Origin of the sequence: Thioalkalivibrio sp. HL-Eb18 (assembly GCF_000364985.1) — a bacterium.
Classification (GTDB): domain Bacteria; phylum Pseudomonadota; class Gammaproteobacteria; order Ectothiorhodospirales; family Ectothiorhodospiraceae; genus Thioalkalivibrio.
In genome coordinates this window covers 123,594-180,333 of sequence record NZ_KB822961.1, presented here as the reverse complement: position 1 = coordinate 180,333, position 56,740 = coordinate 123,594, and the positions used below count along the sequence as shown (strand labels likewise).

General features: G+C 64.7%; 56 protein-coding genes and 2 tRNA genes (2 of these 58 only partly in view). 27 read left to right on the top strand and 31 right to left on the bottom strand.

Translation table 11 applies throughout. The features are described from left to right. The 4 genes from F813_RS0102310 to F813_RS0102295 form a co-directional block, all read left to right on the top strand. Nucleotides 1-53 carry the 3' end of a hypothetical protein gene (locus F813_RS0102310; RefSeq protein ID WP_026148105.1) on the top strand. It extends 310 nt beyond the left edge of the window, so 53 of the gene's 363 nt are visible here — the last part of the coding sequence; its start codon lies off the left edge, out of view; the stop codon is at nt 51-53. A gap of 232 nt (nt 54-285) precedes the next feature. Then, nucleotides 286-1,683 carry a hypothetical protein gene (locus F813_RS0102305; protein WP_017925398.1) on the top strand — a complete coding sequence of 466 codons (1,398 nt, stop codon included), beginning with the start codon at nt 286-288 and terminating at the stop codon, nt 1,681-1,683. A gap of 35 nt (nt 1,684-1,718) precedes the next feature. Next, entirely contained in the window at nt 1,719-2,009 is a 291-nt protein-coding gene (locus F813_RS0102300) for a hypothetical protein (RefSeq protein WP_017925397.1), read from the top strand. After that, a complete protein-coding gene (locus tag F813_RS0102295) occupies nt 2,009-2,587 on the top strand; it encodes a hypothetical protein (protein WP_017925396.1) in 579 nt (192 codons plus the stop codon). Before F813_RS0102300 ends, F813_RS0102295 begins: the two co-directional genes overlap by 1 nt. 203 nt (nt 2,588-2,790) lie before the next feature. On the opposite strand, the gene F813_RS0102290 is transcribed toward F813_RS0102295, so the two are convergent. After that, a tRNA-Ala gene (locus F813_RS0102290) sits at nt 2,791-2,866 on the bottom strand. Between the two features lie 357 nt (nt 2,867-3,223). Here F813_RS0102290 and F813_RS0102285 point away from each other — a divergent pair. From F813_RS0102285 to F813_RS0102235, 11 genes are all read left to right on the top strand, one after another. After that, the gene (locus F813_RS0102285; RefSeq protein WP_038059933.1) at nt 3,224-4,027 is read left to right on the top strand and encodes an MBL fold metallo-hydrolase; all 804 of its coding nucleotides are present in this window, start codon (nt 3,224-3,226) and stop codon (nt 4,025-4,027) included. Nucleotides 4,028-4,133: 106 nt separating this feature from the next. Further along, nucleotides 4,134-4,823 carry a phosphate regulon transcriptional regulator PhoB gene (phoB, locus tag F813_RS0102280; protein WP_012982369.1) on the top strand — a complete coding sequence of 230 codons (690 nt, stop codon included), beginning with the start codon at nt 4,134-4,136 and terminating at the stop codon, nt 4,821-4,823. 45 nt (nt 4,824-4,868) lie between these two features. Beyond that, a complete protein-coding gene (gene phoR, locus F813_RS0102275) occupies nt 4,869-6,191 on the top strand; it encodes a phosphate regulon sensor histidine kinase PhoR (RefSeq protein ID WP_012982368.1) in 1,323 nt (440 codons plus the stop codon). 123 nt (nt 6,192-6,314) lie between these two features. Next, nucleotides 6,315-7,289 (top strand): PstS family phosphate ABC transporter substrate-binding protein, encoded by a 975-nt coding sequence (locus tag F813_RS0102270; RefSeq protein ID WP_017925394.1) that lies wholly within the window; start codon nt 6,315-6,317, stop codon nt 7,287-7,289. Nucleotides 7,290-7,497: 208 nt separating this feature from the next. Continuing rightward, nucleotides 7,498-9,768 (top strand): ABC transporter permease subunit, encoded by a 2,271-nt coding sequence (locus F813_RS0102265; RefSeq protein ID WP_017925393.1) that lies wholly within the window; start codon nt 7,498-7,500, stop codon nt 9,766-9,768. A 10-nt stretch (nt 9,769-9,778) separates the two neighbouring features. Beyond that, nucleotides 9,779-11,446: a phosphate ABC transporter permease PstA gene (gene pstA, locus F813_RS0102260; protein ID WP_017925392.1), complete on the top strand. Its 1,668-nt coding sequence runs from the start codon at nt 9,779-9,781 to the stop codon at nt 11,444-11,446. A gap of 190 nt (nt 11,447-11,636) precedes the next feature. Continuing rightward, nucleotides 11,637-12,467: a phosphate ABC transporter ATP-binding protein PstB gene (gene pstB / locus F813_RS0102255; RefSeq protein ID WP_017925391.1), complete on the top strand. Its 831-nt coding sequence runs from the start codon at nt 11,637-11,639 to the stop codon at nt 12,465-12,467. A gap of 26 nt (nt 12,468-12,493) precedes the next feature. Then, nucleotides 12,494-13,216: a phosphate signaling complex protein PhoU gene (gene phoU / locus F813_RS0102250; protein WP_012982363.1), complete on the top strand. Its 723-nt coding sequence runs from the start codon at nt 12,494-12,496 to the stop codon at nt 13,214-13,216. An 89-nt stretch (nt 13,217-13,305) separates the two neighbouring features. After that, nucleotides 13,306-13,872, top strand: coding sequence for a DsrE family protein (locus F813_RS0102245; RefSeq protein ID WP_017925390.1), 567 nt, complete (start codon nt 13,306-13,308; stop codon nt 13,870-13,872). Between the two features lie 60 nt (nt 13,873-13,932). After that, nucleotides 13,933-14,376, top strand: coding sequence for a glutathione S-transferase N-terminal domain-containing protein (locus tag F813_RS0102240; protein WP_017925389.1), 444 nt, complete (start codon nt 13,933-13,935; stop codon nt 14,374-14,376). An 89-nt stretch (nt 14,377-14,465) separates the two neighbouring features. Then, the gene (locus F813_RS0102235) at nt 14,466-15,335 is read left to right on the top strand and encodes an amidohydrolase 2 (protein ID WP_012982360.1); all 870 of its coding nucleotides are present in this window, start codon (nt 14,466-14,468) and stop codon (nt 15,333-15,335) included. A gap of 63 nt (nt 15,336-15,398) precedes the next feature. Here the strand turns inward: F813_RS0102235 and F813_RS0102230 are convergent, their stop codons facing one another. Then, entirely contained in the window at nt 15,399-17,309 is a 1,911-nt protein-coding gene (locus tag F813_RS0102230) for a methyl-accepting chemotaxis protein (RefSeq protein ID WP_026148104.1), read from the bottom strand. 131 nt (nt 17,310-17,440) lie between these two features. Then, entirely contained in the window at nt 17,441-18,970 is a 1,530-nt protein-coding gene (locus F813_RS0102225; protein ID WP_017925387.1) for a DASS family sodium-coupled anion symporter, read from the bottom strand. 167 nt (nt 18,971-19,137) lie between these two features. On the opposite strand from F813_RS0102225, the gene F813_RS0102220 reads away from it, so the two are divergent. The 4 genes from F813_RS0102220 to ppk1 all read left to right on the top strand — a co-directional run bounded on the left by F813_RS0102220 (nt 19,138) and on the right by ppk1 (nt 24,074). After that, nucleotides 19,138-19,719: a superoxide dismutase gene (locus tag F813_RS0102220; protein ID WP_012982357.1), complete on the top strand. Its 582-nt coding sequence runs from the start codon at nt 19,138-19,140 to the stop codon at nt 19,717-19,719. A 97-nt stretch (nt 19,720-19,816) separates the two neighbouring features. Continuing rightward, entirely contained in the window at nt 19,817-21,013 is a 1,197-nt protein-coding gene (locus F813_RS0102215) for an acetylornithine transaminase (RefSeq protein WP_017925386.1), read from the top strand. Then, nucleotides 21,010-21,924, top strand: coding sequence for an ornithine carbamoyltransferase (gene argF, locus F813_RS0102210; RefSeq protein WP_017925385.1), 915 nt, complete (start codon nt 21,010-21,012; stop codon nt 21,922-21,924). The genes F813_RS0102215 and argF overlap by 4 nt, the downstream gene beginning before the upstream one ends. A 77-nt stretch (nt 21,925-22,001) precedes the next feature. After that, nucleotides 22,002-24,074, top strand: a complete 2,073-nt coding sequence (gene ppk1 / locus F813_RS0102205) for a polyphosphate kinase 1 (protein WP_017925384.1) — start codon at nt 22,002-22,004, stop codon at nt 24,072-24,074. Here the strand turns inward: ppk1 and F813_RS0102200 are convergent. The 3 genes from F813_RS0102200 to egtD are packed head-to-tail and all read right to left on the bottom strand — an operon-like array spanning nt 24,067 to nt 27,101. Next, on the bottom strand, nt 24,067-25,566 hold the full coding sequence (locus tag F813_RS0102200) for an exopolyphosphatase (protein WP_017925383.1): 1,500 nt from the start codon (nt 25,564-25,566) through the stop codon (nt 24,067-24,069). The two genes, ppk1 and F813_RS0102200, sit on opposite strands and share 8 nt — an antisense overlap. After that, on the bottom strand, nt 25,567-26,058 hold the full coding sequence (locus tag F813_RS0102195; RefSeq protein WP_017925382.1) for a histidine phosphatase family protein: 492 nt from the start codon (nt 26,056-26,058) through the stop codon (nt 25,567-25,569). Between the two features lie 17 nt (nt 26,059-26,075). Further along, nucleotides 26,076-27,101 (bottom strand): L-histidine N(alpha)-methyltransferase, encoded by a 1,026-nt coding sequence (gene egtD, locus F813_RS0102190; RefSeq protein WP_017925381.1) that lies wholly within the window; start codon nt 27,099-27,101, stop codon nt 26,076-26,078. A 74-nt stretch (nt 27,102-27,175) separates the two neighbouring features. On the opposite strand from egtD, the gene egtC reads away from it, so the two are divergent. The 3 genes from egtC (at nt 27,176) to F813_RS0102175 (ending at nt 29,927) form a co-directional block, all read left to right on the top strand. Then, the gene (gene egtC / locus F813_RS0102185) at nt 27,176-27,958 is read left to right on the top strand and encodes an ergothioneine biosynthesis protein EgtC (protein ID WP_026148103.1); all 783 of its coding nucleotides are present in this window, start codon (nt 27,176-27,178) and stop codon (nt 27,956-27,958) included. A gap of 66 nt (nt 27,959-28,024) precedes the next feature. After that, nucleotides 28,025-29,176 (top strand): SUMF1/EgtB/PvdO family nonheme iron enzyme, encoded by a 1,152-nt coding sequence (locus tag F813_RS0102180; protein ID WP_017925379.1) that lies wholly within the window; start codon nt 28,025-28,027, stop codon nt 29,174-29,176. Between the two features lie 19 nt (nt 29,177-29,195). Further along, on the top strand, nt 29,196-29,927 hold the full coding sequence (locus F813_RS0102175) for an SIMPL domain-containing protein (protein ID WP_017925378.1): 732 nt from the start codon (nt 29,196-29,198) through the stop codon (nt 29,925-29,927). Between the two features lie 18 nt (nt 29,928-29,945). Here F813_RS0102175 and F813_RS0102170 read toward each other — a convergent pair whose 3' ends face one another. The 14 genes from F813_RS0102170 to F813_RS0102105 all read right to left on the bottom strand — a co-directional run bounded on the left by F813_RS0102170 (nt 29,946) and on the right by F813_RS0102105 (nt 43,514). Further along, on the bottom strand, nt 29,946-30,632 hold the full coding sequence (locus tag F813_RS0102170) for a hypothetical protein (RefSeq protein WP_017925377.1): 687 nt from the start codon (nt 30,630-30,632) through the stop codon (nt 29,946-29,948). 85 nt (nt 30,633-30,717) lie between these two features. Further along, entirely contained in the window at nt 30,718-31,947 is a 1,230-nt protein-coding gene (flgL, locus tag F813_RS0102165) for a flagellar hook-associated protein FlgL (RefSeq protein ID WP_017925376.1), read from the bottom strand. Between the two features lie 26 nt (nt 31,948-31,973). Beyond that, entirely contained in the window at nt 31,974-33,896 is a 1,923-nt protein-coding gene (flgK, locus tag F813_RS0102160; protein WP_017925375.1) for a flagellar hook-associated protein FlgK, read from the bottom strand. Between the two features lie 56 nt (nt 33,897-33,952). Continuing rightward, a complete protein-coding gene (gene flgJ, locus F813_RS0102155) occupies nt 33,953-35,008 on the bottom strand; it encodes a flagellar assembly peptidoglycan hydrolase FlgJ (RefSeq protein WP_017925374.1) in 1,056 nt (351 codons plus the stop codon). Continuing rightward, the gene (locus F813_RS0102150; RefSeq protein WP_369759321.1) at nt 35,008-36,141 is read right to left on the bottom strand and encodes a flagellar basal body P-ring protein FlgI; all 1,134 of its coding nucleotides are present in this window, start codon (nt 36,139-36,141) and stop codon (nt 35,008-35,010) included. Before F813_RS0102150 ends, flgJ begins: the two co-directional genes overlap by 1 nt. A gap of 86 nt (nt 36,142-36,227) precedes the next feature. Next, entirely contained in the window at nt 36,228-36,926 is a 699-nt protein-coding gene (flgH, locus tag F813_RS0102145; RefSeq protein WP_017925372.1) for a flagellar basal body L-ring protein FlgH, read from the bottom strand. Nucleotides 36,927-36,930: 4 nt separating this feature from the next. Then, a complete protein-coding gene (gene flgG / locus F813_RS0102140) occupies nt 36,931-37,719 on the bottom strand; it encodes a flagellar basal-body rod protein FlgG (RefSeq protein WP_012982341.1) in 789 nt (262 codons plus the stop codon). A 35-nt stretch (nt 37,720-37,754) separates the two neighbouring features. Next, entirely contained in the window at nt 37,755-38,495 is a 741-nt protein-coding gene (flgF, locus tag F813_RS0102135) for a flagellar basal-body rod protein FlgF (RefSeq protein WP_017925371.1), read from the bottom strand. A 29-nt stretch (nt 38,496-38,524) separates the two neighbouring features. Then, nucleotides 38,525-39,748 carry a flagellar hook protein FlgE gene (gene flgE, locus F813_RS0102130; RefSeq protein WP_017925370.1) on the bottom strand — a complete coding sequence of 408 codons (1,224 nt, stop codon included), beginning with the start codon at nt 39,746-39,748 and terminating at the stop codon, nt 38,525-38,527. A 25-nt stretch (nt 39,749-39,773) separates the two neighbouring features. Continuing rightward, nucleotides 39,774-40,445, bottom strand: coding sequence for a flagellar hook assembly protein FlgD (locus F813_RS0102125; RefSeq protein ID WP_017925369.1), 672 nt, complete (start codon nt 40,443-40,445; stop codon nt 39,774-39,776). A 13-nt stretch (nt 40,446-40,458) separates the two neighbouring features. Continuing rightward, nucleotides 40,459-40,878, bottom strand: a complete 420-nt coding sequence (gene flgC, locus F813_RS0102120; protein WP_017925368.1) for a flagellar basal body rod protein FlgC — start codon at nt 40,876-40,878, stop codon at nt 40,459-40,461. A gap of 36 nt (nt 40,879-40,914) precedes the next feature. After that, on the bottom strand, nt 40,915-41,325 hold the full coding sequence (gene flgB, locus F813_RS0102115) for a flagellar basal body rod protein FlgB (protein ID WP_038059930.1): 411 nt from the start codon (nt 41,323-41,325) through the stop codon (nt 40,915-40,917). 170 nt (nt 41,326-41,495) lie between these two features. Next, nucleotides 41,496-42,311 (bottom strand): protein-glutamate O-methyltransferase CheR, encoded by an 816-nt coding sequence (locus F813_RS0102110; RefSeq protein ID WP_017925366.1) that lies wholly within the window; start codon nt 42,309-42,311, stop codon nt 41,496-41,498. A 273-nt stretch (nt 42,312-42,584) separates the two neighbouring features. Then, entirely contained in the window at nt 42,585-43,514 is a 930-nt protein-coding gene (locus tag F813_RS0102105; RefSeq protein WP_017925365.1) for a chemotaxis protein, read from the bottom strand. 242 nt (nt 43,515-43,756) lie between these two features. Here F813_RS0102105 and flgA point away from each other — a divergent pair, with 242 nt between their 5' ends. From flgA to F813_RS0102085, 4 genes are all read left to right on the top strand, one after another. Beyond that, nucleotides 43,757-44,491, top strand: a complete 735-nt coding sequence (flgA, locus tag F813_RS0102100) for a flagellar basal body P-ring formation chaperone FlgA (protein WP_038059929.1) — start codon at nt 43,757-43,759, stop codon at nt 44,489-44,491. Nucleotides 44,492-44,622: 131 nt separating this feature from the next. Then, a complete protein-coding gene (flgM, locus tag F813_RS0102095) occupies nt 44,623-44,937 on the top strand; it encodes a flagellar biosynthesis anti-sigma factor FlgM (RefSeq protein WP_026148101.1) in 315 nt (104 codons plus the stop codon). Nucleotides 44,938-44,950: 13 nt separating this feature from the next. Further along, entirely contained in the window at nt 44,951-45,436 is a 486-nt protein-coding gene (locus tag F813_RS0102090; protein ID WP_017925362.1) for a flagella synthesis protein FlgN, read from the top strand. Nucleotides 45,437-45,554: 118 nt separating this feature from the next. Further along, entirely contained in the window at nt 45,555-46,271 is a 717-nt protein-coding gene (locus tag F813_RS0102085) for a flagellar brake protein (RefSeq protein ID WP_017925361.1), read from the top strand. A gap of 97 nt (nt 46,272-46,368) precedes the next feature. Here F813_RS0102085 and F813_RS0102080 read toward each other — a convergent pair. The 11 genes from F813_RS0102080 to F813_RS0102030 all read right to left on the bottom strand — a co-directional run bounded on the left by F813_RS0102080 (nt 46,369) and on the right by F813_RS0102030 (nt 55,813). Continuing rightward, nucleotides 46,369-46,445 (bottom strand) — tRNA-Pro (locus tag F813_RS0102080). An 83-nt stretch (nt 46,446-46,528) separates the two neighbouring features. After that, nucleotides 46,529-46,885: a MerR family transcriptional regulator gene (locus F813_RS0102075; RefSeq protein WP_012982329.1), complete on the bottom strand. Its 357-nt coding sequence runs from the start codon at nt 46,883-46,885 to the stop codon at nt 46,529-46,531. Further along, complete coding sequence (locus F813_RS0102070) at nt 46,869-47,168, bottom strand: integration host factor subunit alpha (RefSeq protein WP_012982328.1); 300 nt, start codon at nt 47,166-47,168, stop codon at nt 46,869-46,871. The genes F813_RS0102075 and F813_RS0102070 overlap by 17 nt, the downstream gene beginning before the upstream one ends. Nucleotides 47,169-47,172: 4 nt before the next feature. Beyond that, on the bottom strand, nt 47,173-49,533 hold the full coding sequence (gene pheT / locus F813_RS0102065; RefSeq protein WP_017925360.1) for a phenylalanine--tRNA ligase subunit beta: 2,361 nt from the start codon (nt 49,531-49,533) through the stop codon (nt 47,173-47,175). Beyond that, the gene (gene pheS, locus F813_RS0102060) at nt 49,533-50,561 is read right to left on the bottom strand and encodes a phenylalanine--tRNA ligase subunit alpha (protein WP_038029438.1); all 1,029 of its coding nucleotides are present in this window, start codon (nt 50,559-50,561) and stop codon (nt 49,533-49,535) included. The genes pheT and pheS overlap by 1 nt, the downstream gene beginning before the upstream one ends. 143 nt (nt 50,562-50,704) lie before the next feature. Beyond that, entirely contained in the window at nt 50,705-51,064 is a 360-nt protein-coding gene (gene rplT, locus F813_RS0102055; RefSeq protein WP_017925358.1) for a 50S ribosomal protein L20, read from the bottom strand. 20 nt (nt 51,065-51,084) lie between these two features. Continuing rightward, entirely contained in the window at nt 51,085-51,282 is a 198-nt protein-coding gene (gene rpmI, locus F813_RS0102050) for a 50S ribosomal protein L35 (RefSeq protein WP_017925357.1), read from the bottom strand. Between the two features lie 102 nt (nt 51,283-51,384). After that, nucleotides 51,385-51,903, bottom strand: coding sequence for a translation initiation factor IF-3 (gene infC / locus F813_RS0102045; RefSeq protein ID WP_081601270.1), 519 nt, complete (start codon nt 51,901-51,903; stop codon nt 51,385-51,387). Between the two features lie 22 nt (nt 51,904-51,925). After that, nucleotides 51,926-53,842, bottom strand: a complete 1,917-nt coding sequence (gene thrS / locus F813_RS0102040) for a threonine--tRNA ligase (RefSeq protein ID WP_017925355.1) — start codon at nt 53,840-53,842, stop codon at nt 51,926-51,928. A gap of 150 nt (nt 53,843-53,992) precedes the next feature. After that, nucleotides 53,993-54,985, bottom strand: coding sequence for an MBL fold metallo-hydrolase (locus tag F813_RS0102035; protein WP_038059928.1), 993 nt, complete (start codon nt 54,983-54,985; stop codon nt 53,993-53,995). A gap of 147 nt (nt 54,986-55,132) precedes the next feature. After that, on the bottom strand, nt 55,133-55,813 hold the full coding sequence (locus F813_RS0102030) for a TVP38/TMEM64 family protein (protein WP_017925353.1): 681 nt from the start codon (nt 55,811-55,813) through the stop codon (nt 55,133-55,135). Nucleotides 55,814-55,901: 88 nt separating this feature from the next. On the opposite strand from F813_RS0102030, the gene F813_RS0102025 reads away from it, so the two are divergent. After that, nucleotides 55,902-56,740, top strand: partial view of a serine/threonine protein kinase gene (locus F813_RS0102025; RefSeq protein WP_012982319.1) — the 5' portion only. Its footprint extends 187 nt past the window's final position; the window shows 839 of its 1,026 coding nt (coding positions 1-839); its start codon is at nt 55,902-55,904; its stop codon lies beyond the right edge, outside the window.

Below are 56,740 nucleotides of genomic sequence, written 5' to 3'. Positions count from 1 at the left end.
GCGACGTTCCCAGCCTTTCCGAATACCTGCAACAGAGAGGCACGGCGCAATGATGACCCGCTGCGCCACCTGCCGACACAATCCGGGCGCGGGTGCTATGTGCCCCCGTGCGCACCGTCACGCCACGGCGCACCCCAAGCGGTGCACCCGCTACAACCCGGCCCCGGACGCTAAACACGTCGCCACCCTTCGCCGTCTCGCGTTGGACGAACTACACGCCGGGAACCTAGCGCGATATGCAGCCCTGCTGAACGTGGCGCACGACGCGGCAGAGCAGGTGCGGAAGTGAACATTATCGAGTTCATGCAGGCACCCGACCTGATGGGCGATACCTTCACGGGTGATAGCTGGGAACCGTGGCGCGCGGTCCTGTCAGGGGCGTTTGGCGTGCCGATGGATGGGGACCGGCTGGAACACTTCAACAAGCTGGCCGGTGGACGCGAGCCGCCCGCCAATCGTGTGCGCGAACTCTACGTGATCGCAGGCAGGCGCAGCGCCAAGACCCACAACGCCGCCGCCGCTGCGGTATACCTGGGGACCGTGGGCGCGGAACTAACCGGCCTGCTAGAGCGTTTGAGTCCTGGCGAGCGTGGCGTGATCGCACTACTTGCGGTGGACCGCCAACAGGCGAAAGTCGCGATGGGCTATATCCAGGCGATGCTAGAAGGTTCACCGGTGCTGTCACAGCTTGTGGAGCGGTCCGGCGCGGAGTCTATCGACCTGACCAACAAGGTCAGTATTGAGGTTCACACCAACAGCTTCCGTGCGATCCGGGGGCGGGCGTTGCTGTGTGTTTTGATGGACGAACTCGCGTTCTATCGAGCGGACAACAGCGCCTCGCCAGACGTTGAAGTCTACCGCGCAGCCGTCCCCGGCCTCGCGACCACGGGCGGCATGGTGATCGGATTCAGTAGCCCGTATGCCCGCCGTGGCCTGCTGTATGACAAGTGGCGGAAACACTACGGCAAGCCTGGCGATGTACTGGTGGTCCAGGGCGGCACGCTCGACTTCAACCCCACCCTAGACCGGCGCGTGATTGATGACGCGCTAGAGGATGACCCGGAAGCCGCCAAGGCGGAATGGCTCGGGCGCTTTCGGGAGGATGTCGAGGCGTTCGTTAGTCGGGCGGTGGTGGACGCGGCTACCCGCCCCGGTCCGCTCGAAGTCCCCTATGACCGCGCCCGCCAGTATCAGGCGTTCGTTGATCCGGCGGGCGGTGGACGTGATGAGTTCACGGCCAGTATTGGGCATCGGGAAGGCGAGCGCATGGTGATTGACGTGCTGCGTGCGCGTACTGGCACCCCGGCCACCATCGTTGCGGAGTACGCCGACCTGCTGAAGTCCTACGGCATTCGGCAGGCGACGTCGGATCGGTACGCCGGATCATGGCCTGCTGACGAATTCGCAAAACACGGGATCAAGATTGAACAGTCGGCCAAGCCGAAAAGCGACCTTTATCGGGATGCGCTGGCCGCGTTCAACAGCGAGCGCGTGGAGATTCCACCGGATGACCGGCTTGTCACCCAGCTTATTAGCCTTGAGCGGCGCACCAGCCGCTCGGGTAAGGATTCAATCGACCACCCGCCCGGTGGCCATGACGACCGCGCCAATGCGGTTGCGGGCCTAGTGGCGGCAAACACACGCGAACCCGGCGCGGGAATCCGGGCACTTTGTACCTGGTAGACGACGCAAACAGCGAGGAAACAGCGATGCGAGCAATGCGATACGACGACCCCAACACGAACCCGGCGATGCGCCTGGATACGGCCTCGAAACCGGCCCGCCCGGTGCGGGAGTTCTGGTCTGCTGACCTTGAGCCTAAGAAGGCCACCACGGCGAAGCACAAGGCCGACAGTGCCCCGAAATCCAAGACGGACACGCAACCCCGGATGACGGAGGAACAGGCCCGTCATGAACGCCAGAAGGCCCGCCGCGATGCGGCGCTGTCCGAGATCAAAGGCCTACACAAGCGCCGTGAAAAGGGCACCTATCAGAAGGGGGCCAAGTGATGGGCAAGAACGTAGACAAGCTGCAAAACGAGATTGCCGAGGCGCTGAAGCTGAACGAACAGCACGCCGACGCCGCCGATGATGCTGCCGCCAAGTATCAGGAGGCGGTGGCCGGTGGTGATGTCGTGGGTGCCGCGCAATCGTGGGAACAGGAGCGGCAGGAGCAGGACCGGCTTGCCCGGAGCTATGCGGACCGAGTAACTGCCCTCAAGGCCAAGATGCCCGAGGCCGAATCCAAGGATGCGGCACCGGCGTACCGGCAAGCCGTGAAGGATGCCGAGGCGGCAGTGCAGGCAGAGGCTGATGCCCATACGGAGTTCACCGCCCTGGTGGAGCAACTGGCCGAACTGCGCAAGCGTCTGGACGATGTACATGCCGAAGCCGGGCGCACGATGCGTGCCGCGTTCATGGCGGCTGACTCTGCCCACAAGGAACGCCCGGACCTACGGCGCTCGAACATGAGCCTAACCGGCGGCGCGGACCGTCTGCTAAGTCTGGCTCGCGAACTGGCGAACGTCTCGAACGATCAGTCGAGGCAGGTTTTCAACACGGACCAGCAACGGCGCAAGGCCGCGTAGATTCGCTGAAGGGGAGGCACGGGCGAGGCGCGTCACTCACGCCGCCCGTACCGCGTCCAGGGCCGCCCGTCCCTGTTCCCTGATACGGGTAGCCCCGGCCATCGTGCCGGGGTTTTTTGTGTCTGCCCCTGTCTCGCCGTTGTTGGGTACATGATGGGGCAAAAGAAAAAGGCGCCCGTAGGCGCCTGATTCTAAAGGGATATTGGTGGAGCGGAGGAGGATCGAACTCCCGACCTTCGCATTGCGAACGCGACGCTCTCCCAGCTGAGCTACCGCCCCAATCAAGGCGCGCATTCTAGCAACTCCCGACGAGCGCGGGAAGAGACAGACGCGTGATCGCTGCCGGGCGCCCTTGCCCGGGCTGACCAAGCGACGTTACTAATCCCATCCCGCGTTTCTGCACGGGCCCGGAATCGGGTGGAAAACGCGATGCCTAGCACCTTTTTCAGCCGTTGCGCGACCACAGGTGCCATTTTCGTGGTGCAGGTCACGTCAAACACGCTTAGACTTGATCTAGTCTTAACGTATGTTAGAAGTACGTCGGAAATCCGTCGTAGCTACCGTCTCTTCAAGGAGGCGTCTCTGCCGCATGGTCTGCCGAGATATTCACAATTTTCATTTGCAGTCAGATCCCGCATGAGTCTCTCTGTCCGCATATTGGGCGCTAGTGGCGGCATCGGCCCCAACCGTCGCACGACATCGATTCTGATCGACGAAGATATCCTGATCGACGCCGGCAGTGGGGTCGGCGACCTGACCTTGGACGAATTACAAAAAATCCGTCACGTATTTCTGACCCATTCGCACCTCGACCACATCGGTTTTCTGCCGATGCTCGCGGACATGGTGTATTCACCGAATGCGCCCCCCATCCAGATCCACGCGCTGCCGGCCACCCTGAAGGCCCTGCGCGAGCATGTGTTCAACTGGGTCATCTGGCCCGACTTCACCTGTCTCCCGTCCCCCGAGCAACCACTGCTGCAGTTTCGACCGATCCGGCCCGATCAGCAGGTGTCCATCGGATTGCGCGAGGTTCATACCCTGCCCGCCTTGCACACGGTGCCCGCCATTGGCTATGGCGTGATGCACAACGACGGTGTGGGCTTTGCCTTCACCGGGGACACTTCGTCGTCCGAGGCCCTGTGGGAGGCCTTGAACGCGCTGCCCTATCTGGATCTGCTGATGATCGAGTCAGGGCTGCCGGACGAAATGGACGGCATGGCCGATCTCGCCAAGCATTACACCCCGCACCGCCTCGCGGATGACCTGGATGCGCTCCACCACCAGCCACGGATCGCCATCACGCACCTGAAACCCGGGCACGAACGGGCCATCCGCCAGCAACTCCAGCAGTCGCGGCATGCCAGCCGTATGGTCCTGCTCGAGGGCTCCGAGCGGTTCGAACTGCACGCCCAGAACAGGGCTCTCAAGGCCGGGTAGGGCCTCAGGCTCGACGCATTCCTGCATCGGGCCGCTCCCCCCGCCGTCACACAGCTGTAACATCCCTGTTATCTAATGCAGGGCATCCTGAACTCGGGAATGGGTCATGGCTGTGAAGATTCTGCTGGTCGAGGATGACACCGCAATCCGCGAAATGCTCCAGCTGCCGCTGCACAAGGCCGGATACGCGGTGCGAGAGGCTGGCGATGTTCGCGCTGCCAAAGGCCTGCTGCTGGAAGACCCACCCGATCTGATCCTGCTCGACTGGATGCTGCCGGATACCAGCGGCCTCGACTGGGCGCGCACGCTGAAGGCCAGCCCGATCACCAAGGACATCCCGATCATTATGCTGACTGCCCGCGGCGAAGAAGAAGACCGCGTCCGCGGGCTGGACGTGGGTACCGACGACTACGTGACCAAACCGTTCTCGCCGCGCGAACTGGTTGCCCGCATCAAGGCGGTACTGCGGCGTACCGCCCCGATCACCAGCGAAGAACCAGTGGAGGTCGAGGGTCTGCGCCTGGACCCGGTCTCGCACCGCGTGAGCGGCCACGGAGAGGCGCTATCGATGGGCCCGACCGAATACAACCTCCTGCACTTCTTCATGACCCACCAGGACCGCGTATTCACCCGCGGCCAGCTGCTCGACCAGGTATGGGGCACCAATGTGTACGTCGAGGAACGCACCGTGGATGTACACATCCGGCGCCTGCGCAAGGCACTGGCGCTGACCGGGCACGACCACCTCGTGCAAACCGTACGCGGATCGGGGTACCGTTTCTCCCAGACTCCCTGATCGCGGCCGACACCGCGACCTCCAATCACCCCACTCGGTCGTCCGATGCAATCACGCAACCCCTGGCCCGGCGTCATCGCGGGCACCCTGCTGGTCGGTGTCCCGATCGCGCTGCTCGGCTGGAGCATGGGGCAATTCTGGGCCACGATTGCGTTCCTGCTGGGAGCGGCCCTGTTCTGGAACCTGTCGCATCTGTTGCTGCTGGAGCGCTGGCTGCGCCAGGGCGGGCGCAGCGAACCACCGGACGTGCGTGGGCTGTGGGGGCTGGCCTTCGATCATCTCTACCGCCGCCGCCGGCGCCACGAACATCGTGTGCACCGGCTGCGCCAGTACCTCGAGCGCTATCGCGACTCGGCCCGGGCGATGCCGGACGCGGTCGTGGTTCTGAATGACGATCTGCGCATCGAATGGCTGAACGAGATGGCCACGCAACTGCTGGGGCTGAACTGGCCGGACGACGAGGGCCAGCGCATCACCCACCTGCTGCGCAACCCGGCATTCATCGCATTCATGGAGAGCGCGCGCACCACACCGGGCAGCGTGACCACGGCCTCCCCGCTCCACGACGACCAGCAGCTGGAGTTCCGTCTGGTGCCCTATGGCGATGCGCAATTCCTGCTGCTGGCGCGGGACACCACGCATCTGCACCGACTGGAAGTGATGCGGCGCGACTTCATTGCGAACGTCTCGCACGAATTGCGCACGCCGCTGACCGTGCTCTACGGCGTTGTCGAGACGCTGGAGGACGAACTGGCCGATCAGCCCGACAAGGCCAGGTCGGTGAAACTGCTGCGGGAGCAGTCCGAACGCATGAAGCTGCTGGTCGACGACCTGCTGACCCTCTCCCGCCTGGAAACCGGCAGCCCGAAGGGCCCGCCACAATGGGTCGATGTCGGCGCCATGCTGGAAACGCTGAAAGATGAGGCCGAACTGCTCTCCGGCGACCAGCACCACCGGATCGAGATCCACGCCCGGGCCGGGCTCGAATTGCGAGGCGCCGAGAACGAACTGCGCTCGGCCTTCGCCAACCTGCTGTTCAATGCGGTCAAGTACACCCCGGCCGGGACCCGCATCGAGCTCCGCTGGCAATCCGACGCGGACGGGGCTCGCCTGAGCGTGATCGACGAGGGCCCGGGGATTGCCCGCCACCACCTCCACCGCCTGACCGAACGCTTCTACCGCGTAGATGCCGGCCGCGACCAGCGCCGCGGCGGGACCGGGCTCGGACTGGCCATCGTCAAGCATGTACTCGCGCGCCACGGCGGACATCTGGAGATCGACAGCCAGGTCGGTCGCGGCACGCGCTTCACCTGCCTGTTCCCGCTGTCGATTACCCGCATCGAACCCACCGAGTCCGCCAAAAACTGACGCCATGCGATGTCACACGGCTGTCACACACCCGTCACAGGAGCGTCAACCCGGCTGCGCATAATTCCCCACCAAGGTCGCTTGAAGCGTCCTTGCAAGAATTCCATTCAAGGGGAGATTCCCATGTTGTTGAAGCGCAGCCTTCTGGCCCTGGCCACCGCCACTGCAATGGCCATTACGCCGTTTACCGCCTCTGCCGAAGTCGATGCCGACATCCCGGCCTATGAGGCGGTCTCCGGGATTTCCGGCAACCTGTCGAGCATCGGCTCCGACACCCTGAACAATCTGATGACGCTGTGGGCCGAGGAGTTCCAGAACTTCTACCCGAACGTCAACGTCCAGATTCAGGGCGCCGGCACCTCCACCGCGCCGCCGGCCCTGACCGAAGGCACCGCCGACTTCGGCCCGATGTCGCGCATGCCGCGCGACAGCGAGCACGCCGAGTTCGAAGAGCGCCACGGCTACGAAATGACCGCCGTCCCGGTCGCGATCGACACCATCGCGGTGTACGTAAACCGCGACAACCCGATCGAGGGCCTCACCATCGAACAGGTCGATTCGATCTTCTCGTCCACCCGCCGCTGCGGTGGGGCCGAGGACATCACCCGCTGGGGTCAAGTCGGCCTGGATGGTTCCTGGGAAAGCCGCGACATTACGCTCTACAGCCGTAACGCGGTCTCCGGCACCTATGGCTTCTTCCGCCAGCACGCCCTGTGCGACGGTGACTTCAAGGATTCGGTCAACGAACAGCCCGGCTCCGCCTCCGTGGTCCAGGGCGTTTCCGAGTCGCTGAACGGCATTGGCTACTCCGGCATCGGCTACATGACCTCGGGCGTGCGCGCTGTCCCGCTGGGCGAGAATGAGGGCGAGTACTACGAGCCGACTGCGGACAACGCCTCCTCCGGCGACTACCCGCTGGCCCGCTTCCTGTACGTGATGGTCAACAAGCACCCGGAAGACGGTCTGACCCCGCGCGCGGCCGAGTTCCTGAAGATGGTGCTGTCGAAGGAAGGCCAGGAAGTCGTGGTGCGTGACGGGTTCATCCCGCTGCCGGCCGCCGTGGCCGAACGCGAGCGCAAGAACCTCGGTCTGGAATAACCCAGGCCTCGCGCCGGCCATCTCCGGATGGCCCGAACCGGGTCCCTCGCGGGGCCCGGTTTTTTTGTGCCCGCCTCTTGCTGCCCGCCCGATCGACCCGCAATACAGCGTTCAACGGTCCGTCACATGGCTGTCACGTTTCTGTCATGAAGCGGCCGTAGCATGCCGGCCAGTTGCACCCTACACCCGCCGCATCAGGGGACCCTGAATGTCCAGCCTCTCCGCCACCTCGACGCTCGGCCGCTTCCAGCGCTGGCGTCGCACCAAGGACCGCACCGCCCGTTACACCATCGGCTTTTTCGGTGTGGCCGTGATTGGTGCTCTGACCCTGATGTTTGTCTACCTGGCCAGCGAAACGCTGCCCATGTTTCAGGGGGCCACCCTGGAGCCGCGCACGGAATACGCGGCCCCCGGCGGCGCCGATACCCAGACCATCCACCTGGCGGTGAACCGCCATCGCGAGATGGCGGTGCGCCTGACCGAAGACCGACGCGCCCTCTTCTTCCGCCCCTACAGCGGCGACATCGTGAAAGAAGAGTCGCTACCGATCCCGGAGGATGTGCAGGTCACCAGTTTCAGCGCGGCCGAGCCGCGCACGCGCCTGGTGGCCGCGGGCCTGGACAACGGGCAGGTACTGGCCATCGAGTACGAATACAACGAGCGTTTCAGTCCCGAAGGCCGTCTGTACGACCCGGGCCTGGTGTACCCCCTGGGGGACGAAGACTCCGCGCTGTTGGACGTGGACGACGACGGCCGCGCGATCTCAGTGGTTGGGATACAGCGCGGCTCCAGCGGCATCCGCGTCGCAGCCGCAACGGAAGACGGCAATCTCGTTCTCGTTCGCTTCGAGGAACGCACCTCGATGATGACCGGCGAGACCGAGGTCAGACGGTCGGCCTACGACCTGCCCTCGCTCCCGGATGGCGCCACGCCGACTCGCATTCTGCTGGATATCACCGGCCGTCACATGCTGGTCGGCGACGACCAGGGGCAGTTGCATTTCTTCGACATCAACAACCCCTCACGCGCCAGCCTGGTCGACAGCAAGCGCGTGATCCGCGGCGATGATGCCGAGGTGACCTCGCTGGAGTATCTGCTGGGCACGGTCTCCATCATCGTCGGGGGCTCCGACGGCACGGTCTCCCAGTACATGCTGGTACGCGACGACGACAACGTGAACCGCATCACCCGGGTGCGCGACTTTCCCTCGCACGCCGGCGCGATCCGCAACACCCAGCCGGAATACATCCGCAAGGGCTTCCTGACCGCCGACGATCAGGGCGAGGTCAAGATCCACTACTCCACCTCACAGCGGACCCTGATCGAACGCCAGATCACCGACCAGCCACTGCATCGGGTGTATGTCGACCCGCGCAACCGCCTGCTGATCGGCATCGACGATCACGAGACCTGGCATCTGCAGGATCTGTCCAATCCGCACCCGGAGGTCTCCTTCCACGTGCTGTGGCAGAAGGTCTGGTACGAGGGCCGGTCTGGGGGTGACTATGTCTGGCAGTCGTCCTCGGCGACCGACGAGTTCGAGCCAAAATTCTCGCTGGTGCCGCTGACCATCGGCACCATCAAGGCCGCCTTCTACGCAATGCTGTTCGCCACCCCGCTGGCGATCATGGGGGCGATCTACAGTGCCTATTTCATGTCGCGGCGCATGCGCAGCATCACCAAGCCCTCGATCGAGCTGATGGAGGCGCTGCCGACTGTCATCCTCGGCTTCCTCGCCGGGCTGTGGCTGGCCCCCTTCATCGAGGCCAACCTGCCGGCGATCGCCAGCATCCTGATCCTGATGCCGCTGGGTATGCTGGTCGCCGCGTTCCTGTGGACACGGGCGCTGCCGGAGAACCTGCGCAATCTCGTACCCGCTGGCTGGGAGGCCGCGATCCTGATCCCCGTGATTCTGGCCATCGGCTGGTTCTCCGTGTCCATGAGCCCGCTGATCGAGATCTGGATGTTCGATGGCGATGCCCGCCAATGGCTGACCAACCAGGGCATCACCTACGACCAGCGCAATGCGCTCGTGATCGGCATCGCGATGGGCTTCGCGGTCATCCCGACCATCTACTCGATCTCGGAGGACGCGGTCTTCAACGTGCCCAAGCACCTGACCCAGGGCTCGCTGGCCCTAGGCGCCACCCCGTGGCAGACGGTGGTGCGCGTAGTGCTGCTGACCGCCAGCCCCGGGATTTTCTCGGCGGTGATGATCGGCTTCGGCCGCGCGGTGGGCGAGACCATGATTGTACTGATGGCGACCGGCAACTCACCGGTAGTCAACTTCAACATTTTCGAGGGCATGCGCACGCTCTCCGCGAACATCGCGGTGGAGATGCCTGAGGCCGCCGTCGGCAGCACCCACTTCCGCATCCTGTTCCTGGCCGCCCTGGTCCTGTTCGCGCTGACCTTTGCGGTAAACACGGTCGCCGAGATCGTGCGCCAGCGCCTGCGCCAGAAATACAGCTCCCTTTGAGGCATAAGCGATGAATCGTTGGTTCAAAACCGGCACCCCCTGGATCTGGCTGAATGCCGGAGCAGTCGCTGCCTCGCTGGTGATGGTCTTCGGCCTGATTCTGATGATCGCCGTGAACGGCCTGTCCTTCTTCTGGCCCTCGGAGGTCATCGAGTTCGAATACCAGACGGAGCAGGACTCCGAACCCCGGCGCGTCATGGGTGAGCTGCAACGCTCGGAGACCATGACCGCCCAGGCCATGCGCGACGCTGGATTCACCGTGCCGGAAGGGCAGGACATCGTCGTCCGCCACCTGATCAAGCGCGGCAATCGCGACCTCGACAGCCGCGACTTCCAGTGGTACCTGGACGACTTCATGTCCGAATGGGAACGCCCGCGCGACGTGGTGGTGCTGGAGCGTCTGCAATGGGGCGATTTCTACGGCTACCTCCGCGAATATCAGGAAGACGGCGAAACCGTCGCCGAGGGGGAACAGGCGCGCACCGCGTTCGAGGAACGCATGCCGCAGACCCGCGAACTGGTCCAGCAGATCGAACGCATCGAGCGCATCGAGATCGGCCGGGTCAACTTCGACCTCGAGCGCCTGCGCATCGCCCAGCGCGGTGTCGAGCGGGCCGACGAACTGTCGCTGGAAGAACGCGGCCAGCGCCAGGAAGAGCTGGACGCCGAACGCGCGGAGCTGGACGCGCGCTACGCCGAGCTGGAGGCCGAGCGCAACGCCCTGCGTGACGAACTGGGCCGCTTTGCGATCGTGCTGGAAACCGCCGACGGGCAAGAGGCGACGATCCCGCTCTCGCGCATCGTGAACGCCTGGTGGCCAAACGACATGAGCGTGCCGGCCAAGCTGCGCCACTATGTCGTCGCCTTCTGGGACTTCATGACCGGGTACCCGCGCGAGGCGAACACCGAGGGCGGCATCCTGCCGGCGATCTTCGGCACCGTGCTGATGGTCATTCTGATGTCCATCGTGGTGACCCCGTTCGGCGTGCTCGCTGCGATCTACCTGCGCGAATACGCCAAGCAGGGCCCGCTGGTGCGCACGATCCGTATCTCGGTCAACAATCTCGCCGGCGTGCCGTCGATCGTATTCGGGGTGTTCGGTCTGGGTTTCTTCGTCTACCTGATTGGCGGCAACATCGACCAGATCTTCTTCCGTGATGCCCTGCCCTCGCCGACCTTCGGGTCGCCCGCGATCATCTGGGCCTCGTTGACGCTCGCGCTACTGACCCTGCCGGTGGTGATCGTCTCCACCGAGGAAGGCCTGACCCGCATCGGGGCCAGTATCCGCCACGGCTCGCTGGCGCTGGGCGCGACCAAGGCCGAGACCCTGTGGCGCCTGATCGTGCCACTGTCGGCGCCGGCGATGATGACCGGGCTGATCCTCGCGGTCGCTCGGGCGGCCGGCGAAGTGGCCCCCCTGATGCTGGTGGGCGTGGTCAAGCTCGCCCCGACCCTGCCGCTGGATGGCAACTTCCCCTATCTGCATCTGGACCGCGCGTTCATGCACCTGGGCTTCCATATCTTCGACGTCGGCTTCCAGAGCCCGAACGTCGAGGCTGGCCGCCCGCTGGTCTACGCGACCGCCCTGGTGCTGGTGATGCTGATCATCGTGCTCAACCTGACCGCGATCTCGATCCGCAACTACCTGCGCGAGAAGTACCGCGCCGACAGTGACTGAGACACGACATGCATAACCTCTCTCGCACACATCGTCATTGCGAGGCCCCCAAGGGGCCGCGGCAATCGCCCGACGCGGCCCCGGACATCCGCCGGACCCAGCCCCCGAGCCTGCCACGGAGATCGCCACGCGCCTGCGGCGCTCGCGAGGACGGGATGCGTCGAACCCTGTTCCCCATGGAGTACCCGAAATGAGTGACACCGCTACCCACGCCGTCAGCGTGACGCAAGGCGACCGACCCGACCGCGGCCTGCGGCTCTCCAGCGAGGAGATCTGTCTGACCGCCGAGGACCTGAAGCTGTTCTACGGCGAGGATCAGGCCCTGAAGGGCATCGACATCCAGATCCCGAAGAACCGGATCACGGCGTTCATCGGCCCCTCCGGCTGCGGGAAATCGACGTTCCTGCGCTGCTTCAACCGCATGAACGACCTGATCGATGCCGCCCACATCGAGGGGACGATCCGGCTCGACGGCGACGACATCTACGACAAGACCGTGGACGTGCCGGAGCTGCGCCGCCGCGTCGGCATGGTGTTCCAGAAGCCGAATCCGTTCCCGAAGTCCATCTACGAGAATGTCGCCTACGGCCTGCGCCTGCAGGGCGTGAAGAATCGCCGACGTCTGGACGAGGTGGTAGAAAAGTCACTGAAGCGTGCCGCGCTGTGGGACGAGGTCAAGGACCGCCTGCACGAGAACGCCTTCGGCCTGTCCGGCGGCCAGCAGCAGCGCCTGGTGATCGCCCGCGCGATCGCGATCGACCCCGAGGTCCTGTTGCTGGACGAGCCCTGCTCCGCGCTGGACCCGCTGGCCACGCTGAAGATCGAGGAGCTGATGATCGAACTGAAGAAGGACTACACGCTGGTCATCGTCACCCACAACATGCAGCAGGCCGCGCGCGTGTCCGACTACACCGCCTTCATGTACATGGGCGAGCTGATCGAATACGCCGACACCGACACCCTGTTCACCTCGCCTGCCAAGAAGCAGACCGAGGACTACATCACCGGCCGCTTCGGTTAGGCCATTTCGGATCAGGAGTCCGGATCATGGACAAGAGCTTTTTCAAACAGCACATCTCCCAGCAGTTCAATGCCGAGCTGGAGGACATCATCAAGAAGGTGATGACCATGGGAGGCCTGGTCGAGCAACAGCTCGGCGATGCGGTAACCGCGATGGTCGAGGGCGACACCGCGCTGGCGGAAACCGTGATGACCTCCGACTACAAGGTCAACGCGCTCGAGGTCGAGATCGACGAGGAATGCACCCACATCCTCGCCCGTCGCCAGCCCACGGCCTCCGACCTGCGTCTGGTGATCGCGGTGATCAAGACCATCACCGACCTGGAACGCATGGGCGACGAGGCCGAGCGTGTGGGCCGTATGGGTCTGCAACTGCTGGATTCCGATCGCCGCGAGGCACCGATGGACGAGATCGCGAAGATGGGCCAACTCGTGCGCGAGATGACGCGCGGCGTGCTCGATGCCTTCGCACGCATGGACACCGAGCAGGCGGTGCGAGTCGCACAGCAGGACATCCAGATCGACAGCCTCTACGAGGCCATCACGCACAAGCTGATGAAACAGATGACTGCCTCCCCCGATGCGGTGCCCCGCCTGATGGACATCGTCTGGGCGACCCGCTCGCTGGAGCGGATCGGCGATCGCGCGCGCAACATCTGCGAGTACGTGGTGTATTTCGTAAAGGGCAAGAACGTCCGCCACACCAGTTACGACCAGATGGCAGCCGAAGCCACGGGGGATCGTCACTAGGAGGCGACAAACCCGGCCGAGTAGACAACCACCCGGCGATCAGGCTCAAAATAGGGCTCAGCACATTCATGCCCGGACCCTGCGACCCGATGCCGCGTTTCATCTCGACGTTGTTTGCCCTGGCCGGCCTGACCCTGTTCGCGGCGGTTGGAGGCGTGTGGGGGGCGGATGACGTCGAAGAGGCCGCACCCTCTTTCGAGGTGAAGGCACTGTTCGAGAAGGACGAACTCCCCGATGGCGTCGCATTCGAGATTGTCGAGAATGACCGCGCGGCCCTGAGCGCGCTGCTGCCCGAGATCCAAGCGAATATCCGAGTGCTGCGCCAGCGCGCTCCGGACCTGCCGATCGCGGTCGTCACCCACGGGGCGGAGCAGTTCACCCTCACCCGTGCCCAGGCCGCGGCACATGGCTCGCTCCACGCCGAGATCGAGTCACTGGTGATGGATGACGGCGTCAACGTCGTGGTCTGCGGGACCTTTGCCGGCTGGCGCGATCTCGAGTCCGATGCCTTCCTCGAACATGTCGAGGTGGCCACTGCCGCACCGGATCGACTGGAGGACCTGAAGGCAGCAGGCTACACCGTGATTCGCCTGCGACCGTCCCTGCTGGATGCCCCGGCGGAAGACCCGTGGGAGTTCGACTTCGGCCAGCCGTGACGTGCCACGCCCGATGCGGGCTCTGTCACCCGCCGGGGGGCTTGTGGCATCCTTTCGCGCATGCGATTTCTGATCCGATGGTTTTTCCGCGGCGTACGCCTGATCCTCACCCCGTTCATGCTGATTGGCGAGCGTCTGTCGCGACCGCGCGGCATCGAGCGCGACCCCGCCGACCAGGCCCGCGTTGACGAACAGACGCGCCACCTCGCGCTGTACCATTTCCCGGCCTGCCCGTTCTGCATCCGGGCCCGCCGTACCATGCAGCGGCTGTCGCTCGACATCGAGTTGCGCAATGCCCAGGCGGCCGGCCCGCACCGCGAGGCGCTGCAGACCGAGGGCGGCAAGCTGCAAGTGCCCTGCCTGCGCATTGAGGAACCGGACGGCCAGGTACGCTGGCTGTACGAGTCGGATGCGATCGGCGAATACCTGCGTGAGCGCTTCGACCCGAACCGTCCGGATGGGCGCTCCGGAGATGCGGCGGTGTCCGGGGACTCCCACGCCTGACAACGACGCCAGAAGGACAGGCCACCAACGCGAGGCCTGGCGGCACTACGCGGTATAAAATGGGGTCCCATACCCGAGGAACCCGCTGAATGGCTGCCCTGAACCGCCCTCGAAGACTGCCCCGTCTGTTCATTCTTCCGGCCGCGGCCCTGCTGCTCGGCTCGCTGCTTGGTGGAGCCTCTGCCCAGGCATTTGAACCCCTGTTCGATGCCCACCTGCACTACCGCGACCGGCAGATGGAACACTTCCCGCCAGAGGCTGTTGCACGCACGCTCGAAGAGAATTCGATTCAGTCCGCGATCATCATGGCCCCGCGCTCGAAACTGATCGAAGCGCTGGAACCGAAGGTGGGTACGCGCATCGTCCCGTTTCTCGAGATCTCCCAGCGCCTGGGGCGCAAGATGGACTGGATGTACGAGGACGGCCTGCGGGAACAGGTCGAGGCCATCCTCGACCGAAGCCCAGTCCAGTGGCGCGGGATCGGGGAATTGCACATCCAGGCCGATGACCGCTTCGCCCCCGGCTTCGAGGATCTGCTGGCATTGGCGGTCGAGCGCGATCTGTGGATCGTGATCCATGGCGATCCCGCCGTGATCGACCATGCCTACGCCGTCCAGCCCGAGGTACGCATCCTCTGGGCGCACGCCGGTTCCTATGCCTACCCGCCCCTGGTGCGTGACTACCTGGACCGGCACCCGAACATGGTCATGGATGTCTCCATGCGCAACCCGCGCATCAATCCCGGCGGCATCATCGACGCCGACTGGTTCGAGCTGTTCCTCGACTATCCGGACCGGTTCCTGATCGGCAATGACACCTTCAGCCTCGCCCGCTGGGAGCACTTTACCGTGCTGAAGGACAGCACCCGAGCCTGGCTCCAGCAGATGCCACCCAACGTACAGCGCATGATCGCCCGAGAAAACGGCGAGCGCCTGTTTCCGCCCGTCGAGAGTCCGTAGCCCGACCACAAAAAAGCCCGGGACCGTCTCCGGACCCGGGCTTGGCATCAACTGGCTCGGGGTTTATACCTTGAATTGCCCCACCCGCTGCTGCTGCTCGGACGCCAGCTTGGACAGCTCCTCCGAGGCATTGCGGATCTGTTCCGATCCAGCCGCGGTCTGATCCAGCACCTCGGTCACGTTGGCGACGTTGCGGTTGATCTCCTCGGCCACCGTGGACTGCTCCTCGGCGGCACTGGCGATCTGCGTGTTCATGTCGCTGATGCGCGTCACGGACTGGGTGATCGCCGTCAGCGATTCGCCCGCCAGGTTGACCTGCTCCACGCTCTGGTGCGCCTTGGAACGGCCATCTTCCATCGCCTGCACCGCCTCGCGGGTACCGCTTTGCACGCGCTCGATCATCTGTTGGATCTCGTGGGTCGAATCCTGCGTGCGGCTGGCCAGGGTACGCACCTCGTCGGCGACCACCGCGAACCCGCGGCCCTGTTCACCCGCTCGCGCGGCCTCGATCGCCGCGTTCAGCGCCAGCAGGTTGGTCTGATCAGCGATATCGCCGATGACTTCCAGGACCTTGTTGATCTCCTCGGCATCCTGCGACAGGCGGCTGACCACCTCGGCGGCACCATCGACCTGCTGCGACAGCGCGTTGATCGCGGCCACGGTGCGTTGCACGACCTGCTGACCCTCGGTGGCATCCTGGTCGGTGTTTTGTGCCGCGGCGGCGGCATCCGCCGCGTTGCGGGCCACCTCCTGCACCGTGGCCGTCATCTCGTTCATGGCCGTGGCAACCTGATCGATCTCCGACTTCTGTCGCCGTACCTGCTCGTTGGTTTGCTCGCTGGTGGCGGACAGCTCGTTCGCGGCCGCGGCGACCTGATCGCCTCCAGCCGCGACCGTGGAGACGAGACCACGGATCTTCTTGACGAAATTGTTGAACGCCTCCGCCAGCTCGCCGAGTTCGTTCTTGCCAGAGACCTCCAGCGTACGGGTCAGATCGCCCTCGCCACCCGCGATATCGTTCAGGCGTGCCACCGTACGGTTCAGCGGACGAACAATGCTTCGGGTCAGGAGCCAGGCCAGGAGGGCGCCGAGCGCCACGGCAATCACCCCGACCGCCACCACGGTACCAGTCGCGTTGCGCGCCATGGCCACATACGCGCTACGGTCCACCATGACCTCAAGCACGCCGACCACGTCACCGGAGAAATCCGTAACAGGACGCGCGACCACGGCCATCGGGTTACCTTCGTAGGTCACGTTGCGCACCAGTTCTTCGCCCTCCATGACCTCGCGCATTTCGGCATCGCTGAAGGTCGGGTCGCCGCTGATCGTCCCGCGGAAACGGCTGAACGAACGGCCATCGCGCAGATAAAGCGCGACCGGTGAATTCGTATCCGCAGTAAACTCCTCGAAGAAGGAGTCGCCGAACGAAAGACCGAACTCCACCGAACCGACGTGGTCGCCATTGTGTTCGATGGGCACAACCCCGCGAATGCCGAGACCCGCTACCCCTTCCTCAAGCCCCGAGATCGGGGTGCGCTTCTCGTTGGTGTCGACCACCGTCTGGCGGAACCCGGACAGGTCGTCGCCATAATTGTCGGGCGAGTGAACGCGCAGGAAGGAAGTCGCCGGCGGGGTATGGAACTGGTACAGATGCACGCCGTACTGCTCGCTGAGCGAGGCAAAACTCGGAACAGTCATCTCGGCCAGACGCTCGCGATCGCCCGTCGCCATCGCCTCCTGCACGTCGGGGATCTTCGCCACGGTCTCTGCCATTGCGGTCGCGCGCGCGGCTTCCTGGTCCAGACGACCGACAAGCTGCGCGGCCAGATCGGTCAGTTCGCGCTGTTCGGCACGATCGGCCATGGTGCCAAGGCTGTTCATCACGACCACAAGGGTCAGGATCACGGCCAGCAGCACCACCGTGATAATCCCGACCATCAGCCGGACTCCGATTCGGATGTTATCGAACATTTTGAAGACTCTCCCCAATAAGGCTTTGCGGGCCAGCGGCATCCTTGCTGCGGCATTTCATCGACGTTAGCGGCGGCGCAGCATAAAACTTGAGGGGCGTCACAGGAAGCCTGAAAGGCCGGGAGACGAACCTATCCCTGCATCAGGATGACCTCCGCCAGGGCGTAGACCGCAAGCGTAATCACGGCAATCGCCACCATGGAGAGCAGCGCCCCGCCACGGATCATGTCGATCACCCGCAGTCGATTGCTGGCGAACACGATCGCGTTTGGCGGGGTCGCGACCGGCAGCATGAAGGCCACTGAGGCCGCAAAGGCCACAGGGATCGCGAGGAGCACGACCGGGATCTCCATGTGCATCGCCAGCGCGGCCACCAGCGGCAGCAGCGTCGCAGCGGTGGCTGTGTTGCTGGTCACATGCGACAGCAACATGGTCACCACCACGGTCCCGGCAATAATCAGCAGCAGCGGCCATGTCTGGGCGGCACCCAGACCCTCGGCGGCCAGCTCCGCCAGGCCGCTCGCCTCGATGGCCGCGCCCAGGCTGAGGCCCCCGCCGACCAGCAGCAGCACCCCCCAGGGGAGCTCGCGCGTGTTGTCCCAGGCCAGCAGCCGGCGCTGGTCGGCTGCGCCCGAGGGCAGCAGGAACAACAGCCCGGCACCCAGGATGGCAATCCCGGCATCGGTCAGGTGAATCGGCAGGAGACCCTCCAGAAAGGGACGCGACAGCCAGGCCAGCGCCACCAGCAGGAAGACGCCGGCGACCCGGTATTCGGCCCGCGACCAGGCTCCGACCTCGGCACGCTGCTGGTCCATCATTGCCTGCAACCCCTGCAGGCGTACGCGATGGACCGGGAAGACCCAGCGCGTCAGCAGCCACCAGGCCAGCAGGAGCAACGCGGTGGCCAAAGGCAGGCCCAGCATCATCCACTGCACAAAACCGATCTCGATGCCATGCCGGTCGCCCAGATAGGCGGCGGTCAGCGCGTTCGGCGGCGAGCCGATGATCGTCGCCATGCCCCCGATGTTGGCGGCAAAGGCGATCCCCAGCAGTAGCGCCAGTGCGGGACGGCGCGAATGGGTGCCGATCTCGTTACCCGCGATGTGCGTATCACGATCCATCAGCGCCAGAACGGACAGGGCAATCGGCAACATCAGCGCGGCGGTCGCGGTATTACTGACCCACATCGACAACCCTGCAGTGGCCAGCATGAACGCCCCCACCAGAAGATGCAGGCGGTCCCCCGCCCGGCTGACGATCGCGAGCGCAATCCGCTGGTGGAGCCCCCAGCGCTGCACCGCCAGCGCGATCGCAAAGCCGCCCATGAACAGGAAGATGATGGGATTGGCATAGGGCGCGGTCGCCGCGTCCATCGGCATCACGCCGAGCAGCGGCAACAGGGCAATCGGCAGTAGCGCCGTGACGGGTAGAGGCAAGGCCTCGGTGATCCACCAGATCGCCATGAACAGGGTCAGCCCGAGCACCCACCAGGCCTCGCGTGCAACGCCTTCTGGCGGCGAGAAAAGCAGGAACGCGAGCATCAGGAGCGGGCCCAGGAAGAGCCCAATGCGCCCGCGCCAGGCATAGGCGCTGCGGGTAGGGCTCGCACCCGCCGCCGGAGAGTCGCCGTCCGATTGTTGATCGGCGTCGTGCGCGGACATGCCGTGGCTCCTTCACAATTCCGCAAACGTTGGCTGAACGATAACCAAGCCGCATCATCGGAAATTGCATCACCCGGGCAACGTGACTATCGTTGACGGGTTTCCTGGCGCGGCCACCGATGGTCGGCCAGCCGCAGTCTCGCATGTTTTCTTACAAGGAGTCTTTCATGGCCTACGAACTGCCCGATCTGCCCTATGCCAAGAACGCGCTGGAGCCGCACATCTCCGCCGAGACGCTGGAATACCATCACGACAAGCACCACGCGACCTACGTGACCAAGCTGAACGGCCTTCTGCCCGGTTCCGAATTCGAGAACGCCTCGCTGGAGGACATCATCAAGAAGGCCCCGGCCGGCGGCATCTTCAACAACGGCGCCCAGGTCTGGAACCACACCTTCTACTTCAATTGCATGGGCCCGGACGCCGGTGGCGAGCCGTCCGGCAAGGTGGCCGACGCGATCAACAGCGCCTTTGGCTCGTTTGATGGCTTCAAGGAGAAGTTCAACGAGGCCGCGGTCGGCAATTTCGGATCCGGCTGGACCTGGCTGGTGCAAAATAGCGACGGCTCGGTGGAGATCGTGAACACCTCCAACGCGGCCAACCCGATGCGGGATGGCAAGACCCCGCTGCTGACCTGCGATGTCTGGGAACATGCCTACTACATCGACTACCGCAACGCGCGTCCGAAGTATCTGGAAAACTTCTGGAACGTGGTGAACTGGGATTTTGTCGCCCAGCAGATGAAATAAAGTCGCGATAACGCGATTGGGTGCAGCCCCAGTGCGGCACCCTGGGCAGAAGCCGGCGGCTCGCTCGCCGGCTTCTTCATTTGGGAGAGCTTTGCTAATGAGTGACGTCCTGCAGAATACCTACAGCCGGCTGCCGGTTGCCTTCGAACGGGGGGAAGGCGCCTGGCTCTGGGATACCGAGGGCAAACGCTACCTCGATGCCCTGTCCGGCATTGCGGTCTGCGGCCTTGGGCACGCCCACCCGAAAGTGGCACATGCGATCTGCGATCAGGCTCAGACGCTGGTCCATACCTCGAACCTGTTCCGCATCCCCTTGCAGGAACAGCTCGCGCGACGCCTGTGCGCGCTGGCACGGATGGACCAGGCCTTTTTCTGCAACTCCGGCGCCGAGGCCAACGAGGCGGCGATCAAGCTGGCCCGGCTGCATGCCCGCCGCCGCGGCATCGAGAAGCCGAAGGTCATCGTGATGCACGGCAGCTTCCACGGGCGTACGCTCGCAACGCTGTCGGCCACCGGTAACGAAAAAATCCATGCCGGATTTGAACCCCTGGTCGAGGGCTTCGTGCACGTCCCCCATGGCGATGCCGAGGCCGTCGCGGCCCTGGGCAGCGACCCCGACGTGGTCGCCATCCTGGTCGAACCCATCACCGGTGAAGGCGGCATCCACGTACCCCCGCCCGGATACCTGCGGCGCCTGCGCGAACTGGCCGACCAGCACGACTGGCTGCTGATGCTGGACGAGATCCAGGCCGGGATCGGCCGCACCGGACACTGGTTTGCCTTCCAGCATGAAGGCATCACGCCCGATGTGATATCGCTCGCGAAGGGCCTGGGCAACGGCATCCCGATTGGGGCAAACTTGGTGGCCGGCCGTGCGTCCGGTCTGTTCACCCCGGGTACCCACGGCACCACCTTCGGTGGCAATCCCCTGGTCTGCCGGGCGGCCCTGGCCGTGCTGGACGTGATGCAGGACGAGGGCCTGTGCGAGGAAGCTGGACGACAAGGCGAGATCCTCCGCCGTCGGCTGGCTGACCGGCTCGAGGACAAACCGGGGGTCGTCGCCGTACGCGGACGCGGACTGATGATCGGCATCGAGCTGGATCGCCCGGCCGGGACACTGGTTCAGGCCGCCCTTGACGCAGGGCTGATTCTCAACGTGACCGCGCAGCGCGTAGTCCGGCTGCTGCCGCCACTGATCGTGGACGACACCCAGGTCGAGCAGATCGCCAGCACCGTGGCCGAGCTGGTCGGCTCACTGCTCGCGTCCGAAGTATCCCAGGAGGCACAGGCATGAAACCCCGCCATTTCCTGTCATTCCATGACCTCTCCGCGGACGAGACGCGCGCCGTGCTGGCACGGGCCATCGAACTGAAACGCCAGACCCACGCAGGCGAGCACCACGATGACATCCTGCGCGGCAAGACCCTGGGGATGATCTTCGAGAAGTCCTCGACCCGCACGCGCGTCTCGTTCGAAGTCGGCATGCAGCAACTGGGCGGCAACGCCCTGTTCCTGTCCCCGCGCGACACCCAACTGGGCCGCGGCGAGCCGATCGAGGACACCGCCCGCGTACTCTCGCGCATGGTGGACTGCGTGATGATCCGCACCTACGAACACGAGAAGATCGAACTGTTCGCCCAGCACTCCTCGGTCCCCGTGATCAATGGTCTGACCGACCGGGAACATCCCGCGCAGCTGCTGGCTGACCTGCAGACCTATCTTGAACACCGGGGCGACATCCGGGGCAAGCGCGTGGCCTGGATTGGCGACGGCAACAACATGTGCCACAGCTACATGTATGCCGCGCACCTGCTGGACTTCCAGCTGGTGGCGGCCTGCCCCGAGGGCTACGACCCGGAAGAGGACGTCGTGGGTGCCACGCGCGACCATTTCGAGCTCACCCGCGATGCGCGCGCGGCGGCCGAGGGTGCCGACCTCGTCGTCACCGACGTCTGGGCCAGCATGGGGCAGGAGCAGGAAAAGAGCGCCCGCCGCCGGGCCTTTGCCGGGTTCTTCGTGGACGCCGACCTGATGCGTCTGGCCAACGACGACGCCCTGTTCATGCACTGTCTGCCCGCACACCGCGAAGAAGAGGTCTCCACCGAAGTGCTCGAAGGCCCGCAAAGCGTGGTCTGGGACGAGGCGGAGAACCGGCTGCACGCGCAGAAGGCCCTGATGGAATTCCTGCTGACCCGCGGAGCCTGAGACCTTCGCCCGGCCTGTCACGAAACTGACATAATGCAGGCCTACACTCGGGACCCCACCCTTGCCCCGAGTCGTGCATGCCGGATGCCGACGTGACCGATACCGAGCTCTTTCTCAACCGCGAGCTGTCACTGCTGGAATTCAACCGGCGCGTGCTGGAACTGGCACGCGACCCGGGCTTTCCCCTGCTCGAACGCTTACGCTACCTGAGCATCTCGTCCACCAACCTCGACGAGTTCTTCGAGGTACGCGTGGGATCGCTGCGTCAGCAGATCGACCTGAACGTCCAGGCGCCAGGACCGGATGGCTTGTCCGCGACCGAGCAGCTGCGCCAGATCGCGCCCCGGGCCCACGACCTGGTCGACGACCAGTATCGTGCCCTCAACGACGAACTGATCCCGGCGCTGGCCGAAGAAGGCATCCATTTTGTGCGTCGTTCGCACTGGAGCGAGCAGCAAAAAGCCTGGGTTCGCCAGTTCTTCCACGAGCAGCTGCAGCCGGTCCTGAGTCCGATCGGGCTCGACCCCGCGCACCCGTTTCCGCGCATCCTGAACAAGAGCCTGAACTTCATCGTCACGCTCAAGGGCAAGGATGCGTTCGGCCGCGAGTCCGGGCGCGCGGTGGTCCAGGCACCACGCTCCCTCCCGCGTCTGGTGAAACTCCCGCGTGAGGTAGCCAGCGGCGATTCCGATTTCGTGCTGCTGTCGTCCATCCTGCACGCCCACGTCAGCGAGCTGTTCAAGGGTATGAAGGTCACCGGCTGCTACCAGTTTCGGCTAACCCGCAACTCCGATCTGTTCGTGCAGGAAGAGGAGATCGACGACCTCCTGAACGCGCTGGAGGGCGAGCTGCCGCAACGCAACTACGGCGCGGGGGTACGCCTGGAGGTCGCGGACAACTGCCCGGACGAGGTCGCGCAGTTCCTGTTGCAGGAATTCCACCTGGAGGCAGACGATCTCTACCAGGTCACCGGCCTGGTCAACCTGAACCGCATGATGGCCGTGTACGACCTGGTCGACCGGCCCGATCTCAAGTTTCCCCCATTCATCCCCGCCCTGCCGCGCACGGATGCCAGCGGTGAAAGCATCTTCGCCTCCATCCGCGAGCAGGACCTGCTGCTGCATCACCCCTACCAGTCGTTCATGCCGGTGGTGGATTTCCTGCGCCAGGCCGCCCGCGACCCGCGCGTTCTGGCGATCAAACAGACGCTTTATCGCACGGGCACCCAGTCACCACTGGTCGAAACGTTGATCGAGGCCGCGCAGTCGGGCAAGGAGGTGACCGTGGTCATCGAGCTGCGCGCCCGTTTCGACGAGGCCGACAACATCGAACTGGCGAACCGCATGCAGGATGCGGGCGTGCACGTGACCTACGGCGTGGTCGGCTACAAGACGCATGCGAAGCTCGCCCTGGTGGTACGTCGTAACGGCGACAAGCTGGTCCGCTATGCCCACCTGGGCACGGGCAACTATCACTCGGGCACCGCCAAGGCCTATACCGATTACGGCCTGCTGACGGCCGACCCGGTACTCACCGAGGACGTGCATCGCGTGTTTCAACAGCTCACGGGCCTTGGCAAGGTGGAGCGCCTGCGCGAACTGATCCAGGCGCCTTTCCGTCTGCACGATGCGATGTGCGAGAAGATCGAACGCGAGGCCGAGAACGCGCGCGACGGTCGGCCGGCGCGGATCGTCGCGCGCATGAACTCGCTGAACGAGACCGGCATCATCCAGGCGCTGTATCGCGCATCACAGGCGGGCGTGAAGATTCAGCTGATCGTGCGCGGCATCTGCAGCCTGCGACCAGGCGTGCCGGGCATCTCCGAGAACGTCGAGGTCCGCTCGGTGCTCGGCCGCTTTCTGGAGCACTCGCGGGTGTTCTATTTCGAGAACGGGGGCGAGCCCGAGCTGTATCTGTCCAGCGCCGACTGGATGCCCCGCAATTTCTTTCGCCGGGTGGAGGTCGCCTTTCCGATTCGCGATACCGCGATGCGCGACCGGGTCGCGGAGGAATCACTCTTCAACTACCTGCGGGATACCGCCAGTGCCTGGGCCCTGCAGGCCGACGGAAGTTACCAGCGGGTCCAGCCGGCCGCGGACGAAGCACCCCATTCGGCACAGCAGCAGTTGCTCAAAACCCTCGCTAGCTGAAGGTCAGCTCCAGGTCGTGGCGCGCCCACTGCCCGGCCTCTTCCTCCAGATCCGCCCGCGTGAGCGGATGCGCATCCAGCCAGCCAGCGGCAAAGCCCAGCACCAGCCCGCGTTCGCGTGCCTCGAGCCGCTCCAGCGGCGGCGGTTCCGGCGCGCGCGAGCGGTGAAGCAGCACCGCCAATCGCAGCAGACTGGCCAGACGCAGAAGGGGCTCGACCCGCGCCTGACGTACGTCATTGAGCAGTTTCGGCTTGAACGCGCGACGGTGCAGGCGCACCAGTAGCGCCAGTTCGTGCTGCTCGGGTTGCGAGAACCCCGGAAGATCGGCCCAGTTGAGGATGTATTCGCCGTGCTTGTGGTACTTGCTGTGCGCAAGCGCCAACCCCACCTCGTGCAGCTCGGCCGCCCAGTCCAGGCGCTCGCCGTCGCTCTCGTCCAGCCCCCAGCGGGCCCGGACCGCCCCCAGCAGCCGGGCCGCCATGGCCTGTACCCGTTCGGCCTGCGCCTCGTCCACGGCAAAACGGCGGCGCAGGTTGTGGATCGTCAGGCCCCGTACATCCTCGTGCCGGAAACGGCCCAGGAGATCGTGGATCACCCCCTCGCGCAGGGCACCATCGGAAGGATGCAGCCGCTCGATCCCCAGCGCCTCGAACGCCCCGATCAGCACTGCCAGTCCGCCCGCAATCACCGGTACCCGGTCCTCGGCCAGGCCCGGCAGCTCCAGCTTGTCCAGGCGCCCGACCTCGATCATGCGTTCGCGCAGGGTGCGCAACGCATCAAGCGTCATGCCCGGTGCCTCGTCGATCCCGGTCTCGCGCACGATACGATCCAGCGCCAGGATGGTGCCTGAGGCTCCCAACGCCTGATCCCATCCGGCTTCGCGGTATGTAGCGGCAATCGGCTGCAACTCCTGGCCAGCATGCAGCTCGGCGGCGGCAAACGCCCGGGGGGTCAAGTGGCCATCGGAGAAGTGCCGCTGGGTGAAAGTCACGCAGCCCATTTCCAGGCTTTCGGCGAGGATGGGCCGGAAGCGTTCGCCAATAATGAATTCGGTGCTGCCGCCGCCGATGTCCATCACCAGGCGCCGGCCCTCGTCATCGGCAAGCGTATGGGCCACACCCAGATAAATCAGCCGGGCCTCCTCGCGCCCGGCAATGATCTCCACCGGATGCCCGAGGGCCTGCTCCGCGGCGGCCAGAAAACGTTGACTGTCGGCCATCTGGCGCAGGGTATTGGTGCCCACGACGCGCACACTGCCCTGGCGTAGCTGGCGCAGTCGCTGGCCGAAACGTTCGAGGCAATCCAGTGCGCGGCGTTCGACCGTCGCATCCAGGCGACCGCGGGCATCCAGACCGCTGGCCAGTCGCACCGTTTCCTTGAGCCGGTCCATCTTCAGGACCTCGCCGTCATGACGCCGGGCCACGATCATGTGGAAGCTGTTGGAGCCCAGATCAACCGCCGCGACGGTCTCGCCCTGCCCGTCCGTGCCCATCTACCCGCGTTCTCCCGAGAGATCCTCCAGCGCCCGGCGGGGCAATAGCCAGAGCAATTCCATCGGACCGGGCAGACCACCTCCCAGGGCGCATGCCGAACCCTTGCCCATATGCACCCCGGAAGCACCCGACGGACAGCCCATCAGGCGTCCCGCCAGCGAGGAGAGGTCCGGCTCATGGCCGACCACCACCAGACTGCCGTCCGCCGGCAGGCGGGCGGCCAGGGCCTCCAGTTCGACACCAGCCACCTGCCCGGGGGCCAGCCATTTCTTCTGGCGCACCGGCACACCCAGTGCTTCGGCGATGGGTGCCGCCGTCTGACGCGCGCGCAGGTAGGGGCTGGTCAGCAATTCCACATGACCGGGAAGCAAGTGGGTCAGCGAGGCCCCCATGCGCCGGGCGCTCACCTGGCCGGCCTCGCTCAACGGCCGATCCCGGTCGGCACCTTCCCAGTCCCCTGCGTTGCCCGCCTGGGCGTGACGGACCAGCACGAGACGCGGGTTCCGGCTCATGCCTGAGCGCCCGCCGGGGCCAGCAGGAACAGGCTGTAGGCCTCGTTCGGCGCCGACCACTCCGCCACCTGCGACAGTCCGGCGCCGGACAGCAGTTGCTGCACCATCGGGCGCGTAAACTTGCGCGAGATCTCGGTGCGAATGGACTCGCCATCGGCGAACTGCAGGGTGGTTGCGGGTTCGGAGACCTGGACGGTCTGGTCACCCTGGGCGACCAGATGCATCTCGATGCGGGAATGCGCCTCGACGAACGGCGCGCGATGGCGGAAACCGTCGGGATCAAAGTCCGCTCCCAACTCACGATTGAGGACGGACAGCAGGTTCAGGTTGAACGCCGCCGTCACACCGGCCGCGTCGTTGTAGGCCGCCTCCAGTACGGGAACAGCCTTGACCCGATCCAGCCCGAGCAGGAGCCGATCCTCCGCGGCCATGGCAGCGCAAATCTGGGACAGCAGGGCGATCGCCTCCGCATCCTCGAAGTTCCCCAGGCTGCCGCCGAGAAAGGTGAACAGGCGCGGGGCCGTTGGGACAGGTGTCAGCGTGGGAAGGGCCGAAAGCGCGGCGAGATAGTCACCACACAGCGCCTCGATCACGAGTGTGGGGAATCGTCCCAGCAGTCGCTCGGCCGCCTCGTCGAGGATCTCTCCACAGACATCATTGGCGACGTAATACGGATCGTCGACACGCTCGTTCAACGCCGCTATCAGGTACTCGGTCTTGCGCGAGGTCCCGCTGCCGAGCTCGATCAGTGTATGGGCACCCGAGGCCTCGACGATCTCGCTCGCTCGGGACTCCAGCAGGGCGGATTCAAGACGAGTGGGGTAATACTCGGGCGTGTCGCAAATGGCATCGAAAAGCTGCGAACCACGGGCATCGTAGAAGTACTTTGGCGGCAGCCAGCGCGGTGCCTCCAGCATGCCCTCGCAAAAGTCCGCCACCAGCTCCGCATGCGGGTCACGCACCTGCACCACATGACGGGTGTAGCGCTCCGGGAGCGGCATGGCAGGACTCTCGGGCTTCATTGGCACATCCGTGCTTCGGGGTTCCCGGCACGCTACCATGAAACTTCCGACCTCCCAACCGCGAGTCCGCGCCAATGTGTCGCCATCTAGCCTATCTGGGCCCACCGCTGACACTCAGACGGGTATTGCTGGATCCACCGCACAATCTGATCGAGCAGGCGATTGCGCCGCAGGAGCTGGTTTACGCCCGCGTCAATGCGGATGGCTTCGGCTTTGGCTGGTTCAGTGAGGACGGCACTGCGCGCTGCTACCGGCGTGCCGATCCCCTCTGGCAGGACCCGAACCTGCAGGCGCTCGCCGAAACACTGGAAGAACCGCTGTGGATCTCCGCCATTCGCAGTGCAACCCCCGGGTTCGGAGGCGACACGGTCAATGCCCAGCCGTTCGCCATCGACGGGCTGCTCTACAGCCACAATGGCCTCATTGGCGGCTTCAGGCCGCAAATCCGCCGGCAGATCGAGAACCTGCTGACGCCCGAGATCGAAGCGGGCATCCAGGGCACCACGGATTCCGAGTACCTGTTCGCCCTGGTCCGCCAGTTCCTGGCGGATGACGAGAACGCCACGCTGGAAGGCGCCCTGGGCGAGGCCTTCTCGACACTGGAAACCTGGCTCGGCGACGAGATGGCCCTGCTCAACATCCTCCTGTCCGACGGGCGCCGTCTGGTCGCCAGCCGCCATGCGATCAACAGCCCCTGCCCCAGCCTGTACTACACGTCCGACGATGACGACTTCCCCGAGGACTCGGTAATCGTCGCCTCCGAGCCGTTGACGGACCGGGAGCGCTGGCGCCCCGTCCCTTCAGGACACATCCTGATCCTCGATCCTGACGAACCACCGGAACTCCTCGCGCTCTAGCCTTTCCACTCGGATATGAGCACCCCAGCATTCGACCCTCCAGCGAGCCTCGTCTCTTCTTCGTCCTTGCTGGACGACCTGGCCCGTCAGCACGAGCGCTTGAACACTGCACTGGAAAGCACACCCACCGAAATCTGGCGTAACCAGTACCACCCGGACCTTAGCCCGATCGGCTGGCACTACGCCCACTGCCACTTCATCGAGGCCGTCTGGCTGCGTGAACGTATTCTCGGGCACGCACCACCCCGCACGCGGGACTGGCATGACCTCTATTTCCCCGAGCTCAGCCCCAAATGGCGCCGGGGTGGACGCCTCCCCGCCCTTGATCGACTCATCCCATGGGGACGCGAGCTACAGTTCCGGCATCGCGACTGGCTTGCCCGCCACGCCGGGATCCTCGACCACCCGCTGATGGCCAACGAGTACCTGACGGGGTTCCTTGCCCAGCACCACGCGATGCACCTGGAGACCCTCGCTCAGGTGCGCTGGTTTGCCCGCCTTCGGGGGCCTGACCCTGCCCTCTCGGAGCCCCACCTGCAGGCGCCCGAGATCACCTCGCAATCCTGGCTCGAATGGGATGCCGTGCACGCCACCGTTGGCGGCGACGACGTACTGGTCTTCGACAATGAAAAGGGCGTTCACGGGAAGGAACTCGCGCCCTTTGCCATCCGGCGCGACCCTGTCACCAACGGGGAATGGCAGGCCTTCATGCAGGAGGCCGGCTATCACCGCCCCGAACTATGGAGCCGCGAGGGGTGGGACTGGCGCAAGGCCCACGACATCCAGGCCCCACTCGGGTGGCGCGGGTCCGGAACCGACATTGGCCTGCAGGTTCTGCCGGAGGGCATGGTCCAGCGCAACGCCGATGCCCCGGTGGTGGGCATATCCCGCTTCGAGGCCGAGGCCTTCGCCCGCTGGGCCGGCGCCCGGTTGCCCCACGAACACGAATGGGAACATGCCCAGCGCGAGGGATCACTGCGTGGCACTGGCCGGGTATGGGAGTGGTGCGGAAATCCGTTCGCACCCTATCCCGGATTCCGCCCGTTCCCCTATGACGAATACTCGGCCCCGTGGTTTGACGGCCGGCATTACGTCCTGCGCGGCGGCAGCGACTGGAGCGACCCTCTACTGAAACGCCCGAGCATGCGCAATTTCTTCACCCCCGAGAAGCGCCATGTCTTTGCCGGCGTACGCCTCGCACGTACGATGGAACCCTGACCCCACCGGAAAACATCCCATGAGCCGCTTCCTGTCCCCGCGTCCCCTTGTTGCATGCCTCTGGCTGAGCGCCCTGCTGCTGATCCCGGCTCTGGCAAATGCCGATAGCAACACCACACTGACGCTTTCCGGCCATGCCGAGCGCCAGGTCGAGAATGACCGCATGACGGTCCAGATGCAGGCACAGGCCCGTGCCCCGGATGCACGGGACGCCGCGGACACAGTGAATCGCCGCATGGAACAGGCGCTGGCTCGCGCGGAAGACTACGACACGGTCGAGGCCTCGACCCGCAGCTACACGACGCAGGCCATCCACGACCGCGATAAACCCGGCCAGATCACAGCCTGGCAGGTCCAGCAGACCCTGGAACTGGTCGGCAGTGATTTCGATAGCCTGACGGAACTTGTAGGTCTTCTTCAGGGAGATGAACTGACCGTTGGTCAGATCCGCTTTTCGCTCAGCCGCGAGACGCACCAGGAGCACCGCGAGGCCTTGTTGGAGGCCGCCATGGATGACTGGAAAGAACAGGCACGCGCGATTGCGCGTTCGCTAGGGGCGACCCACCTGCGCCCGGTGGAAGTGGAACTCGTCGACAGCGGCTATGACCACCCGCAGCCGATGATGGCGATGCGGGCCATGGACGAATCCGCCAGCCAGCCCGCGCTGGAGGCCGGGACCTCCACGGTGTCCGTCACCGTGCGCGCCAAGGTCGAAGCCCTGGGAGGCGAGACGCTGCGCGTCGACCCGTAATCGGTCGGCAAGAGCTGGCTAGCGCGCGAGGTGCAAAGCCAGCTCCCCTTCGCGCACATCGATGCTCTCGATGCCCGCGCGCAGGTGCTGGAAGGGCTCCAGCGCCAGCAGGTCCTCGTCTTTCAGGCCGCCCAGCCAGGCATCCGGCAGGGGGATGCCGGCGACGGATACGCCGACGAGCCGGGCGCGCAGTTCTTCGCCTTCGGTCTCGAAGCGAACACCGGAACGCACATTCAGCACGCGCCCGCCCAGAAGCGGCACGTCGGCCGGCACATCAATCCGCACGCGTGTACTCACCTGTCCCGGGGTCAGACGGACCGCCACCCGGCCGGCCAGATCCGGGTCGCGCGCGATCAGGGCATTCAACTCGCGCTCGCTGAACTGGACGATCCGCGCCTCGTCGGTCTCCTCATACAGCTCGGGAATCAGCGGCTCCGCGTCGGCTTCGAGATCAATGATCGGCTCACTGGGGGCTTGATCGGGGCGCGGCGCATCGGGTGCGGAGATGGCCTGCAGCTTGGCCTCGAGCTCCACCTGTTCCTGGTCGCTGAGGGTCACGGGCTTCGGCTCGCCCGACTGCAGCATCACCACACCCCAGAAAGCGGCCCAGATGACCGCCAGCACCAGCAGGACGATCAGATAGCGCGGGGGACGCCCCGTGGAGCGGTACTGGATCGGCGCGGAGGGTTCCTGGGATTTGGCCATTGCTAGGTCCCGTCCTTGCTGGACGCATCATGGGGATCGCAATATGGTCGCACAGACACCCACGCGTGTGCGCAGGCGCTTCTGCCTAGATGAAGTCGAACAGGGAGAGCCGGTTGACCTGGGTATAGGTCTGCTGGGCCGCCTGAAGCGCCACCTGCTGCTGGTTGAAGCGGCTGATCGCCTCGGCGTAGTCCAGATCGCGGATCTGCGACACCGCGCTTTCCAGATCCAGCAGCCGGTCCTCGTTGAGGTCCTTTTGCTGGTCAAAGGCCTTCAGCTTGCTCCCAAGCTCGGCACGTTTGTCGCTGAAGTTACCAAGCACGGCATCCAGATCCGCCAGTGCGGTGTTGCTGGCGCTGGCCAGATCCGCCCGCGCACTGGCGGAGTCGCCGCTGCGCTCCAGGGCATCGATAATGCGATCCAGCGTCTGGAACACGCTGAAATTCTCGGCCGGTCGCGATAGCACCTCGTCACCCGGCTCGGGGGTGCCGCTGATGGTCACGCTGCGGCCGGCGAATTCGATGGACTCGCCCGATACATAGGGGACATCGTCTTCCAGCGAAACAGTATCGCCGTCCTCGTCGATATAGGTAATGCTGTAGACAAGGTCCCCATCGCCGTTCTCGTCGAAGGTAATGCGGTAGTCGCGATCGTCCAGATCGGAAACACTGGTGACGCCGGTTTTCTGCAGCACCAGCGAGCCATTGTTCTCGACCACCTCGGCACCGACACGGCCATCGTTCTCCGGGATATCCATGAACACGGCCGCGCCATCGTGGCCCACCGCGATCTTGCGATCGGCCGAAACGGCCACCTCGCGCACACTCCCCGCACCAGAAGCCCCTTCGTACCGGATCTCGCCGTCGCCATCCTGCCGGAAGGGCTGATTCTGGGACTTGGTGCCAGCGAAAATGTATTCGCCATTGGGATCCTTGGTGTTGGCAACCTCCAGCAGGCCGTCGCGAATCTGGCGCAGCTCGTCGGCCAGATATCCGCGGGTCTCACGCGTCTGGCTGTCGTTGTTGCCGGTGACGACCAGCTCGCGCGCACGTTGCAGGGCATCGGTGCCCTGCTGCAGCAATGATTCCTGCTGCTGCATGCGCGGCTGGGTGTTCTCCATGTTGCGCTGGAACTGCTTGGTGGCCTTGATGATGCGCTCGAACTGGTTGATCTGGGTCGCGCCGCTCGGGTCGTCCGATGGCGACAGGATGCGTTTGCCGGAGCCCAGCTGCAGCGAGGTGCGGTTGAGTTCGCCCTGGCCGGCCTGGATCTGGTTGATCCCGCTCTGGAAGATCTGGGTCGTGGAGATACGCATCAGGTTTCCCTCGAATCACAAGTCGCCTAACGGCGGAACGCGCCCAGCAGGCTGTCGAACAGCGAGTTGCTGACCTGGATCACCTGGGCGGCGGCCTGATAGGCCTGCTGGTAGCGGATCAGGTCGGCAGCTTCTTCATCCAGATTCACGCCCGAGATCGACTCGCGCTGGGCCTTGGCCTGCTCCAGCTGGGCATTCGCCGAATCCAGCGCCACGTTGGCCTGACGCGTGCGCGTGCCGACGTTCGCGATCAGGCTATTGTAGGCATCGCCAAAGCCAGGGACCCGCCGATCGCCATTATCCGTCTCGATCGTGCGAGCCTCGGACAGATCAGCCATCTCGAGCATGTTGCGGTTATCGCCAGGGCGGTCACGATCCAGTTCGACCACAAATTCGTCGCCTTCCTCCGGCGCCCCTTGCAACGTCAATTCCCAGCCATCCCGCTCGATAACAGTTGGGCCATCATCATTCACCGAAAACTGTTCGCCATTGACCTCGTAGAACAGCTCACCGCCGTCCTCCACAACCGTAACCGTGATCGGATCATCCAGAACGGCAGGGTCAAAGGCGTCTCCTGTAACCTGAACTCCTTGGATCGTTGCATCACCGTTATTCCCGTCAGCAGCCGATGCCTGCAGGGAAGCTCCCGCCGCCGCGATACCCGAGGGGTCATCCAGGACAACGTCAAGATCGCGTGCGCCGTTACGCGTCGGCTGGATCAGCCAGTTGTCGCCCGGCTCGGCATCGTCCAATTCACTGATATCCACGACCAGGCCATCGGCCTCGAGGGTATTCCCGTCATTTGGGTCCAGCGTGTCGACGACCTGGTTATTGGAGAGGCGCACCAGCTGAAAGTCGCCATCGTCGGTGACCCGCAGGCGATAGTCCGATGTGGTCAACTCGTCGACATTGCCAAAGCTCACCCCGGGTACATCACCCGTGCTGTTGCTGGAGCGACCCCAAACCGCCGGCGAGCCAATCCCGAAGATGTCACCACCGATCTGGCCGTCGGCATCCAGGCCCTGGGCGTTCTGGTCGTTGAAGGCCTGGCCAAGCTGAGTCGCGACCTGGCCCAGGGTGTTCTGGGCGGTATCGATGACCGAGTCGCGGATCTCCAGCAACCCGCCGAGTTCGCCCCCCTGCAGAAAGCGGGTAATGTTCGCCACACCGCTGCCCGACTGAATCCCGACCTCTAGCTTGCCGGGGTCGCCGGAGAAGGAGTCGGCCACCAGCGACTGGCTGGTTCCTCCCAGCACCAGCGCCTGCCCGTTGCCGATAAACACATTCAGCGCGCCGTCGTCCTGCTCGACGGTGGTGACGTCGACCTTCTCCGCCAGCTGGTTCAGTACACGATCGCGCTGATCCAGCAGGTCATTCGGCGTGCCCTGGGTGCTCTTGGCCACGATCTCGCGGTTGAGACCAGCCAGGGACTCGGCAAGCTGGTTGACCTCCTTGACGTTGGTCTCGATCTGCCCGTTCACGATGCGACGCTGTTCTTCAAGACGCCCGTCGATGGCCTTGAAGCGTTCGGCCAGCGATTCCGCTTCGGTCAGGAACACGGTACGCGCCGCATTGGAGGTCGGGTCGTTGGCCACGTCGGAGGCGGCATCGAAAAAGCTCTGCAGCACGGGGGCCAGGCCACTGGCGTCATCCGCCAGCAGGTTGTCGATACGCCCGGCCAGGTCCGCCTTCGCCTGGGCGTTGGACTGCTCGGAGATGCTGGTGCGCAGCTGGGTATTGACGAAGTCATCCGAGATGCGACGGATGGCGTCCACGCCGACCCCCTGCCCCTGATACGAGCCACCCAGGAACTGCGGGTTCAGGTTGCCCAGCTCCGTGCGTTGGCGGCTGTAGCCCTCGGTCGCGGAGTTGGCGATGTTGTTACTGGTCGTGCCAATCGCACGCTGAAACGCCAGCAGTGCGGAGGTCCCAATACCGGAGACACTCATACCCCACCCCTCCCGGTCAGGCTCGCCCAGCTGGATTTATGTGTCTGCGACATGGTCTACCCCTCGTTTCGGGTAACGGCCGGCTCGGCCAATGCTTGAGTCGGTTCGGGATTCACATAGCCCGACAACTGATCGCGCACCCGCAGCACCTTGTCCGCATAGGCAGGGTCGGTGGCGTAACCGGCGTCCTGCAGCTCGCGGATGTACTGGACATCGTCGCCAGCCTGCAGGGCGCGGTGATAGCGCGGATTGTTGCGGATAAAGTCGACGTAGTCGGCGAAGGAATCCGCCGGATCGGCGTACGCGCGGAAGCGTGCCTGCTCGCGCTGGGCCACACCGTCACGGTACTCCAGAGTGCCCACGGCGACCTGATCCCCCTCCCAGCGGGCGTCGGCCTTGATCCCGAACAGGTTGAAGCTCGGCTGTCCGTTGTCGCGCGAGGGCACGTGGCGTCCCCAACCGGTCTCCAGGGCACTTTGTGCCAGCAGGATGCCGGGTTCCACGCCCAGATCGGCAGCCGCTTCCCGTGCCAGGGGTTCCAGCGTCGCAACAAACTCCGACGGGTCGCGCGGCGGCCAGTCGATCGCCAGCGGGCTCGGCGCCCCGCCCAGCCGCCGGAGCTCACCGGTTCCAGCCTCGGTATCGCCCCGCGCGGGTCGCATGGGCGCAACCGGCTCAAGCTCGCGTTGTTCATCGGACAGACGCCGGAAATTCAGGTCGCCCCGGCGTTGAGGAAGGTCCAGGGCCGCCAGGCGCTCGGGGTCCCGCAGACCCTGCCCGTCCTGCGGCTGACTCTGCTGCGACAGCTGCTGCATCAGCACCTCGCGCAGCCCAATCCCGTCGCCCTGGCTCATCGCCTTGGCGAATTCCTGGTCCTGCATCTCGAGGTACATCTTGCTCTGCTCGTTGTCGAACAGTCCGTCGCCCAGCGAGGCCTCACGCATCTGCTTGAGCATCTGGCCGATCAGCATCGCCTCGAACTCGCGAGCCACCGCCTCCAGCGCCTCGTCCCCGCCTCCCTGGGCGGCGCGTCCGAGGTCACGCAGGCCGCTCGGGTCGCTGGCCATGGCCGAGCGCGCCTGCATCGAGAGGTCATGACCGGAGGAGATCATCAGATGACCACCAGCTCCGCGCGCAGGGCGCCCGCCTCGCGCAGGGCCTCGAGGATGGCCACCAGATCCCCCGGCGCCGCGCCGACGTTGTTCACCGCGCGCACGATCTCGTCCAGCGAGGTGCCGGGGTCAAACAGGAACATGGTGCTGTCGTCCTGCTGGATGGCAATGTCGGTCTGCGGCTGCACCGCGGTCTCGCCCTCGGCAAAGGGCAGCGGCTGCACCACCTGCGGGGCCTCGCTGATGGTGACGGTCAGGCTGCCATGAGAGACCGCCGCCGGGGTCACCTGCACGCTGGAGCCGATGACCACGGTCCCGGTGCGCGAGTTCACGATCACCCGTGCCGGGGGCGCGCCTCGCTCGATGGGCAGGTTCTCCAGTTCGGCGACAAAGCCCACGCGCTGATCCGGGTTCTGGGGCGCGCGCACACGCACCGAGGATCCGTCCAGTGCATGTGCCACGCCAGGCCCAAACGTGTCGTTGACCGTCTCCACCAGCCGGTTGGCTGTCGTGAAGTCCGGACGGTTCAGGTTCAGGGTCACGTGGTCGCCCTGGGCAAAGGCGGTCGGCACCTCGCGCTCGACCGTCGCGCCATTCGGGATACGCCCGACACTGGGCACGTTCACGGTGATCCGTGACCCATCCTGGCCCTCGGCCCCAAAGCCACCTACGACCAGGTTGCCCTGGGCGATGCTGTAGGTCTGCCCGTCCGCGCCCTTCAGCGGTGTCATCAGCAGGGTCCCGCCCCTCAGGCTGGTCGCGTTCCCCATCGAGGAGACGGTCACGTCGATGCGCTGACCGGGCTTGGAGAACGGGGGCAGATCGGCTGTGACCATCACGGCTGCGACATTGCGCAGCTGCGGGTTGCCGGCCTCGGGGGTCAGCCCCAGCTGGCCGAGCATGTTGTTCAGGCTCTGGATGGTGAACGGGGTCTGGGTGGTCTGGTCGCCCGTACCGTCCAGGCCCACGACCAGGCCATAGCCCACCAGCTGGTTTTCGCGCACGCCGAAGACACTGGCCACGTCCTTGACCCGTTCGGTGTAGGTGCGCTCCTGCATCGCCGCCTGCTGCTGGATCGCTGTCTGGGCCTGCGCGCCGGCAATCCCGCCCAGCAACAGCCCCATGGCGACCATCAGACCGGGCAGCACGCGCCCTGCGATGCGGCGCATGCTGCGCTGATCCGACTTGTACCCTGTTCGTTGCATCTCGGATCTCCCGTTCAGAACGGCCACCAGGGGCTATTGAAGAAGCGGGTGATCCACCCGGGCGTGTTGCTGTCGGCCAGTACACCCGTGCCGCCGTAGTAGACCCGCGCATTGGCCACCTGCGTCGACAGGACGGTGTTGTTGGTGGTCACGTCCACCGGGCGCACGATGCCGCGAAAGCGCACGTATTCCTCGCCCTGGTTGATGCCCAGCCACTTCTCGCCCTGTACCACGAGATTGCCGTTCGGCAGCACCTCGGCCACGGTCACGGTGATTTCGCCATCCAGCTGATTGCTCTGCGCGGAGTCGCCGGAGCCATCGAAGTCGCGGGTACTCGTATTGCTGGCGCCAAACAGCGGGCGTCCCCGGTGAGTCGCCTCGCCACCAAAGGCCTGCAGGTTGCCCAGATCCAGGCTGGAATCTTTCTGCGTGGAGGTCGACGCGGACTTCTGTGCCTGGGTACTCTCGGCCAGGATCACGGTCAAAATGTCGCCCACCTGGCGTGCCTTGTAGTCCTCGAACAGGCCCTGAGACTGCGCGACCTGGTAGATGCCGCCATTGTTCTGGGCCTGCGGCACCGGCTGCGGCGGCATCACGGGGTTGTAGTCCGGGTTGTCCCCGGGCATCGTCGGCTGGGTGGCGGCGCAGGCGGTCAGCACGGCCACGGCCGCCAGGCCCAGGATCGGTCGCATCAGGGTCTCAAGGCGATTCATCGCGCTACCCGATCGTCTGGTTGACGAACTGCAGCGACTGATCGGCCGCGGAAATCGCCTTGGAGTTGACCTCGTAGGCGCGCTGCGTCTCGATCATGTTCACCAGCTCCTCGGCGATATTCACGTTCGAGGTCTCCAGCGAGCCCTGCACCAGGGTGCCGGTGCCGTTCAGGCCGGGCTGGGCCTGCTGGGCCACGCCGGAGGCCGCGGTCTCCTGGAACAGGTTTTCGCCGATCGCCTGCAGGCCGGCGGGGTTCACGAAATCCGCCAGCTGGATGTTGCCCAGCTCTACCGGCTCCGCCTGGCCCGGGATCTGCGCGGTCACGGTCCCGTCCTTGCCGATCGCCAGCGACTGGGTATCCGGCGGCACGAACAGGCCGGGCTGCAACGGATAGCCGTTCGACATCACCACCTCGCCGTCGGCATTGAGCTGGAAGCTGCCGTCGCGCGTGTAGCCGATGTCCCCGTTAGGCATCAGGACCTGGAAGAACCCGCGCCCTTCGATCGCGACGTCCAGCGAGTTGTCCGTCTGCTGCAGGTTGCCCTGGGTAAACATCTTCTCGGTGGATACGGCGCGCACACCCGTGCCGATCTGCAGCCCCGAGGGCAATTGCTGATCCTGGGTGGCCTGGGCGCCCGGCTGGCGTACGGTCTGGTAGATCAGGTCCTCGAACACCGCGCGATCCTTCTTGAAACCGGTGGTGTTCACGTTGGCCAGGTTGTTCGAGACCGTCGACATGCGCGTGTGCTGCGCGTCGAGGCCGGTCTTGGCAATCCACAGTGCCTGGTTCATGGTGTTCTCCTGTCAGTCCTGCAATGGGGGCCGCGTCAGCCGAGGCCCAGCAGCCGGTTGCTGCTTTGTTCCAGCGTGTTGGCGCTGTCCATCATCTTTACCTGCATCTCGAAGTGGCGAGACAGCTCGATCATTCGGGTCAGCGCCTCGACGGTATTCACGTTGCTGCCCTCGAGCATGCCCGAGACCACCCGCACCTCGGCATCCGGCGGCGCCTCGCCGCCGTCGGCCATGCGGAACAGGCCGTCATCGCCGCGCTCCAGTTCGTTCACGTTCGGGTTCACCAGGCGGATGCGCTCGATCGCGGCCAGGGCCTCCGGCCCCACCCCCTGTGGACGCACGCTGATCGTGCCGTCCGTGCCGATCTCGATCTTCTCCGACGGCGGGATCGCGATCGGGCCGCCATCCCCCAGGACCTGGTGCCCCTGTGCCGTGCGCAAGAGCCCGAACGCATCCACATGCAACGAACCCGCCCGGGTGTAGCCTTCCTCGCCGTCCGGGCCCTGCACCGCGATAAAGCCCTGGTCCTCGATCGCGATATCCAGATCGCGCCCGGTGCTCTGCATCTGGCCCTTGGAGAAGTCCGTGCCGTCGGTGCCCAGCTGGGCGTAGTCGCGGGAGTCGAATACCGGCCCGCGCACGGGCACGGTATTGGCGTTGGCCAGCGCCTGGCGAAAGCCGTCGGTATTGGCATTCGCCAGGTTGTGGTTGTTGACCGCCTGCGCGTGCATGGTCTCCTTCGCGCCGGACATCGCGATGTAGAGGAATCGATCCATGCCTGTGCCCTCGTGTCCCTGTCCCTGACCTAGCGGATGTTGATGATGGTCTGGGTGACCTGGTCGGCCGTGGAGATCGTCTGCGCATTCGCCTGGAAGTTGCGCTGCGCGGTAATCAGCTTGACCAGCTCCTGTGCGATGTCGACGTTGGACGCCTCCAGTGCGCCAGACTGGATCTGGCCCAGGTTCCCGGTTCCCGGAGAGGCGAAGACGGGGTCACCCGCCGCAAAGGTCTCGGCCCAGTTGTTGTTGCCCAACTGTTCCAGTCCCTGGGGGTTCGTGAAGTTGGCCAGGGCCACCTGCCCCAGCACGGAAGACTGGCCATTGGTGAAGCGCGCGAACACGACGCCGCTAGAGTCAATATCGACCCCCGTCAACCGACCCGAAGCAAAACCGTCCTGGCCGAGGTCGTTCACCGCAAAATCGCCGCCAAACTGGGTGGTGCCGGCAAAGTCGATCGTACCGTCCAGGCCATCCGCGCCGTTTCCGAATTCATCCGTGGTAAAGGCAAATTCGGTGTCGCCGTCCAGCTGGCCACTGGCGTCGAAGGACAACTCAAAACCGTCCTCGTTGATCGGTTCGCCATCAACGGTCATGAAGGCCGTCCATTCCCGCTCGTCGCTCTTCACAAAATAGAGGCGCGCGTCGCGCGAAGTCCCCAGTGAGTCATACACCGTCAGGGAGGTCGAGTAGTTGTAGCTGTCCGGATCATCGAAATCGAAAGTATCCGGGTCCAGGATGGGCGCGTCCGACTGCAAGTTGACCAGAGCCTCGATCTCGCTGGTGGCCTGCGGTGCGGAAGCGCCCGTCTGCAACCGAAGATCCCCTAGCTGCCCTGTATTGAAGTCGGTATCGGTGCTGCCCGGGTTAATCGGCGGATAGCCTTGGAGCTGTTGGCCCTGGTTGTTCACCAGGAACCCGTCGCGGTTCACCTGAAACTCGCCGGCACGGGTGTAGAGGCGGTTGCCACCATCGTTCAGCACGAAAAAGCCCTCGCCATCGATCGCAAGGTCAAGCCCGTTCTCGGTAAACTCCGTGCGCCCCTGCGAGAACTGCTGAGTGACGGCCATCAGCCGCGAGCCGCCACCGGTCGCGGTCTGGCTAACGCCACCAAAGCTCTGGGCAAAGACATCACCAAATTCCGCGCGCGAGCGCTTGAAGCCCGTGGTGCCGGCATTCGAGACGTTGTTGCCGGTGGTCTGCAGATCGGCCTGTGCCGAGTTCAGTCCGCTCAATCCGATGTTGAAGGGCATACTGGTCTACCTCCGTTTGTGTCCGTCAGCTGCTGATGCGCCGGACATCCGAGAAATTGATCTCGCCCAGACCCCGGACCATCAGGCCCAGGCTGGAATCGTCACCTACCGAAACGCTCTCGACGCGGGCGTCGAGAAAGACATCCACTGATTCACTACTGGAACCGCTCTGGGCCGACGCCCGAAATTCATATACGCCCGGGGCCGCAGGCGTCCCGTCATCGCGCAGACCGTCCCAGGTGAATTCCTGCAGCCCTTCACTGGCCGAACCCAGATTCATGCTGCGGATGCGTTCACCCGTGGGGCTGTACACCTCGACCTGCAACTGACCGGTGGACTGATCAAGGTCCACGGCACCACGCACCATGCCCTCCGGCCCCAGTTCGCTGAAATCTGTCGGTACCAGTACGTCCTTCCCGACCAGGGAGGCCGCCTGCAAGGTCTGGCTCTGACCCATGGATTGCGCCAGTTGCTGGAAGGACTTGGACAGCTCCTCGATGCCGGTCACGGTCGAGAACTGGGCCATTTGTCCAATGAACTCGCCATTTTCCATCGGTTCGAACGGGTCCTGGTTCTGCAGCTGCGTCACCATCAGCTTCAGGAAGTCGTCCTGACCCAGGCGATCCGTTTCCTTGTCGTCCTGCCTGGGACGTGACAGGCCCAGTCGATCCAGCATGTCCGGTGAAATCTGTGTCATGCGGCGCTCCGGTTTAGCCCTGGCCGATCTGCAACGTGCGCTGCAGCAGCTGGCGCGAGGTTTCCATCACCTCGACGTTCGCTTCGTAGTTGCGCGAGGCCGACATCATGTTGGCCATCTCCTCCACCACGCTGATCGCGGGACGGAAGATGTAGCCGTCTTCGTTGGCCTGCGGGTGATTCGGTTCATAGTGCGGCTGCGGCGGCGCCTGCGATTCGTCAATACCCGCCACCCGAACGCCGTTGGATGCGCCGTTCGGGTCGGCCTGGTTCATCACGGTCTGAAACAGCACCTGCTTCGCCCGGTAGGCCTCGTCCGGGTTGGTCGCGACGGTGTTGGCATTCGCCAGATTCGACGCGACCGTATTCAGCCGCACCGACTGCGCGGTCAGCGCAGAGGCCGAGGTGTTAAACAGCTTGAACAGATCACTCACGACATCACTCTCCTGGTCCCAGCGTTGGCGCTCGCATTAGCGCTCGCCCCGCAGGGCGTCACGGATGCCGGAAACCCGGCGGTTCAGGAACTCGAGGCTGCTCTGGTACTGCAGGGAGTTCTCCGCAAAGGCCGCTCGCTCCAGCTGCGGGTCCACCGTGTTGCCATCCAGCGACGGCTGTGACGGCACGCGGTAAAGCGTCTCCAGCGACCCGTTCGTGCCGCCCGATCCTCCAGGACCAATATGGCCCTGCTGGGTGCGCGCCATGGGCAGATTGCCGCCCTCACCGGCCGCCGCCTGCAATGCCGAGCGAAAGTCGATGTCGCGCGCCTTGTAATTGGGCGTGTCGGCATTCGCGATATTCGAGGCCAGCAGTTCCATCCGCTTCGCGCGGACGTTGACCGCCTCCGGGAGAATGCCCATCGCCTTGTCGAGAGAGAGACTCATCCGTCGTACCCCGTCCGCCAATTGCGAACTTCAGGTTCTTCGGGACGAAACCGCTTCGCCCCGCATGACAGGGACAAAGCAATTGGTGTGCCACTATGGGCTGACGAATGTCTGGATAGGGGTGCCGAGGTCGCCGGGAACGACCGTATGGGGAAGCGCTACAAGGCGCGTCAGCCCTTCAGACGAAGGACCGAGCCGTACTCGGTGCGAACGGTTTCGAAGGCCTGGGTGTAAGGGCCTGCGGTCTCGGAAGCGCCAAGAAACAGATAACCACCGGGGTTCATCTGGCGGGCGATTCCGTCAAGAACCTGTCGCTTGGTCTCTGCGGAGAAATAGATCAGTACGTTACGACAGAACACGATGTCGAACTTGCCCAGTGCCGCGTAGCTGTCGATCAGGTTGAGCTTCTGAAAGCGGCAGCGGCGCTGGATCTCCGTACGCACGCGATGGCCCTCCGCCACAGTCTCGAAGAAGCGGGCACGCCGCGCCTCGCTCAGGCCGCGCACGATACTCAGCCCGTCGTACACCGCGCGCCGGGCATCGTCCAGGATCTTCTCCGAGAGGTCCGTACCCAGAATCGACACCGGCACGACGCGTTTTGGGCGCGACTCTTCCCATTCGGACACCACCATGGAGATACTGTAGGCCTCCTGCCCGCTGGAGCAGCCGGCCGACCAGACCTTGATCCCCGCGCCCTTCTCCGCACGCTCCGGTAGCAGGACATGGCGCAGGATCTCGAACGGGAAGCCATCGCGAAACCAGGAGGTTTCATTCGTGGTCATCGCGTCGATCACCCGTGTGCGCAGGCGCGGATTGGGCGCCTGACGCATCGCATGCAGCAACTCCGGGACGCTCTTGTAGCCGAACTCGTCCAGCAGCCGCGACAGACGACTCGACACGAGATACTGACGGCTGTCGCCCAGTACCAGGCCACAGCATTCGGACAGGAAACGCGAGAACTCCTCGTAGTCGCGCGAGTCGATCACGAAGTCATCCTTGAAAGTCGACGGTGCGGGCGGACAGGCACGTTGATGACGAATCCTTGACAGCATGTCGGAAAACCCGGCCAAGGGGCACGCGAACCCCCATCCCGGACAGGGGCAGTATACGTGCAACCGCGCGGACGCCGACAGCATCCCAACGGGCGGTGGATGCGGCGCGCCATGGCCGCCGATCTTCACACGGCCGGCAATCCGTTACCGCTTCCATGCCGCCAGGGCCGAATCGGTCGATAAACGCAAACGGCGCGGGCACCGGCATCAGTCCTTGCGGGTCTGATCAAGTACAGCCTCGGCCAGCTCGTCGGGGTTGAACTTGGACAGGAAGGCGTCGGCCCCGGCACGCTTGACCATATCCGTATTGAACTCCCCGCTCAGTGACGAGTGCAGCAGAACCCGAAGGCCTTTCAGGCGATCGTTTGCACGAATTCGAGCGGTAAGGGTGTACCCATCCATGCGCGGCATCTCGATATCCGAGATCACCAGCTCCACCACCTCGTCCACGGTTCCAGCCTCGGCCTGCTCCTCCAGGAAATCCAGGGCCTCGCGACCGTCCTTGAAGACCACATACTCCCAGCCCAGGCCCTTTATCGCACCCTCGATCTGCTTGCGGGCGACCACGGAGTCATCGACGATCACGATCTTGCGCTGTCCATGCCGTGCACGCTCTTCCTCGGCCTCCGCACGTACCTCGTCGGAGACACTGGACGGCAATGGATTGACGATGGACAGCACCCGTTCGACGTCAATGATCTCGACCAGCTTGTTGTCGATCTCCGTAACCGCCACCAGAAACGACTCGCGCCCAGTCCCCCGAGGCGGTGATTTCACGTCTTCCCAGTTGACGTTAACGATCCGGTCGACCGCGGACACCCAGAACCCCTGCACCGACCGATTGAACTCGGTCACCACGACCTTGTGGTTGTCCGTCTCGCCCACGGCCGTGCGCAACCCCATGGCGCGCGCGAGATCGATGATGGGGACAGTCCCGCCGCGCAGCGTGGCCACGCCCCGCACGACGCTCAGCGATCCGGGGATCTGCCGCAGCGGCGGCGACGGGATCACCTCGCGCACCTTGAATACGTTGATACCGAAAGTCTGCGAGCTCCCCAGATGAAACAGGAGCAGCTCCATACGGTTCTGCCCCACCAGTTGGGTACGCTGATTCACATCGTCAATGAATTGACTCATTGTCCTGCTCTCCCCCTCGCCCAGCGGCCAGCCACCTCGACTCGCCGTCCCCAGTGTGCACCCCGTGGACCGACGCTGTCATGCTACAAACCGCCGTCGCATGCCGATTGCACGCGTTCTAGACCCGGTAACGGCCGGCCGTAGTCACTCTTGAGGGTACGACCCTTATTGCCTGGCATGCTTTCTGCTTGCACGTCTGTTCAAACCTCTCGAGTCCTGACGAGCCGACGCGCATCCAGCCCATGAACCAGCCAGCACTCAAACCTTCTATTCGCTCCTGGTGGCTTCCGGCCGCCATGGGCGTTGCTCTGGCTCTGGTCTCCATAACGGCACAGGCCGAGATCGAGGCAGTCGAGAACATCCGCCTGGCGGCGGAGCGCTTCATCCAGGAGGAGCTGAACGTCGAACCGGGCGACGAAGCGGTGGAAGTTCAGATCGGCCGCCTGGACAACCGCCTGCGCCTGGCCCGATGCAGCGAGGCGCTGGAGACCCGTTTCCCGCCTGGCGGACGGCGCGATGGCAATACGGCGGTACAGGTTCAGTGCGAGGCCCCCGTCAGCTGGTCAATCTATGTGCCAGTCACGGTCGAGCGTTACGCCGAGGTCCTCGTCGCCAGCCGCAACCTGCGGCGCCAGCACACGATCCTCCCCGGCGATGTGCGCACCAAGCGTATTCAGACCTCGCGCCATGCCGGGAGCTATTTCGAGACCAAGAGCGAACTGGTGGGACTGCAGACCCGGCGCAACATCCGACCTGGTCAGATCCTGGGCCAGCAGCACGTCACCCAGCGCGAGGTGGTCAGCCGCGGTCAGCGCGTCACCATCCTCGCCGAGAACGGCTCAGTGGTGATCCGCATGCAGGGCGAGGCACTGGAGAACGGCATACTGGGCGATCGTATCCGCGTGAAGAACACCTCGTCCGGCCGCGTCGTGGAAGGCGAGGTACTCGAGTCCGGACATGTACGCGTAGCCCTGTAGAATGGCGGTGTGTCTCGTCACCATCCACAAACTGTGAAACGAATCGAAAAGTCACGGCTCAAGGGGCTACAGTTTCAGCCGGCGCTGCCGCTAACCCCTGCAGTAGAATTGCAAAAACAGGAAACCGCATGATGGATATCAAAGGCCCGAACTCCCCCGGCCTGCGCCCGGACGGCAACAGCTCGAGCGTAAAGGGCCGCGACGAGACCTCCCGGCCCGACGCAGGCGCCCAGGGCAATGCACCCGCGCCCGCACGTCAGGATGACTCCGTCACTCTGACCGGCGCGGCGCAGGCAATGAACGCCGCCTCCGGGGCCGCTGGCAACGCCCCGTTCGACGAGGCGCGTGTCGCTGAATTGCGCGAGGCCATTTCCAACGGCCAGTACCCGGTAGACAACGAGCAGCTCGCCGATCGCATGATCGAGCTGGAAAGCCTGCTGCGCTAATCGAGACCCCACAATGTCGCCCGAACAACGCCACGCCTTTCTCCGCTCGCTGGAGGCCTCGATTCGGCTGAGCCACCAAATGGAAGACATCCTGCTGCAGGAGACCCGCGCCGTGGAATCGCGGGCAGCCGAGACCCTGAGCGACGTCGTGGCCCAGAAACAGACACTCCTGCAGGAGCTCGAGACCGAGAGCCGGCGACAGCGCGAGACGATCGAGGCGGCGGGCGAAACCTATACGCCCGAGGGCCTCGCACGGCTGTTCAGCCGGCTCGAGAGCAGCGCCGAGCTGGAGGACCACTGGCAGGCGCTGCGCCGTTCGGTGGAGCGCTGCAATACCCTCAACCAGGGGAATGCCCGACTGATTGATCGCGACCGTCGTCGCGTTGAGATGTCCATCCAGATCCTCCGCGGCGAGGAACCCGGCCCGGCCCCCACCTACGACCCCTACGGCCGCACCCAGTCCGGCAGCCGTACCGGTCGGCGCATCACCCGCGCATGACCCGCGCGCGCCCTGCGCGACACCTCTGCGCCCTTCTCCGTTCCGCGTCCGGGGCTGGTATTCCGGACCGCCCGGCAGTACCGTGCGGCTTGGCCCAATAATTACAACAACGCCACGCATGGAAGAGACCGACTACACCGTCGACAAGCCGGAGCGGATTGCCGGCATCCTCAAGGATCTGGATCACAAGCTCACCCTCGTCAACGTCCGTCTCGACGACGATGGCCCACTGTACAACTCCGCCCTGGTTCGCCTTGATTCCGGTGCACGCGAGCTCTTCCTCGACGAACTCACGCCCGTCGAAGCGAACCGCCACGCCCAGGAAGGCACCGGTATGCGGGTATTCGCCAGCCTGCGCGGGGTGGCCGTACGCTTCTCCACCGCCGTCTCGCGCATCGAACGCGAGGACGCCGGGGTCCTCTACGTCTGCCCCTACCCCGACACTCTGGAGTATCTGCAGCGACGCGAGACCTTTCGCGTGCATATCCCGATCAGCGAGCGCCCGCGCATCGAGTTGCAGTACCGCGAATGGAAAGACCCCGGTATCGGGGACCTGGCCGACCTGTCGGCTCAGGGGATGTGCGTGGAGGTACCGCAAGACTGGGTCGAAGCGCTCGAGATCGGGACCCCGATGCGGTTCGAGAACCTGCTGCTGCCCGACGTTGGCGAACGCCTGGGCGGCGACCTGCGCCTGGCCAACCGCCGTCGCAGCCCGCGCGACGGATATGTGTATGCTGGCTTCCAGGTCACCGGCATGAACCAGTGGCTGGAGCGGCAGTTCAATATCGCCCTGCTGCACTATCAGCGCGAGGCCCGACGGCGTTCGATGGAGTAACCGACGAGGCCAGCCTCCCCCTCACTCCAGACACAAAAAAGGCCGCTCAATGCGGCCTCTTGTTTCACCTGAAGAATTTTCTTCAAGCCGTTGAATTTGGTCGGGACGGCAGGATTTGAACCTGCGACCCTCTGCACCCCATGCAGATGCGCTACCAGACTGCGCTACGCCCCGAAGCCGCGAATCATATCCCATTCCCCGCGCCCACGAAAGGACCCGAGCGGCCAGGGCAACACTGATCAGTGTTGCCCTGAACCTCAGGCGCGCAACACGCGCAACACCGATTCCAGCTCCGAGATCGTGTCCTGGATGATCTGGCGTGCCTGCTGGCGATCGCCCTTGGCCTCGTCGCCGGAGAGCTTCTGCCGCGCGCCATTAATGGTGTACCCCTCTTCGTACAGCAGGGCCCGGATCTGGCGGATCAGGATCACGTCCTGGCGCTGATAGTAGCGCCGATTGCCCCGCCGCTTGACCGGCTCGAGCATCGGGAACTCCTGCTCCCAGTAGCGCAGTACGTGAGGTTTCACCTGGCACAACTCGGCAACCTCGCCAATGGTGAAGTAGCGCTTGCCCGGGATCGCGGGCAGTTCCTGGTGGTTACTCGCTTCCAGCATAGCTTTCGACCCGCTCGCGCAGCTTCTGACCCGGTCGGAAGGTGACGACACGGCGCGCCGAGACCGGGATTTCCTCGCCGGTCTTCGGATTGCGACCAGGCCGCTGGTTCTTGTCGCGGAGGATGAAGTTGCCGAAGCCGGAGAGTTTCACACCCTCGCCATCCTCCAGCGACTGGCGCATCTCCTCGAAGAACATCTCGACGAATTCCTTGGCCTCGCGCTTGTTCAGGCCTAGTTCTTCGTTCAGCGTGGCGGCAAGATCCGCCTTCGTCACTGCTGCCATGGAATCACTGCCTCAGGGTTGCCTGGAAGCGAGCGTGCAGATGCTCGACGACCTTGTCGGTGACGTTTGCCACGTCCTGTTCGCCTAGGGTGCGATCAAAAGCCCGCAAAATCAAGCCCAAAGCGAGGCTCTTTTCGTCCGGATTCAAGCCCTTGCCCTGGTAGACATCAAACAGCCGAACATCCTGCACCAGCTCCAGCCCCAGTTCTTCGATCGCGCTCAGCACATCACCGGCCGGAACGGTCTCCTTCACTACCAGGGCCAGATCACGCCGGATCGACGGATAGGGCGACAGCGGTGCGAACTGCGCGACCGGTGCATGCAGGATCGCCCGGGCATCGAGATCGAACAGATACACCGGCCCCACATCGAACCGCTTGCAAAGCGCCGGGTGCAGGCGACCGACCCAGCCGATGGGACGATCACCCGCCAGAATCCGCGCGGACTGCCCGTCGTGGAGCGCAGGATGTTTCTCCGATCGAAAGCCCAGCGGCGCCTCCACCGAGGCGCAAAGCGCCTCGACGACACCCTTGGCATCAAAGAAATCGATGCGACGCGACGCGGTCTCCCAGTGCTCCGGCTGCGCCCGTCCGCCCAGCAGACCTGCGAGACGCGGCTCCTGGCGCAGGCCGGAGGCATCCGGCACAAAACGCAGGCCATGCTCGAACAGCCGCAGATCCGGCTGCTGGCGCGCCTGGTTATAGGCCGCCGTGGCGACCAGACCGGGCCACAGGCCGGGGCGCATCACCGCCAGATCGCTGGAGATCGGGTTGGCCAGTGCCAGCGGCTCCACCGTGGGATAGAAGGCCCGCGAGGCCTCGGCATCGATAAAGCTGAAGCTGATGACCTCGTGAAACCCCTGGCTCGCCAGCTGATCGCGCAGACCACGCAAGGCCGGCGGCCGCTCAGCCGGCGCCACCGGGGACGGCAGACGCTGCGGCAGCCGGTCGTAGCCATGCACCCGGGCCAGTTCCTCGATCAGGTCTTCCTCGCGTTCCATGTCGAAGCGGGCGCGCGGGGCCCGGACCTGCCAGCCGTCGTCCGTGGACGCAACCTTGCAACCCAGGGCACCGACGATACGCTCGACCTCGTCATCCGCGAACGTCGTCCCCAGCAGCCGCTCGATACGAGGCCGGCGCAGCTGGATCGGTTGTTCGAAATGAGAAGACGGCAGCTCACCGACGCGCTCCACCGGCCCGCACTGCCCGCCACAGATCTCCAGCAACAGACGCGTCGCACGCTCCATGGCCTGCTCGACCAGCGTCGGATCCACACCACGCTCAAAGCGATGCGAGGCGTCGGTATGCAGCCCATGGGCTCGCGCCCGCCCGGCCAGCGCCAGCGGGGCAAAGTGGGCACACTCGAGCACCACCCGCGTCGTGTCATCGTCCACGGCGCTGTCGGCGCCGCCCATGATCCCGGCCAGGGCCACCGGAGCAGTCGCCGAGGCGATCACCAGGTCCTGCTCGGCGAGCTCGACTTTCTGGTCCCCGCCCAGCAGGGTCAGCGACTCGCCGGAGCGCGCCCAGCGCACCTCGATGGTGTCACCCAGGCGTCCCGCGTCGAACGCATGCAGGGGCTGGCCGCGTTCCAGCATCACGTAGTTGGTCACATCCACGATCGCGCTGAGCGGCCGCACCCCGGCCCGCCGCAGGCGCTCGGTCATCCACAAAGGCGTGGACGCACGCGCATCCAGACCGTCGAGCACGCGCGCCGCGTACAGCGGGCAGGCCTCGGTATCCTCGACCTGGATCGCAACACGTGCGTCCAGTTCCGCCCCGGCCGGCTCGGCCACGTTCTCGTTCAGCGGCCGATCGAGCAGCGCCGAGCATTCACGGGCAATCCCCCGCATCCCGAGACAGTCGGCGCGGTTCGGGGTCAGGTCCACCTCCAGGATGTAATCATCCAGACCCAGCGCCGTGCGCAGGTCGGCGCCGATCTTGAGGTCCGCGGGCAGTGCGAGCAGGCCCTCGGCGTCCTCCGCAAGGCCCAGTTCGCGTGCCGAACACAGCATGCCCGCGGAGGCGACGCCTCGCAGCTTGGACTTCTTGATCTTGAAGTTGTCGGGCAGCACCGCGCCAACCACGGCGACCGGCGCCACCATGCCCTCGTGCACATTGGGCGCGCCGCAGACGATGGTCAGCGGTTCGGCCTCCCCAACATCGACCTGGCAGACACGCAGACGATCGGCATCCGGATGCGGCTCCACCTTCGCCACCCGGCCCACGCGCACACCACTGAACGCGGGTGCCGCCGCCTCGATCGCGTCCAGCTCCAGCCCCGCCATGGTCAGGCGGTGGCCCAGCTCCTCGGGGGTTTCGTCGATCTGCAGCCAGTCCCGCAGCCACTGAATACTGATGCGCATTAGCCGGTCCGTCCGAATTGGCGAATGAATCGGATGTCGTTGTCGAAGAACAGGCGCAGGTCATTCACGCCGTGGCGCAGCATTGCCATCCGCTCGACCCCGAGACCGAAGGCAAAGCCGGTGTACTGCTCCGGGTCGATGCCCACATGGCCCAGCACGTTCGGATGCACCATGCCGCAGCCCATCACCTCCAGCCAGCCGGTATGGCTGCACACCCGGCAGCCGTCACCGCCGCAGTGCACGCACTGGATATCGACCTCGGCCGAGGGCTCGGTGAACGGGAAGTACGACGGACGAAAGCGCGTGGCCAGGTCGTCGCGGTCGAAGAAGCTCTGCAGGAACGCGCTGAGTACGCCACGCAGATCCGCGAAGGTGATGTCCTCGTCCACGCAGAGCCCCTCCACCTGGTGGAACATCGGGCTGTGCGTCAGATCGGAGTCGCAGCGGTAGACCCGCCCCGGCGCGATCACGCGCAGCGGCGGCTTCTGCTGTTCCATGGTGCGGATCTGCACCGGCGAGGTATGGGTGCGCAGGACGCGGTGCGCGTCAAAATAGAACGTGTCGTGCATCGCCCGCGCGGGGTGATGTTCGGGGATATTCAGCGCCTCGAAGTTGTGGAAGTCATCCTCGACCTCGGGGCCTTCGGCCACGCGGAACCCGAGTCCGGCGAAAAACGCCTCAATGCGCTCCAGCGTATGGGTAATCGGATGCAGCGAGCCTTCGGGCAGACGACGTCCCGGCAGGGTCACGTCCACCTGCTCGCTGGCCAGCTGCTCGGCCAGGGCGCTGTCGGCCAGGGCCTGCTTGCGGGCCTCGATCAGGCCACCGATCTCGGTCTTGGCCTCGTTGACCTTCTGGCCGGCGGCCGGGCGTTCCTCCGCCGGCAGCTTGCCGAGCTCCTTCAGCTGGGCGGTAATCGAGCCCTTCTTGCCCAGGTACTGCACCCGGACATCATCCAGCGCCTTCAGGTCAGTGGCCGCCTCGATGCGGTCGCGGGCCTCGGCGACGAGCTGTTGCAGTTGCTCCACGTGCATTCCCCGAAAATGGTAGGCGACGGATGCCCGCCGTCCTGGTGTTCCCTGTTCCCGAAACAAAAAAGGGAGGGCGTCGACCCTCCCCTTTCCGGGACCCGCCAGGCAGCACTCCCGGCGGGTAATCCTGCAGGACCTCGTCAGGCCGGCAGTGCGGCCTTGGCCTTTTCGGCAATCTTGCCGAAGGCGGTCAGGTCGTGCACGGCCAGATCGGCCAGGCTCTTGCGGTCGATCTCGATCTCGGCCTTCTTCAGACCCGCCATCAGGCGGCTGTAGGACAGATCGAACTGACGGGCCGCCGCATTGATGCGGACGATCCACAGCGACCGGAACTGGCGCTTTTTCTGGCGACGGTCACGGTAGGCATACTGGCCGGCCTTGATGACGGCCTGGTTGGCAACGCGGAAGACGTTCTTCCGGGCGCCGTAGTAGCCCTTGGCCTGCTTGAGGACCTTCTTGTGACGGGCGTGAGCGGTTACACCGCGCTTGACTCGTGGCATGTCTTTCTTCCTCGGTCAGATCAACGGTACGGCAGCATTTTGCGCACGGCGGCGACATCCGCCTCGTGCACCATGGCCGGACTGCGCAGTTGACGCTTACGCTTGGTGGATTTCTTGGTCAGGATGTGGCTGCGGTGCGACTGGAACCGCTTGTACTTCCCGGACCCGGTACGGGCGAAGCGCTTGGCCGCACCCCGATTGGTCTTGATCTTTGGCATTGCTCTCTCCGGCATTTTGGGCCGTACCCGATTCGGGCCGGCCGTTTATGGGAGGACCGGCAGGTATGCGGAGACCTGCGCGATCCTTGTTGTCTGACCGGCCTACTTCTTCTTGCCGGTCAGCACCATGATCATCTGGCGTCCTTCCATCTTCGGCCGCTGCTCGACGACCGCGATATCGGACATGTCCTGCTCGATCTTGTCCAGCAGCTCGCCACCCAGCTCCTGGTGGCGCATTTCGCGACCGCGGAAGCGGATGGTCACCTTGCCCTTGTCGCCGCCCTCGATGAAGCGGCGCAGGTTGCGAATCTTGACGTTGTAGTCGCCCTCGTCCGTACCCGGACGGAACTTCACTTCCTTGATCTGGATCTGTTTCTGCTTCTTCTTGGCTTCCTGCGCCTTCTTCGCCTGCTCGAACTTGAACTTGCCGTAGTCCATGATCCGGGCCACGGGTGGCTCGGCATTCGGTGAGATCTCGACCAGGTCCAGGCCGCTTTCCTGGGCCATTTCCAGGGCCTCTGCAGTACTGCAGACGCCGCGATTCTCGCCCTCGGCGTCGATCAGTCGGATTTGCGGGCACGTGATCTGATCGTTCAGGCGGACCGTTTTCGCTGCGCTAATAGCCTTCTCTCCAGTTCAAGGTTCAGTGTTGGCGACTGGCGACCTCCTCCCGGAGGCGCTCGCCGAAGGCCTCGACGCTCATCACGCCAAGGTCTTCTCCGCTTCGTGTACGCACCGCGACCTGCCCGTTTTCCTTTTCCTTGTCACCAAGGACCAACAGGTACGGCACGCGCTTGAGCGTGTGCTCGCGAATCTTAAAGCCGATCTTCTCGTTTCTCAAGTCGGACTCGACCCGGAATCCCTTGTCCCGCAGCGCCCTGGTGACCTCGCGGGCGTAGTCGTCCTGGCGCTCGGTGATCGTCAGCACCTCGGCCTGCACCGGGGCCAGCCAGGTCGGAAAATGACCGGCGTAGTGCTCGATCAGCACGCCGAAGAAGCGCTCTACCGAACCCAGCAGCGCGCGGTGGATCATGATCGGACGGCGGCGCTCGTTATCCTCGGCCACGTATTCCATGTCGAAACGCTCGGGCAGGTTGAAGTCCAGCTGTACCGTGGAGCACTGCCATTCGCGGCCGATCGCGTCGTGGATCTTGATGTCGATCTTCGGGCCGTAGAAGGCGCCACCGCCCTCGTCCACCGAGTACTCCAGCCCCTTCTTCTCGATCGCGGAGCGCAGCGAGGCGGTCGCGTGCTCCCAGATCGCGTCGGAGCCGACCGCGTCTTCGGGCTTGGTCGAGAGGTTCACGTCGAACTTCTCGAACCCGAAGGTCTGCAGGACCTCCAGCGTCAGGTCGATCACCGCCATCACCTCGGCCTCGATCTGGTCCTCGCGGCAGAAGATGTGGGCGTCGTCCTGGGTGAAGCCGCGCACACGCATCAGCCCGTGCAGCGCGCCGGACATCTCGCGGCGGTAGACCGTGCCCATCTCCGCCCAGCGCAGCGGCAGGTCGCGGTAGGAATGCAGCCGATCCTTGTACATCAGCACATGGAACGGGCAGTTCATCGGCTTGAGCTGGAAGGCCTGGTGCTCGTCTTCCATCGGCTCGTACATGGACTCGGCGTAGAAGTCCGCGTGGCCGGAGGTCTTCCACAGCTCCAGGTTCGCGATGTGCGGCGACACGACGAAGTCGTAGCCCGCCTTCTCGTGCATGTCGTACCAGTATTTCTCGATCTCGCGACGGATGCGCGCGCCCTTCGGGTGCCAGAACACCAGACCGCCACCGGCCTCGTCCTGGATCGAGAACAGGTCCAGCTCCTGGCCGATCTTGCGATGATCGCGGCGCTCGGCCTCCTTCAGGCGTTCCAGATGTTCCTTCAACTGGTCCTTGTTCGGCCAGGCAGTGCCATAGATGCGCTGCAGCATCTCGTTGTCGGAATCGCCGCGCCAGTAGGCACCGGCCACCTTGGTCAGCTTGAAGGCCTTCAGCTTGCCGGTGGACGGGATATGCGGGCCACGGCAGAGGTCGACGAAGTCGCCCTGCTTGTACAACGAAATGTTTTCCCCCTGCGGAATGCTGGCAATGATCTCGGCCTTGTACTCCTCGCCCATGTCGCGGAAGTACTTGACCGCCTCGTCGCGGTCCATCAGCGAGCGCTCCACCGGCAGGTCCTGCTTGGCCAGCTCCTTCATGCGCTTCTCGATCTTCTCCAGATCCTCCGGCGTGAAGCCGCGGTCATAGGCGAAGTCGTAGTAGAAGCCGTTCTCGATGGTCGGGCCGATGGTCACCTGCGCCTCGGGAAAGAGCTGCTTGACCGCCTGCGCCATCAGGTGCGCGGTCGAATGCCGGATGATCTCCACCCCCTCCGGGTCGCGGTCGGTCACGATCGCAACGTCCGCGTCGTCGTCGATCTCGTGGCGGGCATCGACCAGCTGGCCATTCACCTTGCCGGCCAGGGTCGCCTTGGCGAGGCCCGGACCGATGTCCTTGGCCACATCCAGCACGGTGACTGGATGATCGAACTCGCGGCGGCTGCCGTCGGGGAGGGTTACTGCGGGCATTGCGAGGCTCCTTCGCCGACCCATACGCGGGGTCGAACGTCGCGTATCAGAAATTGAAGATTGCCGGAAACGACAACGGCGCGAAGCGTATCACACGCCCCGCGCCGCGGCAGGTTTCCCGGCCTGCAGCCGGGATTCCCGGATAGCCCCTTACATGTGCTCTTCGATGAACAGATAGGTCCGGTTCACGTTGGGGCGGTGCCAGTCGTCGTAATGGCGCAGGTGCTTGAACTCTTCAAGGTCCGCGAGCCGCTCCACTACCTCGTCCAGCGACTCCCAGTCCTCGATCCCGGCGCTCACCTCGCGCACCAGCAACTCCAGGTAGTCGCCGGTATCCTGGCGCGCCTCGGCCATGTCGGTGGCCCGCCCGTGGCCCGGCACCACGATCTCCGGATCGATGGATTCCAGATGTCGGAACGCCTCCAGCTTCTCCATCGGGTTGCTGAACGGATGGATCCCCAGCATGCGCTCGGTGTAGACGATGTCGCCGGTGAATACGACATCCTCGCCCGGCAGGTGGACCATGATATCGCCCGGGAAATGGGCGTCCCCGGCATAGATCAACTCGAAGTCGACCCCGCCCACCGTCAAGGTGTATTCGTCGGCATCAATGGGATTGGGTGCCGGCACCGGCTCGGTGCCTTCCATCGCCTCTTCGCCGACTGCATTCGCCAGCGAAGCGATCTGACTCTCACCGCGCTCGGCCTGGGTGCTGGCAGTGCGCTTGAGCGCAACCAGCTCCGCGCCCTGCTCCTGGAAGTAGCCATTGCCCAGCCAGCGATGATCCTGCGAACCCACCGAGATCACATGCGTGATCGGCTGATCCGTGACCTCGGCGATGGCCTCGGCCATGCGTTCGGCGACCTTGTAGCTCGGCCCCGAGTCGATCAGGACCACGCCCTCGTCGGTCACGACAAAGCCCGTGTTGTTGGTGAAACCAAGATTCTCCGGCGTGCGGTTCTCCAGCGAGCCGTAGAAATACCAGACGCGATCCGTCAGCTGGATCGGCTCCAGCACCGTCTCGATGGGCCGGTCGTGGGGCTCGTCGTTTTCGTCCCCGGCCTGCGCAATCAGGGCCAGGCCCATCAGCACAACGGCCAGCACTGGCCCTACGGTCCAGCGCCTCTTCAATTGCCTATCCATCCAAACATCCTCATTAAGCGGGTTTCGCCCCCGGTTGGAGAGCCTGCAAACGTGTCGCGCGTACCCCGGCCTTGGAACGCCCGTTCGGACCGTTATTGGTTTTCAGCGATTATATGCGCTTTCGCACATATTTAGACAGGGTTCACATCAGCACCGTGGCTGCGAGTCTCCTGTCGAACCATGCAGCGCACGAACGACCCACCGCGCCGCCAGCGGGAACAGACCGACCGCTACCAGTGAGGCAATCAAGCCGGGCGAGAAAATCCCTTCGGGCCCGTCCAGTCGACTGATCTGAGTACCGGCATTGGCAAAGACGATCGTGGCCGGGAGCATTCCCAGTTGCGACACCCAGTAATACGTCCACGTCCGGATGTGCATCAGGCCCATGCCTGCGTTGATCACAAAGAAGGGGAAGGCCGGCGTCAGACGCAGCGCGAACAGGTAATAGGCCCCCTCGCGCTCGAAGCCACGATTGATGGGGTCCAGGCGATCCGCGAACCGGCGCTGCAGGGGCTCGCGCGCGATCGTGCGCGCCACCAGAAATGTTAGCGTCGCGCCCAGTGTGGAGGCGAAGGACGACAGCACGCTGCCCCAGAAAACGCCGAAGATAGCCCCGCCCGCCAGCGTCATGATCACGATACCGGGCAACGACAACGCCGCCACCACCACATACACAAGGAAGAACACCACCGCCACCAACAGCGGGCGGGCCGCACGCTGATCCTCCAAATCGCCCTGCGCCGCCTGCAGGCGCTCGAACTCCAGGAAACGGCCCAAATCGAGCGCGAAGAACGCGATCAATGCAGCCACCGCAAGGATGGCCACCACCCAGTACGCTCGATTCACCGGCCCTCTCCCGACACACATTCGTCAAAACGCTGGACCCGGACGCTGCCCGCGTGCGTACATTGGCCGCATGAATACACAGCCCCACCCATACGATGCCCTCAAACCCACCGTTATTCTCGATGCGGTGGAAACCACCGGCCTGCGCTGCGATGGCCGCCTGCTCGCGCTGAACAGCTACGAAAACCGGGTGTACCAGATCGGCATCGAGGATGCGACGCCGGTCATCGCGAAGTTCTACCGCCCCGGCCGCTGGAGCGACCAGGCGATCGTCGAAGAACATGCGTTCAGCCAGGAACTGGCCGCTCGGGAGGTTCCCGTGGTGGCGCCCTTGGCTGGGCAGGACGGGGAAACGCTGCACCATCATCAGGGCTTTCGCTTCGCGGTTTATCCGCGCTGCGGCGGCCGCACGCCGGACCTGGAGCAGTCCGTTACGCTGCAGCGCATCGGACGGTTCATTGCGCGAATTCACGAAGTGGGCCACAGCACGCCGTTCCACGAACGCATCACGCTGGAACCGGGGACTCTGGGTGAGCAGGCGCGGCAGGACGTGCTCGCCTCCGGTTACCTGCCCCCGGGGCTGCAGACGGTCTACCGTGACCTCAGTGCGGACCTGATCAGCCGCATGCAGCGAAACACCGAGGCCGTGGGCCCCGTCCCGCAGCTGCGGCTGCATGGCGACACCCACCCGGGCAACATCCTGTGGACCGACGACGGCCCCCACTTCGTTGACCTCGACGACGCCTGCAATGGACCCGCAATGCAGGATCTGTGGATGTTTCTCTCCGGCGAACCGCCGGAGATGGCGGGGCAGCTACGCGATCTGCTGGGGGGCTACGAGACGTTCATGCGCTTCGACCGCCGCGAGCTGGGCCTGATCAACACCCTGCGCACGCTACGTATCCTGCG

Excerpts from the sequence above, each read along its gene's own strand:
- F813_RS0102300 (WP_017925397.1), top strand. The coding sequence starts at position 1,719 with ATGCGATACGACGACCCCAACACGAACCCGGCGATGCGCCTGGATACG.
- rplT (WP_017925358.1), bottom strand. The coding sequence starts at position 51,064 with ATGCCACGAGTCAAGCGCGGTGTAACCGCTCACGCCCGTCACAAGAAG.
- F813_RS0102085 (WP_017925361.1), top strand. The coding sequence starts at position 45,555 with ATGGAAGAGACCGACTACACCGTCGACAAGCCGGAGCGGATTGCCGGC.
- F813_RS0102175 (WP_017925378.1), top strand. The coding sequence starts at position 29,196 with ATGAGCCGCTTCCTGTCCCCGCGTCCCCTTGTTGCATGCCTCTGGCTG.
- flgG (WP_012982341.1), bottom strand. The coding sequence starts at position 37,719 with ATGAACCAGGCACTGTGGATTGCCAAGACCGGCCTCGACGCGCAGCAC.
- F813_RS0102285 (WP_038059933.1), top strand. The coding sequence starts at position 3,224 with ATGAGTCTCTCTGTCCGCATATTGGGCGCTAGTGGCGGCATCGGCCCC.
- F813_RS0102220 (WP_012982357.1), top strand. The coding sequence starts at position 19,138 with ATGGCCTACGAACTGCCCGATCTGCCCTATGCCAAGAACGCGCTGGAG.
- pstA (WP_017925392.1), top strand. The coding sequence starts at position 9,779 with ATGAATCGTTGGTTCAAAACCGGCACCCCCTGGATCTGGCTGAATGCC.
- F813_RS0102230 (WP_026148104.1), bottom strand. The coding sequence starts at position 17,309 with ATGTTCGATAACATCCGAATCGGAGTCCGGCTGATGGTCGGGATTATC.
- flgK (WP_017925375.1), bottom strand. The coding sequence starts at position 33,896 with ATGAGTGTCTCCGGTATTGGGACCTCCGCACTGCTGGCGTTTCAGCGT.
- F813_RS0102245 (WP_017925390.1), top strand. The coding sequence starts at position 13,306 with ATGCCGCGTTTCATCTCGACGTTGTTTGCCCTGGCCGGCCTGACCCTG.
- F813_RS0102070 (WP_012982328.1), bottom strand. The coding sequence starts at position 47,168 with ATGGCAGCAGTGACGAAGGCGGATCTTGCCGCCACGCTGAACGAAGAA.
- flgE (WP_017925370.1), bottom strand. The coding sequence starts at position 39,748 with ATGCCCTTCAACATCGGATTGAGCGGACTGAACTCGGCACAGGCCGAT.
- flgL (WP_017925376.1), bottom strand. The coding sequence starts at position 31,947 with ATGCGTATCTCCACGACCCAGATCTTCCAGAGCGGGATCAACCAGATC.
- flgB (WP_038059930.1), bottom strand. The coding sequence starts at position 41,325 with ATGAGTCTCTCTCTCGACAAGGCGATGGGCATTCTCCCGGAGGCGGTC.
- F813_RS0102215 (WP_017925386.1), top strand. The coding sequence starts at position 19,817 with ATGAGTGACGTCCTGCAGAATACCTACAGCCGGCTGCCGGTTGCCTTC.
- F813_RS0102170 (WP_017925377.1), bottom strand. The coding sequence starts at position 30,632 with ATGGCCAAATCCCAGGAACCCTCCGCGCCGATCCAGTACCGCTCCACG.
- F813_RS0102035 (WP_038059928.1), bottom strand. The coding sequence starts at position 54,985 with ATGGATAGGCAATTGAAGAGGCGCTGGACCGTAGGGCCAGTGCTGGCC.
- F813_RS0102240 (WP_017925389.1), top strand. The coding sequence starts at position 13,933 with ATGCGATTTCTGATCCGATGGTTTTTCCGCGGCGTACGCCTGATCCTC.
- F813_RS0102235 (WP_012982360.1), top strand. The coding sequence starts at position 14,466 with ATGGCTGCCCTGAACCGCCCTCGAAGACTGCCCCGTCTGTTCATTCTT.
- flgF (WP_017925371.1), bottom strand. The coding sequence starts at position 38,495 with ATGGATCGATTCCTCTACATCGCGATGTCCGGCGCGAAGGAGACCATG.
- flgM (WP_026148101.1), top strand. The coding sequence starts at position 44,623 with ATGGATATCAAAGGCCCGAACTCCCCCGGCCTGCGCCCGGACGGCAAC.
- rpmI (WP_017925357.1), bottom strand. The coding sequence starts at position 51,282 with ATGCCAAAGATCAAGACCAATCGGGGTGCGGCCAAGCGCTTCGCCCGT.
- egtC (WP_026148103.1), top strand. The coding sequence starts at position 27,176 with ATGTGTCGCCATCTAGCCTATCTGGGCCCACCGCTGACACTCAGACGG.
- F813_RS0102075 (WP_012982329.1), bottom strand. The coding sequence starts at position 46,885 with ATGCTGGAAGCGAGTAACCACCAGGAACTGCCCGCGATCCCGGGCAAG.
- argF (WP_017925385.1), top strand. The coding sequence starts at position 21,010 with ATGAAACCCCGCCATTTCCTGTCATTCCATGACCTCTCCGCGGACGAG.
- egtD (WP_017925381.1), bottom strand. The coding sequence starts at position 27,101 with ATGAAGCCCGAGAGTCCTGCCATGCCGCTCCCGGAGCGCTACACCCGT.
- F813_RS0102295 (WP_017925396.1), top strand. The coding sequence starts at position 2,009 with ATGGGCAAGAACGTAGACAAGCTGCAAAACGAGATTGCCGAGGCGCTG.
- F813_RS0102150 (WP_369759321.1), bottom strand. The coding sequence starts at position 36,141 with ATGGTCGCCATGGGGCTGTTGCTGGGCGGGATTGCCGGCGCGCAGGCC.
- flgJ (WP_017925374.1), bottom strand. The coding sequence starts at position 35,008 with ATGATCTCCTCCGGTCATGACCTCTCGATGCAGGCGCGCTCGGCCATG.
- phoB (WP_012982369.1), top strand. The coding sequence starts at position 4,134 with ATGGCTGTGAAGATTCTGCTGGTCGAGGATGACACCGCAATCCGCGAA.
- pstB (WP_017925391.1), top strand. The coding sequence starts at position 11,637 with ATGAGTGACACCGCTACCCACGCCGTCAGCGTGACGCAAGGCGACCGA.
- pheT (WP_017925360.1), bottom strand. The coding sequence starts at position 49,533 with ATGCGCATCAGTATTCAGTGGCTGCGGGACTGGCTGCAGATCGACGAA.
- F813_RS0102125 (WP_017925369.1), bottom strand. The coding sequence starts at position 40,445 with ATGACACAGATTTCACCGGACATGCTGGATCGACTGGGCCTGTCACGT.
- F813_RS0102270 (WP_017925394.1), top strand. The coding sequence starts at position 6,315 with ATGTTGTTGAAGCGCAGCCTTCTGGCCCTGGCCACCGCCACTGCAATG.
- phoR (WP_012982368.1), top strand. The coding sequence starts at position 4,869 with ATGCAATCACGCAACCCCTGGCCCGGCGTCATCGCGGGCACCCTGCTG.
- ppk1 (WP_017925384.1), top strand. The coding sequence starts at position 22,002 with ATGCCGGATGCCGACGTGACCGATACCGAGCTCTTTCTCAACCGCGAG.
- F813_RS0102265 (WP_017925393.1), top strand. The coding sequence starts at position 7,498 with ATGTCCAGCCTCTCCGCCACCTCGACGCTCGGCCGCTTCCAGCGCTGG.
- F813_RS0102225 (WP_017925387.1), bottom strand. The coding sequence starts at position 18,970 with ATGTCCGCGCACGACGCCGATCAACAATCGGACGGCGACTCTCCGGCG.
- F813_RS0102105 (WP_017925365.1), bottom strand. The coding sequence starts at position 43,514 with ATGAGTCAATTCATTGACGATGTGAATCAGCGTACCCAACTGGTGGGG.
- phoU (WP_012982363.1), top strand. The coding sequence starts at position 12,494 with ATGGACAAGAGCTTTTTCAAACAGCACATCTCCCAGCAGTTCAATGCC.
- flgA (WP_038059929.1), top strand. The coding sequence starts at position 43,757 with ATGAACCAGCCAGCACTCAAACCTTCTATTCGCTCCTGGTGGCTTCCG.
- F813_RS0102090 (WP_017925362.1), top strand. The coding sequence starts at position 44,951 with ATGTCGCCCGAACAACGCCACGCCTTTCTCCGCTCGCTGGAGGCCTCG.
- flgH (WP_017925372.1), bottom strand. The coding sequence starts at position 36,926 with ATGAATCGCCTTGAGACCCTGATGCGACCGATCCTGGGCCTGGCGGCC.
- F813_RS0102200 (WP_017925383.1), bottom strand. The coding sequence starts at position 25,566 with ATGGGCACGGACGGGCAGGGCGAGACCGTCGCGGCGGTTGATCTGGGC.
- thrS (WP_017925355.1), bottom strand. The coding sequence starts at position 53,842 with ATGCCCGCAGTAACCCTCCCCGACGGCAGCCGCCGCGAGTTCGATCAT.